General features: G+C 58.8%; 45 protein-coding genes and 1 other annotated feature. Of the genes, 7 read left to right on the forward strand and 38 right to left on the reverse strand.

Features of this window, described 5'->3' with window-relative positions:
* Nucleotides 1–9 precede the first annotated feature (9 nt).
* From rpsU to ACFFSY_RS06065, 3 genes are all read right to left on the reverse strand, one after another.
* On the reverse strand, nt 10–183 hold the full coding sequence (gene rpsU / locus ACFFSY_RS06055) for a 30S ribosomal protein S21 (RefSeq protein WP_005547957.1): 174 nt from the start codon (nt 181–183) through the stop codon (nt 10–12).
* 122 nt (nt 184–305) lie between these two features.
* Entirely contained in the window at nt 306–650 is a 345-nt protein-coding gene (locus ACFFSY_RS06060; RefSeq protein ID WP_377491402.1) for a histidine triad nucleotide-binding protein, read from the reverse strand.
* A gap of 141 nt (nt 651–791) precedes the next feature.
* Nucleotides 792–1,298 carry a hypothetical protein gene (locus tag ACFFSY_RS06065; RefSeq protein WP_377491405.1) on the reverse strand — a complete coding sequence of 169 codons (507 nt, stop codon included), beginning with the start codon at nt 1,296–1,298 and terminating at the stop codon, nt 792–794.
* 385 nt (nt 1,299–1,683) lie between these two features.
* Between ACFFSY_RS06065 and ACFFSY_RS06070 the strand changes: the two genes are divergently transcribed.
* Nucleotides 1,684–2,163, forward strand: coding sequence for a C40 family peptidase (locus ACFFSY_RS06070; RefSeq protein WP_377491408.1), 480 nt, complete (start codon nt 1,684–1,686; stop codon nt 2,161–2,163).
* 57 nt (nt 2,164–2,220) lie between these two features.
* Here the strand turns inward: ACFFSY_RS06070 and yicI are convergent, their stop codons facing one another.
* Nucleotides 2,221–4,548, reverse strand: a complete 2,328-nt coding sequence (gene yicI, locus ACFFSY_RS06075) for an alpha-xylosidase (RefSeq protein WP_377491411.1) — start codon at nt 4,546–4,548, stop codon at nt 2,221–2,223.
* A gap of 120 nt (nt 4,549–4,668) precedes the next feature.
* On the opposite strand from yicI, the gene ACFFSY_RS06080 reads away from it, so the two are divergent.
* The gene (locus ACFFSY_RS06080) at nt 4,669–5,574 is read left to right on the forward strand and encodes an AraC family transcriptional regulator (protein ID WP_377491414.1); all 906 of its coding nucleotides are present in this window, start codon (nt 4,669–4,671) and stop codon (nt 5,572–5,574) included.
* Between the two features lie 77 nt (nt 5,575–5,651).
* Here the strand turns inward: ACFFSY_RS06080 and ACFFSY_RS06085 are convergent, their stop codons facing one another.
* The 5 genes from ACFFSY_RS06085 to addB form a co-directional block, all read right to left on the reverse strand.
* Complete coding sequence (locus ACFFSY_RS06085) at nt 5,652–6,272, reverse strand: hypothetical protein (RefSeq protein WP_377491417.1); 621 nt, start codon at nt 6,270–6,272, stop codon at nt 5,652–5,654.
* 124 nt (nt 6,273–6,396) lie between these two features.
* A complete protein-coding gene (locus ACFFSY_RS06090; RefSeq protein WP_377491420.1) occupies nt 6,397–9,840 on the reverse strand; it encodes an AAA family ATPase in 3,444 nt (1,147 codons plus the stop codon).
* Nucleotides 9,837–11,042 carry an exonuclease SbcCD subunit D gene (locus ACFFSY_RS06095; protein ID WP_377491423.1) on the reverse strand — a complete coding sequence of 402 codons (1,206 nt, stop codon included), beginning with the start codon at nt 11,040–11,042 and terminating at the stop codon, nt 9,837–9,839. The genes ACFFSY_RS06090 and ACFFSY_RS06095 overlap by 4 nt, the downstream gene beginning before the upstream one ends.
* Before the next feature lie 54 nt (nt 11,043–11,096).
* Complete coding sequence (locus tag ACFFSY_RS06100) at nt 11,097–15,500, reverse strand: UvrD-helicase domain-containing protein (RefSeq protein WP_377491426.1); 4,404 nt, start codon at nt 15,498–15,500, stop codon at nt 11,097–11,099.
* Nucleotides 15,497–19,096: a helicase-exonuclease AddAB subunit AddB gene (addB, locus tag ACFFSY_RS06105; RefSeq protein WP_377491429.1), complete on the reverse strand. Its 3,600-nt coding sequence runs from the start codon at nt 19,094–19,096 to the stop codon at nt 15,497–15,499. The genes ACFFSY_RS06100 and addB overlap by 4 nt, the downstream gene beginning before the upstream one ends.
* Nucleotides 19,097–19,626: 530 nt before the next feature.
* Here addB and ACFFSY_RS06110 point away from each other — a divergent pair.
* A complete protein-coding gene (locus ACFFSY_RS06110; RefSeq protein WP_377491432.1) occupies nt 19,627–19,935 on the forward strand; it encodes a CD3324 family protein in 309 nt (102 codons plus the stop codon).
* Nucleotides 19,936–19,991: 56 nt separating this feature from the next.
* Here the strand turns inward: ACFFSY_RS06110 and ACFFSY_RS06115 are convergent, their stop codons facing one another.
* Complete coding sequence (locus ACFFSY_RS06115; RefSeq protein WP_377491435.1) at nt 19,992–21,455, reverse strand: class I SAM-dependent rRNA methyltransferase; 1,464 nt, start codon at nt 21,453–21,455, stop codon at nt 19,992–19,994.
* 134 nt (nt 21,456–21,589) lie between these two features.
* On the opposite strand from ACFFSY_RS06115, the gene ACFFSY_RS06120 reads away from it, so the two are divergent.
* Nucleotides 21,590–22,609 carry a Na/Pi cotransporter family protein gene (locus tag ACFFSY_RS06120; protein ID WP_377491438.1) on the forward strand — a complete coding sequence of 340 codons (1,020 nt, stop codon included), beginning with the start codon at nt 21,590–21,592 and terminating at the stop codon, nt 22,607–22,609.
* Here the strand turns inward: ACFFSY_RS06120 and deoC are convergent.
* The 13 genes from deoC to ACFFSY_RS06185 all read right to left on the reverse strand — a co-directional run bounded on the left by deoC (nt 22,536) and on the right by ACFFSY_RS06185 (nt 34,082).
* Nucleotides 22,536–23,267, reverse strand: coding sequence for a deoxyribose-phosphate aldolase (gene deoC, locus ACFFSY_RS06125; RefSeq protein ID WP_377491441.1), 732 nt, complete (start codon nt 23,265–23,267; stop codon nt 22,536–22,538). The two genes, ACFFSY_RS06120 and deoC, sit on opposite strands and share 74 nt — an antisense overlap.
* A 6-nt stretch (nt 23,268–23,273) precedes the next feature.
* Nucleotides 23,274–23,699: an NUDIX hydrolase gene (locus ACFFSY_RS06130; protein ID WP_377491444.1), complete on the reverse strand. Its 426-nt coding sequence runs from the start codon at nt 23,697–23,699 to the stop codon at nt 23,274–23,276.
* Between the two features lie 152 nt (nt 23,700–23,851).
* Nucleotides 23,852–25,210, reverse strand: a complete 1,359-nt coding sequence (mtaB, locus tag ACFFSY_RS06135) for a tRNA (N(6)-L-threonylcarbamoyladenosine(37)-C(2))-methylthiotransferase MtaB (protein ID WP_377491447.1) — start codon at nt 25,208–25,210, stop codon at nt 23,852–23,854.
* Between the two features lie 5 nt (nt 25,211–25,215).
* Nucleotides 25,216–25,989, reverse strand: a complete 774-nt coding sequence (locus tag ACFFSY_RS06140) for an RsmE family RNA methyltransferase (RefSeq protein ID WP_377491450.1) — start codon at nt 25,987–25,989, stop codon at nt 25,216–25,218.
* Between the two features lie 141 nt (nt 25,990–26,130).
* Nucleotides 26,131–26,853, reverse strand: coding sequence for a site-2 protease family protein (locus ACFFSY_RS06145; protein WP_377491453.1), 723 nt, complete (start codon nt 26,851–26,853; stop codon nt 26,131–26,133).
* Nucleotides 26,854–26,920: 67 nt separating this feature from the next.
* On the reverse strand, nt 26,921–27,889 hold the full coding sequence (gene prmA, locus ACFFSY_RS06150) for a 50S ribosomal protein L11 methyltransferase (RefSeq protein ID WP_377491456.1): 969 nt from the start codon (nt 27,887–27,889) through the stop codon (nt 26,921–26,923).
* Nucleotides 27,890–28,113: 224 nt separating this feature from the next.
* Nucleotides 28,114–28,308 (reverse strand): hypothetical protein, encoded by a 195-nt coding sequence (locus ACFFSY_RS06155; RefSeq protein ID WP_377491459.1) that lies wholly within the window; start codon nt 28,306–28,308, stop codon nt 28,114–28,116.
* Nucleotides 28,309–28,323: 15 nt separating this feature from the next.
* Nucleotides 28,324–28,476 carry a YfhD family protein gene (locus ACFFSY_RS06160; RefSeq protein ID WP_377491461.1) on the reverse strand — a complete coding sequence of 51 codons (153 nt, stop codon included), beginning with the start codon at nt 28,474–28,476 and terminating at the stop codon, nt 28,324–28,326.
* Nucleotides 28,477–28,560: 84 nt separating this feature from the next.
* Nucleotides 28,561–29,682 carry a molecular chaperone DnaJ gene (dnaJ, locus tag ACFFSY_RS06165; protein WP_377491464.1) on the reverse strand — a complete coding sequence of 374 codons (1,122 nt, stop codon included), beginning with the start codon at nt 29,680–29,682 and terminating at the stop codon, nt 28,561–28,563.
* Between the two features lie 191 nt (nt 29,683–29,873).
* Nucleotides 29,874–31,703, reverse strand: coding sequence for a molecular chaperone DnaK (dnaK, locus tag ACFFSY_RS06170; RefSeq protein ID WP_377491467.1), 1,830 nt, complete (start codon nt 31,701–31,703; stop codon nt 29,874–29,876).
* A gap of 64 nt (nt 31,704–31,767) precedes the next feature.
* Entirely contained in the window at nt 31,768–32,331 is a 564-nt protein-coding gene (grpE, locus tag ACFFSY_RS06175; protein WP_377491470.1) for a nucleotide exchange factor GrpE, read from the reverse strand.
* Nucleotides 32,332–32,363: 32 nt separating this feature from the next.
* Nucleotides 32,364–33,389 (reverse strand): heat-inducible transcriptional repressor HrcA, encoded by a 1,026-nt coding sequence (gene hrcA, locus ACFFSY_RS06180; RefSeq protein ID WP_148928504.1) that lies wholly within the window; start codon nt 33,387–33,389, stop codon nt 32,364–32,366.
* Between the two features lie 225 nt (nt 33,390–33,614).
* Complete coding sequence (locus ACFFSY_RS06185; protein WP_377491473.1) at nt 33,615–34,082, reverse strand: N-acetyltransferase; 468 nt, start codon at nt 34,080–34,082, stop codon at nt 33,615–33,617.
* A gap of 208 nt (nt 34,083–34,290) precedes the next feature.
* On the opposite strand from ACFFSY_RS06185, the gene ACFFSY_RS06190 reads away from it, so the two are divergent.
* The gene (locus ACFFSY_RS06190; RefSeq protein ID WP_377491476.1) at nt 34,291–34,851 is read left to right on the forward strand and encodes a DUF1572 family protein; all 561 of its coding nucleotides are present in this window, start codon (nt 34,291–34,293) and stop codon (nt 34,849–34,851) included.
* Between the two features lie 234 nt (nt 34,852–35,085).
* Here the strand turns inward: ACFFSY_RS06190 and hemW are convergent, their stop codons facing one another.
* The 6 genes from hemW to gpr form a co-directional block, all read right to left on the reverse strand.
* Nucleotides 35,086–36,246 (reverse strand): radical SAM family heme chaperone HemW, encoded by a 1,161-nt coding sequence (gene hemW, locus ACFFSY_RS06195; RefSeq protein ID WP_377491479.1) that lies wholly within the window; start codon nt 36,244–36,246, stop codon nt 35,086–35,088.
* 90 nt (nt 36,247–36,336) lie between these two features.
* Entirely contained in the window at nt 36,337–38,151 is a 1,815-nt protein-coding gene (gene lepA, locus ACFFSY_RS06200) for a translation elongation factor 4 (RefSeq protein WP_377491482.1), read from the reverse strand.
* A gap of 66 nt (nt 38,152–38,217) precedes the next feature.
* Complete coding sequence (locus ACFFSY_RS06205) at nt 38,218–38,721, reverse strand: hypothetical protein (protein WP_377491485.1); 504 nt, start codon at nt 38,719–38,721, stop codon at nt 38,218–38,220.
* 62 nt (nt 38,722–38,783) lie between these two features.
* Nucleotides 38,784–40,103 (reverse strand): stage II sporulation protein P, encoded by a 1,320-nt coding sequence (locus tag ACFFSY_RS06210; protein ID WP_377491488.1) that lies wholly within the window; start codon nt 40,101–40,103, stop codon nt 38,784–38,786.
* A 142-nt stretch (nt 40,104–40,245) separates the two neighbouring features.
* Nucleotides 40,246–42,312: a methyl-accepting chemotaxis protein gene (locus ACFFSY_RS06215; RefSeq protein ID WP_377491491.1), complete on the reverse strand. Its 2,067-nt coding sequence runs from the start codon at nt 42,310–42,312 to the stop codon at nt 40,246–40,248.
* Nucleotides 42,313–42,695: 383 nt separating this feature from the next.
* Nucleotides 42,696–43,694, reverse strand: coding sequence for a GPR endopeptidase (gene gpr, locus ACFFSY_RS06220; RefSeq protein WP_377491600.1), 999 nt, complete (start codon nt 43,692–43,694; stop codon nt 42,696–42,698).
* Nucleotides 43,695–43,914: 220 nt separating this feature from the next.
* Between gpr and rpsT the strand changes: the two genes are divergently transcribed.
* Entirely contained in the window at nt 43,915–44,187 is a 273-nt protein-coding gene (gene rpsT / locus ACFFSY_RS06225) for a 30S ribosomal protein S20 (protein ID WP_377491494.1), read from the forward strand.
* Between the two features lie 79 nt (nt 44,188–44,266).
* Here rpsT and holA read toward each other — a convergent pair whose 3' ends face one another.
* The 7 genes from holA to ACFFSY_RS06260 form a co-directional block, all read right to left on the reverse strand.
* Nucleotides 44,267–45,289 carry a DNA polymerase III subunit delta gene (gene holA, locus ACFFSY_RS06230; protein WP_377491603.1) on the reverse strand — a complete coding sequence of 341 codons (1,023 nt, stop codon included), beginning with the start codon at nt 45,287–45,289 and terminating at the stop codon, nt 44,267–44,269.
* A gap of 287 nt (nt 45,290–45,576) precedes the next feature.
* Nucleotides 45,577–46,737 carry an anti-sigma factor family protein gene (locus tag ACFFSY_RS06235; RefSeq protein WP_377491497.1) on the reverse strand — a complete coding sequence of 387 codons (1,161 nt, stop codon included), beginning with the start codon at nt 46,735–46,737 and terminating at the stop codon, nt 45,577–45,579.
* On the reverse strand, nt 46,734–47,282 hold the full coding sequence (locus ACFFSY_RS06240; RefSeq protein ID WP_377491500.1) for an RNA polymerase sigma factor: 549 nt from the start codon (nt 47,280–47,282) through the stop codon (nt 46,734–46,736). The genes ACFFSY_RS06235 and ACFFSY_RS06240 overlap by 4 nt, the downstream gene beginning before the upstream one ends.
* A 209-nt stretch (nt 47,283–47,491) precedes the next feature.
* Nucleotides 47,492–48,454: a D-2-hydroxyacid dehydrogenase gene (locus tag ACFFSY_RS06245; RefSeq protein ID WP_377491503.1), complete on the reverse strand. Its 963-nt coding sequence runs from the start codon at nt 48,452–48,454 to the stop codon at nt 47,492–47,494.
* A gap of 175 nt (nt 48,455–48,629) precedes the next feature.
* A complete protein-coding gene (locus ACFFSY_RS06250; protein WP_377491506.1) occupies nt 48,630–51,365 on the reverse strand; it encodes a ComEC/Rec2 family competence protein in 2,736 nt (911 codons plus the stop codon).
* 91 nt (nt 51,366–51,456) lie between these two features.
* Nucleotides 51,457–51,987: a deoxycytidylate deaminase gene (locus tag ACFFSY_RS06255; RefSeq protein ID WP_377491509.1), complete on the reverse strand. Its 531-nt coding sequence runs from the start codon at nt 51,985–51,987 to the stop codon at nt 51,457–51,459.
* Between the two features lie 118 nt (nt 51,988–52,105).
* Complete coding sequence (locus tag ACFFSY_RS06260; protein ID WP_377491512.1) at nt 52,106–52,738, reverse strand: helix-hairpin-helix domain-containing protein; 633 nt, start codon at nt 52,736–52,738, stop codon at nt 52,106–52,108.
* 281 nt (nt 52,739–53,019) lie between these two features.
* On the opposite strand from ACFFSY_RS06260, the gene comER reads away from it, so the two are divergent.
* The gene (gene comER, locus ACFFSY_RS06265) at nt 53,020–53,859 is read left to right on the forward strand and encodes a late competence protein ComER (protein ID WP_377491515.1); all 840 of its coding nucleotides are present in this window, start codon (nt 53,020–53,022) and stop codon (nt 53,857–53,859) included.
* Between the two features lie 52 nt (nt 53,860–53,911).
* Here the strand turns inward: comER and leuS are convergent, their stop codons facing one another.
* Nucleotides 53,912–56,353: a leucine--tRNA ligase gene (gene leuS / locus ACFFSY_RS06270; protein WP_377491518.1), complete on the reverse strand. Its 2,442-nt coding sequence runs from the start codon at nt 56,351–56,353 to the stop codon at nt 53,912–53,914.
* A gap of 50 nt (nt 56,354–56,403) precedes the next feature.
* Nucleotides 56,404–56,649 (reverse strand) — a binding site (T-box leader).
* 67 nt (nt 56,650–56,716) lie between these two features.
* Nucleotides 56,717–57,490: a class I SAM-dependent DNA methyltransferase gene (locus ACFFSY_RS06275; protein ID WP_377491606.1), complete on the reverse strand. Its 774-nt coding sequence runs from the start codon at nt 57,488–57,490 to the stop codon at nt 56,717–56,719.
* Nucleotides 57,491–57,671 lie beyond the last annotated feature (181 nt).

Here is a 57,671-nt window from a genome sequence, read left to right on the forward strand (position 1 = left end):
AGGATCCTCCTAAAACTTTCTCTTGCGCGCAGCCTCGGACTTTTTCTTGCGCTTCACACTAGGCTTCTCATAATGCTTGCGTTTCTTCACCTCTGCCAATACGCCATCTTTAGCGATGGAACGTTTGAAGCGGCGCAGTGCAGCATCAATTGTCTCGTTTTTGCGAACTTTTGTTTCAGACACCAGTTTTCCCTCCCTCCGAAACAGACCGTCCAAGAAGAACATACACGGTTTATCAAACTACATTATAGGCTAAAACGAAAGCCGATGTCAACTTGGACTGTTCCAAGGTTCCGCAGGAGATGCTAAGAACCAAGAAGCGGACCCAAATTCCGACCGCCAACCAGGTGGAAATGCAGGTGATAAACGAGTTGTCCGCTGTCGGGATTGCAGTTGTTGATCAGCCTGTAACCGGACTCATCAACGCCTAATTCCTTGGCGATCTGCCGGGCTACTGCGAAAATTTCCGCCATTAACGCGTCATCCTCGCCCGACACGTCGTTCATCGTCGGAATGTGCTTCTTCGGAATGATCAGGACGTGGACCGGCGCCGCGGGTTGTATATCGTGAAACGCGAGGATGCGTTCGTTCTCGAATACTTTTTTGGAAGGAATGCTGCCTTCGACGATTTTGCAGAAAATACAATCCATCTCACTTGCCCCCTTGTTCGCTGGTTGCAGCGTTCTTGACCTATCTTTCTATGATAGCGAAAAAAAGGCGGCTCGTCCAATCAACGCCAAAAAAAACCGGCGACTAAGCGGTCCCCGGTCCCTTGCTCCGCCGAATTCGGCTTAATAATAAAACGGAAGCAGCGACAAGCCCAGCAGTGCCGCCAGCGGGAATACTTGGCGATAGAAACGGCGGCGAGGAAAGAATGGATACGGATAAAGCGGTGGAAAGCCGAAGCCCGGCAGAAACGCGCGCGGATCCATACCGCCGCCGTGGATGACCGCGATACACACTACTTCGTCGTCGATATGCTCGACGAAGCCATCGACGCAGAAACCGTCTTTCGTGTGGACGAGCACATAGCGGTGCATATGGCTTTTGCAAAAATGTTTCATTTCGTGCATTTCCATCGGCTTAGTAGGCGCGACCGGCGCCGGCGCCTGAACTGCCGGCGGCATGACTGGCGGCATGACTGGCGGCATGATCGGCGCTGTTGGAACCTTTGCAATCGGCGCTGTTGGAGCTTTGGTGATAGGCGCAGTAGGAGCTTTGGCAATCGGCATCGTCGGCATCTTGGTCATCGGCGCGGCAGGCGCTGCGGCTTCAGGCGAATTAACGGTGTTCTCCATTCTTGAACGAACCTCCCAGGGGATATCTTGGTGTGCTCGTGTTGCTCACTGCTGTATGATATTCGCCCGTGGGCAATCGGCTACTGGGTGCGCGCAAAATGGGCGGGCTGCTCAGCGAGGTAAGACGCATGCAGGAGCTGATGCGACAGCAAGTTTCCCGCCAAGCATAATGCAAATTATGTCAGGCGGGCTCGACCCTATTATTAAACTTCGTTCATCTCTATCGAAACGAAATGAGAAAATTCTCACGAAAATCTCATAAACGGCTCAGAATCGTTGGGAATCCTTGGTTTGTACGTTCTATGTCAAAATCATCCATTTTTCGAGGATGTTATACTAATGCCAACAAGACCAAAGATTAGCAGACGGAGGGACAACAAGAACGATGCATAACACTCGGCGGCTTCGCAAATACGCAGTAACCGGATTGTGCGCGGCAGCGGGCTTCGTGGCGATGGCCTTTTGCGCTCCCGGGCAAGGCCACGCGGCAACGACGGAATCCTTGGAACTAATCGACTTCGGCAAAGAATATATCGGAACTCCCTATAAAATCGGCGGCAGCAGCACGGCAAGCGCCTTCGACTGCTCTTCCTTCACCCAATTCGTATTTAAATCCGACGGCGTCAAACTTCCACGCACGTCGACCGCCCAAGCCAAGGTCGGCACTCAGGTCGACAAAGGCAGCCTCAGCGTTGGCGACCTTGTCTTCTTCAAGACGAACGGCAAGAGCATCAGTCACGTCGGCATCTATGCCGGCGACAACAAGATGCTGCACAGCTCCAGCAGCAAAGGGGTCGTGCTGACCAGCATGAACACGTCCTATTGGCAAAAATCGTACGTCACGGCTCGTCGCGTCAAGCTGTAGTTATACGCGAACGCAAACAGGGTATCCCTCTCCAAGCGAGGGATACCCTGTTTTTGTTTACTCGGCCAACGTGATTACGATGCGCTGCGAACCTGCCGCAGCGTTGACGAGCAGCCCTTGCTCGCCCGCGGCCGTCTGGCCGCCTTCCACGCCGGAAGCCTCGGCGATGCCGGCCAGCCGCACGTTCCAAGGCTTGCCCGCGCCTTCCGCCGTAACGACGATGCGGTTGCCGCTGCGCACGGCCTCGGCCGTGTAGAGCAGTTCGCCGCCAAGCGTATAGACCGGCGCTTTCGCGCTGACGCCTTCCGCGAGCTCGAACAGCTCGAACGTGATACCGTCCGCATAATCGTAATCCGGCTTCTGATCGTTCGCGCCGACGGCCAATAGCGTGTTCGGCGCGACGAGCAGCGGCAGCGTCATGTAGCCGTGCTCCTCCGTGTGCCACTTGCCGCCTTCGACCGTCTCGCCGGTCAGATAGTTCGTCCAGCGGCCTTCCGGCACGTAGTATTGCACGCGTCCGTCCGGACGGAAGATCGGCGCAACCAGTAGGCGATCGCCAAGCATGTACTGGAGATCAAGCGCATGCGTCGAAGGATCTTCCGGGAACTCGAGCACCATCGCGCGCATCATCGGCAAACCTTGCGTCGACGCTTCCACGGCCGCGCCGAACAGATACGGCATCAGCGCGCTCTTCAGCTTCGTAAAGCGGCGCAGTACGTCGACCGCTTCCTCATCGAACAGCCATGGCACCCGGTACGACTCGTTGCCGTGCAAGCGGCTGTGCGAGGACAGCAGGCCGAAGGCTACCCAGCGCTTATAAATATCCGGGGATGCCGTGCTTTCGAAGCCGCTTATATCATGGCTCCAGAAGCCGAAGCCGGACAAGCCGAGCGACAAGCCGCCGCGAATTGTCTCCGCCATGGACGCGTACGTCGCCGAGCAATCGCCGCCCCAATGAACAGGGAACTGCTGGCCGCCGGCGGTGGCCGAACGGGCGAACAGCATCGCTTCGTTCTTGCCGAGCTTCTCTTCCAACACTTCGAATACAGCTTTGTTATAGAGCTGTGTATAGTAGTTGTGCATTTTGACCGGATCGGAGCCGTCGTAATATACGACATCTGTCGGAATCCGCTCGCCGAAATCCGTCTTGAAGCAGTCTACGCCCATGTCCACTAGACGACGCAGATGATCCTTATACCATTCGACCGCAGCCGGGTTCGTGAAATCGACCAGACCCATGCCGGCTTGCCACATGTCCCACTGCCATACGTCGCCGGACGGTGTTTTGAGCAGGAAACCTTTCTCCATGCCTTCAGCGAACAGAGGCGACTTCTGCGCGATATAGGAGTTGATCCAGACGCAGATCTTCAATCCCCGGTCTTTCAGGCGCGTCAGCATCTGCACCGGCTCCGGGAATACCGACGGATCCCATTCGAAGTCGCACCATTGGTACTCTTTCATCCAGAAACAGTCGAAGTGGAACACATGCAGCGGCAGGTCGCGGTCCGCCATCCCTTGGATGAAGCTGTTCACCGTCTCCTCATCGTAATCGGTCGTGAACGAGGTTGTCAGCCACAAGCCGAACGACCATGCAGGCGGCAGCGCAGGCTTGCCGGTCAGCGCCGTGTAGTTGCTCAGCACGTCCTTCAGCGTCTCGCCGCCGATGACGAAATACTCGAGCGACTCGCCCGGCACGCTGAACTGCACTTTGGAGACGTTCTCCGAGGCGATCTCGAACGAGACGCGCTCCGGATGATTGACGAAAATGCCGTAACCTTCGCTCGACAGATAGAACGGGACGTTCTTATACGCCTGCTCGCTGGACGTGCCGCCGTCTTCGTTCCAGATATCGACCACTTGCCCGTTCTTCACGAATGGCGTGAATCGCTCGCCGAGACCGTAGATTCGCTCGCTCACGCCGAGATCCAGCTGTTCCCGGAAGAACGCTTGCTTCTCTTTCGTTTGAATATAAGCCGTGCGCTTCTGGCTCGAAGCGGTCGCATACTTCCCGTAGTTGGTGAACGACATGTTCCAAGGGCCCTGCTTGCTAAGCTTCAAGCTTAAGCCGCCGCTCGTGAGCGTCAGCGCCTCGGCGTCGCTTGCGATATCCGGCGCGAATCCTGCTTCGGGGAACAGCTCGAAGTTCGGCCCTGCTGCCTTCGCGCCTGCATGATGGGTCCAGCGAACGCGGATGACATCCTTGCGCGGCGCGCTGAGCTCGACCGTAAGCAGCGGCGCGTTGAGCGTGTCGCCTTTGATTTGCACATTCCGGCAAGCCGCGTGAACCGTGACGCTATCCGCCGTCTCGCGGATATCCCGGACTTCGATCGGGTGATGCATCGTCGTGCCTTCTTTGACCATCCAATAACCGTCGGTAAATTTCATGTCGTATCCCTCCGCGTATTGTTTATATTATAATCATATTGACTTCGGTAAGCGTTATCTTTAAAGATTTTGCTTATTTATATCAGGATTTTGACATTCTAGGAAGGAACGGAGACTGCAATGGACAGAGCAACGCTGAAGGAATCCAGAATACACGGCCACGCGCTATACCCGCTCAGCATCTATCCGATCGAATGTCCGCCCGATCAGCCGCTGCTGGATTTGCACTGGCATGACGAGCTGGAACTGCTCATGGTCACAAGCGGAAAAGCGGTATTCCGCGTGGACGTCACCGATTACGAGGTGCATGCAGGAGAAGCAATCTTCGTATCTTCGGGCGACTTGCACTCCGGGTATGTGGCAGGTGCTGAGGCATGTGCCTTCATCGCGATCGTGTTTCACCCCGACCTGCTTGGCGGCGGCACGATTGACCTCACGCAAGAGCGGTATATTCAGCCGATCGTACACAAGAAATGGTCTGTCCCCGTCCACCTGAAGCGCGACGAACCGCTTGCCGCAGACGTGCTGGACATGATGGGGCAGCTGATCGAGCTGAATACCGCGCGTCCACCCGTATTCGAACTGACTACCCGAGGATTGCTGCTTATGATGATGGCCAAACTTTACCGGCTGGGGTCGCCTGCCACAGACGAGGGTAATCGTCCGCAAACGGACGATTACCGCATCGAACGGCTTAAGACGGTGCTCCAGTATATCCATGATCGTTACGCCGAACCGGTCAAGCTGGCCGATCTTGCCGCGCAGGTCGCCATGAGCGAGGCGTACTTCTGCCGGTTCTTCAAGTCCATCACGGCGAAGAGCCCGCTCGAATACGTGAATCAGTACCGAATTCGACAAGCCGCCGTCTTGCTGGCGGAGACCGACAAGAAAACAATGGAAGTCGCCCTCGATGTAGGGTTCAACAACTTGAGTTATTTTATCGGCGTGTTCAAGCAGCATTACGGCATGACGCCCGTAGCGTACCGCAAACGCCGTCAAGAAAGGGGACTTGCGGTACCGGATTAAAAAAACGACCCGCATCTGGCCCGCTTGTATCAAGCGGCCCTGATGCGGGTCGTTCATGTTCCTAGGCTCGTTAAGGGTTAAGGCTGCAGCTCGAGACTTGCCGGCTCATTCATGATCGCGCTTAGCGATGCTGCAATATCGATCCATCGCTTGTCCGCTTGGGCGGTCAACGCTTCGTCGCGTTTGGGAACTTCGCCGTCGTAGATCAGTTCGGAAGCGGTCTGTTTCAGCTTGGCGTATATGCCGCCGAGCTGCTCCAGGTACTCCTTCTCGCCAGCCGTCAGCTCTCCTTCGTGATTGCCGACCTGCTCGAGCGCTTGCTCCACGCTCGCGAGAAAATCCTTCGGCGTACGCACTCCGGTTGCAAGCGGCTTGCCATTGGAAACCTCTGCCTCGGTGAAGAAATATTCGACTTCCGGACGATCGTCGAACGCGTCGGCCAAGCGGCTCTTCGTCTGCAGACGGCTTGCGATATCTGCATTACTCGTCAGCAGTTCGATCGTATGCAGCACGTCCGCGATATGCTGCTTCGTTTGGTAGCCCGCGTTGATAATCGCCTCGCCTCGCTCCGCGCGCTCGTCTTGCGCATGAACGATCGTCTTCGTGTACAGAATGACGTTGCCCGTCAAGCTAACGACAAGCAGAAGGAGCAGAACCGGAACGAAATAGGAACGTTTCGGGGAATTGCGTTCGGCCACGATGAATACCTCCACAGTCTCATGGCCGCCGCGGCAAGCTTCTTGACCTCCCGCGACGGCCGTTCTCCTGTTTACGTTACCTTGTTCGCCCTCAAGTTGCAACGGGAAGGCTGTGAACAATCGGTTACATCGTCTCCAAGGCTACCGAGCTGCCGCGACCGGAAGGCTCCGCAGCCGTGACGATCAGCCTTCTCGGCAGCCGTGCGCGCAGCTCCGGCACGTGGGAAATCACACCGACCGACAACCTGTCGTTATGCAGCTTCTCAAGCGCCGTAATGACCGTATCGAGCAGCTCGGGGTCAAGCGTGCCGAATCCTTCGTCCAAGAAGAAGAATTGAAGCGGGTATTTGCCCCGCAGCTGAATTTGCCCGGACAACGCGAGCGCGAGCGCCAAGGACGCAAGGAAGGTCTCGCCGCCAGAGAGTGTCGACACTGGTCTGCGGATACCGCCGTTGGCATCGTCGCGAATGACGAATCCCCCGCCGGAATCCACCTCAAGCGCGTAGCGCCGCTTCGTCAAATAACCAAGCCGCTCGGATGCCGCTCGGCATACTTGAACGAGCTGCTCTTCCGCGACATATTCGACGAAGGCGTTGCCGCGGAAGACGGATTGCAGCGACTTCAGCCGGACGCAGAGCGCCTCCATGGCCGCCCGCTTCTCTTCCAGCTTCAGCCAACGCTCCTGCTTCTGCCGCAGATCTTCAAGGTCGCGTTCCGCCTTAGCCAGCTCCGCCAAAGCCGTCTCGCCCACGCCGCGCGCCGCCTGCAATTCGATCACGCACGCTTCCCATTCCTCGTCCGAGACGGAGCGGCCATCCAGCTGGCTGCTCAGCAGCGAGATTTGGGCCGCAAGCTCTTTCTCCGCCTCGCGGTACTCGGCGATTTGGGCAGCCATCCGCTCCTGCTGGCCCAGCAAGGATCGAAGATGACGAGTCTCGTCCGAGTTATCGAACGGCGAACGCTCTAGCGCGTCTTGCCAAGCGAGACGGCACTCTTCCGCGCGCTGCTTGAGGGATTTCTCCGACTCCGACGCGGCGATGCGCTGTTCGGCCTCCTCTCGAAGCAGCTCCTGCCCGCGTTCGTTTGCGGTCTTAGCAGCTTTGAGGTGCGCGCGGATCTCGTTCAGCTCGCGTTCGGCTGCAGCCGTCAGCACCGAGACGGCCTCTCCGCCCGTGCAAGCCAGCAGCTGTTCGCTGCGCTGCGCCAGCTGGTCACGCAGCCCGTCCAACTTCGCTTCCAATTGCGCGGCTGCCAGAAGCGTCTCTTGTTCGGCGCGACGATGCGCTTCTCTGGCCGCCGTCTTCTCCTCGATGAAGCCGACGCTCTTCTCTAGCTTCGCGCGGATATCTTCAGCCGCTTGCTCGCGTTCGTCGAAGACGCCTAGTTCGCGACGAGCCGCTGCCGCGTCCAGCTCCCAGCCGAAGTGGGACAACCATTCCGCACGCTCGCGTTCATAAGCGGCAGATAATTCGGCATCCTTGGCGCTCAGCTTCGCTTCGACCGACGTCAGCGCCGTTAGTTCGCTCGCCGCCGCCTCGCGTGCCTTATCCGCATTCGACAGCGCGATGCGCATCGCCTCGCTGCCATGCTCGGCCGTCGCATAAGCCAGATCGAGCGCCGATATCCGCTCTGCGGATGCCGCCAATTCGGCGAGCGTCGTCTCTGCCGTCCATTCAACGGCCTGAAGTGCTGCCGCCGCTTCACTCATTCCCGCAAACAGCGGTTCGACACCCGAGGCCGACGCCGCGGATCGGCCGGATGGAATCGATTCCCGTAGACGCTCGTAGACGCGCTCAACCCTGGCAAGCCCGCCAGAAGCCTTCATCGCAAGCGTCTGGCATTGCTTAGCCGCTTGCTCCCACGCGGCAAGCTCGGCTTCCGCGCTGGCAGCTTGCCTGCCAGCCGCAGCCCCTTCATGCTTGGCCGGGTGCGCGCAGGAACCGCAGACCGGACACGCTTCTCCCTCGCGCAGCCCATGCGCCAGCTGTGCGGCCAACTCGCTCCGCTGCTGCCGCCAATATGCGGCACGCGCAGCCTCCGTGCATTCTGGCAACCGGTCGCTTAGCATCTGGAGGCTATCCGAGATCTTCTTGTATCCAGAGACTACTGGTTCCAGAGTGTGAAGAACTTCGACGATCGCATCTGCGCTCGCCTTTACCTGCGATTCCGCTCGTCCGAGCGCTTCGCGTGCGAGACGAACAGCTTCGGCTCCCTTCTTCGCTTCGGTAGACGCCGCTTCCAGCTGTGCTCGGGCGCTCTCGGCCTGAACGAGCCGCTTCTGCATATCGGCACGCCGCTCGCGCTCCTCCTTGTTAAGCTCGGCCGTCTTAAGCTCCGTCTTCAATTCATTCTGCCGGTTGACCGCGCGCACGAGCAGTTCCTCCGCTTTGGCCGCCTGATCAGCGCTATCTTGCCGCTGTCTTCGGATCTCTCCCAATTGCCGCTGACCGTTCTCGAATTCGCTTTTGATCACGGCGGCTTCCGTTTCGGTCTTGCGGGCGGCAGCCAGCTCGGCTAGGCGATGAGCCAGCCGCGGTTCTGCTTCTGCCGACGCCGTTTCCGCTTCCGCTGCCATCTTGGCTGCCTCCGCGGCAGCCAGCTGGCACTGCCGGTAGTTCGCTTCGGCCGCCGCCAACCGCGCAGTCGATGCGGCGTGCGCCGCCTCGGCCGACTCCATTGCGTCCAGGACCGGCAGCAGCCGCTCCGCCGCGCTCAGACGCGCAAGTTCTTTCTCCCACGCTGCCACTTGCGGCGCTTGGATAAGCAGGTTGGACTGCAGCTGCTCCTTGGCCCGCAACTCCTCCTGCCTTTCGCGAACGTGAAGCTGCTCTGCATGACGCCGCTCCGCTTCCGTCAATGCCGCGCGGGCGTGCGCCGAAGAGGCGGACGCTTGCAGGTGGCGGGCCTCAGCCGCCTTGATAGCCGCTTCGGAAGCATCGCCGAGGCCGAGCTGCTCCGCAGCCGCTTCGTTCAGTGCCGCTTCCGCCGTCTTCATGCGTTGATTCAGCTTGAGCGCCAGCCCGTCGCCGAAGCGTTCGAGCCGAAACAGCCGCTGCAGCATCTGGCGACGATCCTTGCCCGTCAGCGACAAGAACTCAGCGAATTTGCCCTGCGGCAGGACGACCGCGCGGGTGAAATCCTGCATGCTAAGGCCGATCCGCGACTCGACCATCCGGGTCACGTCCGCCAATTTATCCGCATGCACGATCTCGCCTTCCTCCGTGATCTCGACGAACCGGCTCAGCGTGTTGCTAACCGAGACGTCCCCACCGCGCTTGAACTGCCGTTCGACCCGGTAGCGGCGCAGCTCGCCGCCGCCGGACAGCTCGAAGGTGAACGCCACGGACAGCTGCTTCTCCGCCTGGTTCATAATGCCCTGCGTGCCGTTCGCCGCGCGCTCGACCTTGCCGTACAAGGCCAGCGTCATCGCGTCGAGGATGCTTGACTTGCCGCTGCCGGTCGAGCCGAATATGCCGAACACGCCTGCTTCGCACAGCCTTGCGAAATCGACCTCCTGCATCTCGCGGTAACTCTGTAGACCGCTTAAACGAAGCAAAATCGGTTTCATTCCGCATCGCCTCCTTCCGCGCCTTCGCGGCCGATATCCGCCTCGTCTTCGGCGATCAGCTCAAGAAACAGCTGTACCGTATCCGCGTCCGGTTCGGCCCCGCCGGTCTGCTTCGCGAAGAAGCGCCGGAACAACTCCTCAGCCGGCAGCTGTTCGCGCGACCTGGCATCCGCTTCGGCCGCCGCCGCTGTCTCCGGATAGACGGGACGGATATGCACAAGACCCTCGTGCTGCTTGCGCAGCTGCTGAATGTGGGAGATTGTCATCGACTCCGTCATCCAGATGTCCAAATCGACCCACGCGCGGGCATCCCTTCCTTCTTCAAGCCAGCGGTACACTTCATCCAATCCGCCTCGAGCCGTCCACTTCACGAGCGGCCTGCCGCAGCTGAGCAATATTTCGCGCGGCTCGATAACGATCCCGGGCGCCGCGTCGAACACCGTAACCGACTTGGCCTGTCCCGCTTCCGAGAAGCTGTACGCGAGCGGTGAACCGCTGTAACGCATGCGCGGGTCGCCCGCGGTCTGCTGCGGGCGGTGGAGATGGCCGAGCGCCACGTATTGTGCACCAACCCGCAGCGCGCTCGGATCGACCGTGTACGCGCCGCCGACCTGGATCGGACGCTCAGAGTCCGTCTCCAGCCCGCCAAGCACATAGATGTGGCTCATGGCGAGATTGACCGTATCCGGCCTGTAATGTCCGGCCAGACGCGTCATTAATCGCCCGACGCGCTCGGAATAAGCGCTTCTGAGCGCCGCTTCATCGGTCTCTTCGCTCAGCAGCTCGCGCAAGCGCGACTCCGACGGGTACGGCAGCGCCGCAATGACGGCCCGCTCGCCTGTGCGGCTAATATCCGCGATAATCGGCTCGCCCGTCGGCAGTCCAACCAGTCGAATGCCGCTCTTGGCTGCGAGCGGCGATGACGCGGCGACGCGTTCCGGATGGTCGTGATTACCCGCGATAACCGCCACCGTCCGCTTCCCGCCATCAGCCAGACGGGACAGCGCCTCGTAGAATAACTGCTCCGCCGCAGCCGGCGGGTTCACCGAATCGTACACGTCGCCTGCGATCATGACGAGGTCGATCGCCTCGTCCCGTACGATGCCGACGAGCTCGTCCACGAACTCTTCCTGCTCCTCCATGCGGCTGCGCCCTTCGAGCGATCGCCCGAAGTGCCAGTCCGCCGTATGCAATATTCGCACCGTTTCCCCTCCGTCCAGGCAGACCGCGCGTCCCATTCGGGCGGCCCGCCGACTTTAAAACAATTGAACGGCTCTTCCGCCGTTTAAGAAAAATAGATAGCAGGCGTCAACCGGCCGTCCCAAAATCGTGCCGATCGCTTCGGCGTACAGTCGCATCTGGAAGCGATGCTTCTCTGCAGCTTCGGCATAGCGCTCCCCGACGACCCGGTCCGTCTTGTAATCCAGCAGCACAAGCTCGTCTCCGTCTTCGAACAGACAATCGATGACGCCTTGAATCATGATCGGCTCGTCTCCCGCGCCTTCCGCGGCATCCGGGTATACCCGGGAAGCGGCGAACGCGCAGCTGAACGGCGTCTCGCGCTTCACCCAGTTGGCTCGAAGCAGCCGCTCGCCGACCGGTTCCCTGTAGAAGGCCGCGACGGCCGCCGCATCGACGGCTTCCGCCTGCTTCGCCGTCAGCATTTGACGGTCGATTAGCGAATGCAGCACAGCGCGCACGCGCTCTTCGTCCAGCGTTCCTTCCAGCGGCATATGCTGCATGACAAGGTGATGGACCGTTCCGCGCTCGGCAGCCGTAAGCGACACCTCTTCCATGAACTTCGGCCGGCGCAGCCGGAAGGTGAAATCTCGATTCTCCCCCGGTACTGCAAGCGACTCCTCGTCGTGGTCGGCTCCTTCGGTTGCCGTTTCGAAATCGTCTCCGAACGACCATTCCACTTGCATGGCCTGCGATGCCGAAGTCTCGACGCCACGCGCCTCGTCGCCTGTGTTCGGAATGCTCGGACCGATCTCCTCTACATACGAAGCCGTATCCGAACCAAGGCCTTCCGGAACCGATTGGTCCGCAAGCGACGGCAGCAGGACCGATTCCTCGTCCGCGGCCGAATCGACGTGCAGCCGCTTCATCTCGGTGACCGAGGTCTTCGCCGCCATGAGCGTGGCGCCGCGATAGGGATAACCCCATTCCAGCCTGCGCTCAATCTCGACCTGGTCCCCGCTCGTCTCCTGCACAGGGATGAGTTCTCGTATCGCCTGAAGACGCGCTTCGAATGCGCGGATGGCTTCTTCGTCCGGTTCGGCGGCAGCCGCCGCCTCGAAGCCGAGCAAGGAAGCCGGCACGACGCCGCTTCTCCAGCTGGCGAACGATTCGCTCGCTCGCCGAACGTTGCCATTAACGGCTGCAATTCCGCTATCTGTCTCTATCTCCGCGTTGGCGGCAGACGCATTGTCGGCAGCCACAGAAGAGGCGCCGCGGCCATCCGCCTTATCACGGCTTCGGTCATCAACCGCATTCCCAAGCACGTCCATGACGGCCTCTTCTACAGTAAGCCTAGCCGGATCGATTACGGATTCTCCGCCTCCGAGCAGATCGGCGCCGTCATAGAGATCGACCTGTACGCCGCTTCGCATCGCGAGCGGTCCAAGCCAGTCGATGAACCGTTTCGCCTGCGCCAGCATGTAGTCCGGCAAGCTGCCGTCGTCCGCCGTGGCGCTCTGCCAGCGTTCCAGCGTCTTCGCCGCGTCGGCGACAGTCCCTACCAGGAACATTTTCTCTTTGGGCCGCGTAAGCGCCACATACAGAATCCGCATCTCTTCAGCGAGCGTCTCCTTGCGAATCTGCTCGCGAATGGACAAATACGGCAGCGTCGGATACGTCACGCGCAGATCGGTGTCCACGAACTTCGGTCCGAAGCCAAGCTGCTTGTGCATCAGGAACGAGGCATTCAAATCCTGCCGATTGAACGTCTTGCCCAGTCCCGCCACGAAGACGACAGGGAATTCGAGCCCTTTGCTCTTATGAATGGACATGATACGCACGACGTCTTCCTGCTCGCCGAGCGCGCGGGCAGTACCCAGATCGCCGCCGTTCTCCCGCATCCGATCCACGAAGCGCAGGAACCGGAACAGGCCGCGGAACGAAGTCGCCTCGTATTGGCGCGCCCGATCGTACAACGCCCGCAGATTGGCTTGACGCTGCAGCCCGCCTGGCATGCCGCCGACCATATCGTAATAACCGCTCTCGCGGTAAATGCGCCACAGCAGCTCCGCAAGCGCTCCTGCTCTCGCTTCTTCCCGCCACCGCTCCAGGCTGACGAGAAACTCGGTCAGCTTGGAACGCGTAGCCTCCGGCAAAGATTTCCCAGCCTCCGCGACTCGGACCGCGTCATAGAACGATCCGCCATGTCCAGCCGCGATCCGGATCAGCGCCAACTCTTCCGCCGTTAGACCGGCAAGCGGAGACCTTAGCGCGCCCGCAAGGGAAATATCCTGGTACGGGTTGTCGATAACGCGCAGCAGCGAAAGCATCGTCTCCACTTCGGTCGCCTCGAAGTACCCGCTGCCCAGTTCCGCGTAAGCAGGGATACCGCGCAGCTGCAGCTCCTCGATGAGTACCGGCGCCCACTGCTTATCCGCGCGGAGCAAAATGACAATGTCCCGCCAAGCGAGCGGGCGCTTGCCTCCCTTGCGGCCGTCGAACGGCATGAATGGTCTAACCGATTCATCCCCGTCCTGGCCTTGACCACGCAATCGCAATATTTGCTCTGCAATATATCTCGCTTCCAGCTGTACAACCTGCAAGTCCTCGGCCGGTTCGGCACCGCCGTCGCGCTCGGCATCCGCCTCTGCGCCATCTTCGGCATCGCCGCGCTCCGTCTCATCGCCCGTTCCCGCTCCCCGATCAAGCAGCGCGAATTCGATGGCGTAGCGCTCCGGAGGGCCTCCATCGGAAGCTGGCGGGTACGACGCCCCGCAGACGAGCTCGGCGCGGGTGTCGTAATCCATCTCCGCGACGCTCTCTTGCATAATCGCGCGAAATACGCCGTTGACACCGTCGACGACTTCCTGGCGGCTGCGGAAGTTCCGGGCTAGATCGATGCGCAGCCCGATCTCGGCTGCCTGTGTCGCCCCTTCCTCGGATTGCGCATGCGCAATCGCCGAATCGGCCGCGTATGACGAACGAGCGCCGGCAGCGTCGAAATCGTTCACACCCGAATCAAGAGCCTCAATCTTCGCAACCGGCAGTTCGGCGGCAGCATCTCCCGTCCCGTACGCCCTATACTTGCGCAGGAACAAATTCGGCTCCGCCAAGCGGAACCGGTAGATGCTCTGCTTCACGTCGCCGACCATGAATCGGTTGCCCGCTCCCGGCTGCGCGATCAGCTCCACGATTGCTTCCTGGACCATGTTCGTATCCTGATATTCGTCGAGCAAAATCTCATCGAACTGCCGCCTGTACTCCAATGCCGCCGATGATGGAACCGTCGCACTCGGCGTGGAAGCGGGGTCGCGCAGGATGCGCAGGCAGTAATGTTCCATATCCCCGAAATCAATCAGCCCGCGCTCCCGCTTGGCCGCTTCGAACCGCGCGCCAAAGGAGATAACAAGCTCGGCCAGCGCCCGCATGAACGGAGCGAGCTCCAGCAGCTCCTCGGCGAACGCTTCCGGCGTGCGTCCGAACAGCTTCTCTTTCAGCTCGCCCACGATCGTCTTGGCGTTCTCCCGAAGCTCTTTCGCCCGCTCCTGGATCGACTTGTCCACGTCGTCGCCGCGCTGGCTCTTAAGCTTGCCGAAGGTTGCGGATGCAAATGCTTCGTGCCAGGTCTCCCACGGTTTACCTGCTACGCTCGCCAACAATCCGCGGACCAGCATCATATCCTCATCGAACGTGGCCGCATAAGCATCGGGACCACCCGGCTGCCTTGCCGCATTAAGCGCCTGATTCAGCTGGGCAAGCGCACCTTCCAGTTCCAGCGTCACGACGCCGCGCAGCCCTTCCACCCAGTGCGAAGCGCCGAGCGCCGCCGCGTCCGCGACCTCGAATGACGCGGCCGTATCCCGCAGCCAAGCTTCCGGCCACGGATTGCTCTGCGCGAAATGATACAGCTTCATAACCAAGCCATACACCGGCTCGTCGCCCCGTTCGCCGCCGAATCGGTCGACTAGCGATGCGAACGCGAACCCTTCGGGCTCGCCCGCTTCCGCGGCTTCATAGCGCTCTTCGAATAACGCGTCAAGCACGTCGATCCGCAGCAGCTCGGCTTCGGTCTCGTTCGCGATGCGAAAGCCAGGGTCAAGTCCGATCAAGGAGTAGTACCGGCGAATGACATCCAGACAGAACGAGTGAAGCGTCGTAATCGACGCGCGTCCCATCAGAGCCAGCTGACGCCGCAAATGCTCGGACTCCGGATTGCGGGCCAGCTCCTTCTCCAGCGCGATCCGGATGCGCTCCTTCATCTCCGCGGCCGCCGCCTTCGTGAAGGTCGCTACGAGCAAACGATCCACGTCGGTATCGGCCGAAATTTTGCGAATGATCCGCTCGACCAGCACGGCGGTCTTGCCCGACCCCGCCGCCGCCGCGACGAGAATGTTGCGCCCGCCGGAGACGATGGCTTTCCACTGGTCGTCGGTCCATGTGCTGCCCACCGGTTTTGCGGTCAAATCCATACCGCCGCTCATGGCGTTCCCTCCTCGTAATTAGCCCTGCTGTCCGTACCGTTCCGGTTCGTGTCCGTGCTCTCGCCAGTCCTTGCCGCCCAGTCATTCGAACCCGTCTCTTCGGCGCCCGCCGCCAGCATGTCCCATACCTCGTCCTTCTTCGGCTTGGCCAGCTTCGCGAACGCGTTGCCCTCGATAAGCGGATCGAATTGACATACCGGCTTATATGCGCAAAATTGGCAAGGCGTCCGCGGTCCGAGCCTATAAGGCGCAATCGAAATGTCGCCTTCCACGATCCGGTCGCCGATACGCTTCAAGGTCGACCGAACGGAACGCCGCAGCGTGCCCCATTGCTCGTCCGATGCGACGGACGAGCTGCTGTAGAAGCCGCCGTCTTTCTTAAGCGCGATCGGCAATATGTCCGAATATCCGGTCGTTAAGCTGCCGTCCATCTTCCGAACGGTATCCTCATCGGCAAGAATGAGCCCCTTCAACTTGAACCGCTTCAGAATGTCCGCGCGCGCCCGCTCCGGCGATATCGTATTGCTTGAGGCGAGCATCGGGTTGTGCACATGGAAATAGAGCGCGCCCGCCGCTCTCGCCGGCTGTCCAAGCCAATCCTCCGAAGAGGAGACAAGCACATCCAGATAAGTGAGCATCTGAAGCGCGAGCCCGTAGGCGACTTCCTCCAGACGCAGCTGCTTGGCGCTCGATTTGTAATCGATGACCCGCAGCAGCAGCCCGCCTTCCGCTTCCGCCGCGTCCACACGGTCGATTCGCCCGACCATCTCCAGCGTTCGATCGCGAATCAGCGGAATACGCAGCGATGGCAGCGGACCGTCCCCGCCGAAGCCGATCTCAAGCCCTACGGGTTTGAAATCCGCACGCCGGGCATGCTCGCCCAGAATGACGGCCGCCTGCGCGATGATTTCCTTGAGCTTCCGCGCGACGTATTGGTGTCTCCGGCTGCTGAACAGAATCTGCGACTGAAGCCGCTGCGCCAGCTCGTCGACGACGCCGGCAGCCGCGGCGCGAATCTCGCTCGCGTCCAATTCGCCGAACCGATCGCCCAGCGTCTCGGTCAGCTTGCTTAGGGCGGCATGGAACAGCTGCCCGATATCAGGTGCCGCCAGCTTGAAGATATCGCGCTCCCGCAGCCGCAGGCCGTGGATGACGAAATGCTGGAAAGGGCATGCTACGAAACGTTCCATCCGCGACACGCTGCCGCGGAGCACTTCGCCGTACAGCAGGTCGGCTGTTTCCCGCGTGAGGAACGCCGCTTCGTTGGCATAATCCAGTGAATCGACGAGTCGCTTGAGACGGCTCTCCCATTGCGGACGGACGGCAAACCAATCGAACGCGTGCCACCAAGTCGGCGCGATGGCCGTTCCCTGCTTCCATGACCGAAGCTGTGCGGTCAAGTATGACAACGTCCGCTGCGGGTGCGCGATATAAGAAAGCTGCTCTTCTTCCGGCATTCCCGGGGTAGGCTCGATGGCGAGTTGACGCTCTTCGATGCCCGGGAACATGCTCTTCACGTGTCGGATCACTTCCGACGCGTGAAGACTCTTCCCCTCCTCGTCCGCGAGCGGATAGCTAATCCACAAATGACGGCTAGGCGTCGACAGCGCGTTGTAAATGAGAAAGCGTTCGTCGAGCAGCCTCCTGCGGACGCCTGGCGCCATGGCGATCCCGCCGAGCTCCAGCGTCTCGCGTTCCTGCTCCGTTAGGACGCCGTCTTCCTGCATCCGCTGCGGCATGACGCCGTCGTTCGCCCCGAGCAAGTAACAGACTTTGACTTTGCCCGAGCGCGTCCGGTCCATGCTGCCGACGAGCACTTGGTCCAGCGAAGGCGGCACGGCTGCCAGCTTCAAGCTCTCAAGCCCTGTATCGACCATGCCTGCGAATAGCTCGAACGGCAGCTTCTCGGCTCCGGTCATCTCCGCCAGCTGATCCAGCAGGCCGATCACGCCGTCCCATAGCTGTCGATGCTCGCGCGACCGCTGCGTGTCGCCTATCATCGCCGCTTCGCGGCTCCACTTCTCCAGCCGGTCCGGTGCGCCGATGTCCGACAACAGCTTGTATAAAGCAACGCACATACCGCGAACGTCCGGCGCTTTCTTGAGCCGCTTCGTGAACCGAAGGAGCGGCTCGACGACCGCTTCGCGCGCAGCCAATATCGCCCGGAAAAGGCGCATATCCCGCTCTCCGGCCTGCACCGGGTCGCCGTCGAGCGTATCCCGCACGAGCGGCTTCCACTTCTCCGCGTTCAACCACCGGTTGCCGTCAATGCCTGCCGCAAGCGCGTAGTTCTCGAGCAGGTCGAACGTCTCGCGGGTCAGCTTGCTGGCCGATTCCTCATCCGGCATAAGCAGCTCGGTCTTGATGCAGCGGAATACCGCTTCGTAGCGCCAGCCGCGAACCGCGATCTCGAGCGCCGAGCGGATAAACTCGGACAGCGGATGATGAAGCGCCGCTTCCTTCTGGTCCATGAAGACAGGGATGTCGTAATCGTCGAAGACGGCCTTCAAGTATTCCGCATAGTCCGGCGCATTACGCACCATGACCGCGAAATCGTAGTAGCGCAGCCCTTCAACGCGCACCCGCTCCGTAATATCTCGCGCTACCGCCTCGACTTCGGCCCGGCGGTTGGCGGCGGCGTGAAGCGACACGCTGCCGTCGTAATGCTCGCCTGGCGCAAGCCGCATCTGCCGGCGGTCAGCATAATGGCGCTCCGTATGCGCCAGCATCGGACGGCCGCGGAACCGATATGGCGGCTCATCCGGCAGCAGCACGGGCTCCGACACCTCAATGCCGGCATTCTCCGCGATCTCCCGCAGCTTCAAATACGTCTCCGCCGTCGGACGGAACAGCTCGAGCTCGTGCGGCGCTTCACCATTCCCGTAAATCCGATCGAGACATAACGTTATCGTGACGTTCGCGCCATAGCGTAGGATCGCGCCAAGCGCTTCGTACTCCTTCGGCGTAAAACCGTGGAAGCCGTCGATCCAGAACTGCGCTTCCTTCATGGATGGCGAGTCCGGGAATCCCCGCACGAGCCAATCCAGATAAGCTTCCGAATCGACATACAACCCCGCGAGCTCTTGCTCCAACTGCACGCCAACGAGCTGGAGATCGTGGAGCTTCCGGCTCAGCAGCGCGCTTTGCGGTCCCGCCAGTCCATCGTCCGCGAATTGACGCAGCCGGTCCTCGTCAACGCCGTACCGTTTCCATTCGGTCAACAGCTCGCCCAGCCGTTCGATAAAGCCATGCTGACTCTCGCTCCCTTGATAGAGCAGCAGGTCGTTCCGCAGCCGGTTCACGATCTTGTATAAAAGCATGTTCTTACCGCTCTCGCTGATTGGCACGAGCGCCGTGCCGCCCGTCTCCTGCATGACGCGGAACGACAGCCGTCTGAAGCTGAGCGCTTGCGCGCGAATCGTCCCTGCGACGCCCTCGCCTAGGAGCGCATACTCCGTCTGGAACGTCGCCTGCTCCGGCACGAGCATGATCAACGGAGCACCGTCAGGACGCTCTTGAATGCGCTCCCTGATCTCCCTCAGGCACAAATGGGTCTTGCCCGTGCCTGCCCGTCCGGTCACAAATCGTAGCGTCATACCCTCACCCCGTCCTTATTAGCTGGCCTGACCGCAAGCCGGCCGATTCTATTCGATTGTTCTATTCTATCACAGGGAGTCTTTCATTTCACGCCGAAAAACAAACAAACGTTCGTGTTTATACCCGGTAAATCGTTGCAGGAATGGACGATCGGTGCAAAGAACGGTTATAGCCGTTTTTTCGCTTGCGAGCCTTTTGGAAATATGAGTTAATAAAGATGTCGGGCCCGACGAATACCGCGCGAAAGGAGCTGATTGCATTGAAAAGCGCTGAGGTGATTTTCGCTTAATTGCGAAAATCGTTCCGGAGGAGGCGGCTAATCCCCGTCTCCTTCCATATACCGATACCCGATAATGACAAGGACGGACGCGTACAGCGCCGTTGCTTGGCCACGATGCGCCATACGTATCGTGATTTTTGCGTTTGTATGTAACACCACTAAACTAAAGGAGGCGGCTAAGCATGGTATGGACCTTAACAACGATCGTAGGCACTCAAGTTCGATACCCATCCGAGGAGGAGCTTAACCTTGAACTACAAAAATGGAAAAGATGTGCTGCCCCCTAGTTTACTGAAAGAACTGCAGCATTACATACAAGGGGAACTAGTCTATATCCCGAAACAGACCGAGCAGCGCGCGGCGTGGGGCGAGAAGAGCGGCTCCCGCCAGCAATTGACGCTCCGTAACCAAGAAATTTACCGCTGTTTCACCGATGGTACATCCGTCACGGAACTGGAGCGTAAATTTCACCTATCCGGCGAGAGCATCCGCAAAATCATCGTGAAGATGCGCCGCACTACTATTCATCAGGCCAGCGCTCATGGCGCTTACTCATAAAGAAAGGCTTCCCGCCTGCGAAATCGATTTCGCCGGTTGGGAAGCCTTTTTATTCGTTAAGAACGACTGCGCACCTCGAATATGGCGAATTTCAAGTAATGGCCTTCGCTTACGCCCATAATCTGCGGGTGGTCCTTGCCCGCCGCGCGCCACTCGATCAACCGCAGAATTTTGCCCGCATCGGCCGCCGCTGCCTGAATCGTCTCCAGGAACAGATCCGGCTGCATATGGTAGGAACAGCTGGCCGTGACCAGGTAGCCGCCTTCGTTGACCAGCTTGAGACCTTGCAGGTTAATATCCTTGTAGCCGCGTACCGCGCCGGCCACCGCGCCCTTCGTCTTCGCGAACGCAGGCGGGTCGAGAATGACGACGTCCCACGTGCGTCCGCCGCCGCCAAGCGCCTTCGACGTATCGGTCTTGGCCGCTCCCTCAGCTCCGGCGCGCGCGCGTTCCGCGCGCTCCTCTTGCCCTTTGACTTGCATCCGCAAATATTCGAACGCGTCCGCGACGACGAACTCCACGCGGTCCTCGAAGCCATTGCGCGCGACATTGCGGCGCGCCGTCTCGATTGCATGTTCGGAGACGTCCAGACAAGTTACCTTCTTGGCCCCGTATTTGCAGGCATGCAGCGTGAAGCTCCCGGTATGCGCGAAGCACTCCAGCACGGTAGCGCCGTCCCAATACGGGAACGTGACCACTTTGCCGTTCGCATTGACCGGCACCAGCACTTCCGGCGCCTGCGCCGCTCCGGTATCATTGCCTGCGGCCCCTCCAAGCTCTTGCTCGACTGCTTCTGCTCCGGCCGGCAGCTCCTCACGCTGGCGGCGTGCAAGCTTAATGCCGCTGCGCCCGCCCCAGCCGCGCATGAGCGGCTCGATCGAAGCCCGGTTCTCGCGCTGGTCGAAGAAATAGCCGGTCTTCTGGCCTTCTACGATATCGACTTCCATCAGAAGACCGTTCTCCCGGATTTCGATTATACGCGGGCAATCCCCATACAGCACGCCCGTCCGTTCCTCGAGCCCTTCTAGCTTGCGTACGGAGACGTCGCTGCGCTCGTAGATCCCCTTTGGCTCGAATACGCTCACGAGCGCGTTCACAAGCGCTTCGCGATGCGCCTCCATCCCGAGCGTCAGCACTTGAATGACCAGAACCCCGCCGAATCGGTCGACGATCAAACCCGGAAGAAAATCCGCTTCGCCATATACGAGCCGGCAGTCTTCGCCGCTAACGAAACGGCTTCTATGCTGCGCGCATTGCCGGAAGCGTTCAGCGAAGAACGCTTCGTCCATCGCCTCGACCGGCTTGTAGCTGATAATGCGAACCGTAATTTGAGAGGCAGGGTTCCAATACCCTGTCGCAAGGTAACGTCCTTGATGATTCACGACGTCCACAAGCTGGCCGGGCCGCCCTTCCCCGTCCATCCGTTCAATTTCGCTGGCGAATACCCAAGGATGACCGCCTTCGGTCCGTTTCTTGCGCTCCTTCTTCAACACCGCTCTAACCCGTTCCATTACCTTCATCCGTCCTCTCCTCAAATCCCCCCGACAAGACGCCATGCGGCCGCAAGACCGCCCGGAGCTTGTCATGCTTGTTTCCCAATACGCATAAATTGATATGAATGTTGATTTTACCGTTCAAAGGAGTGGCTAGCCCCATGTTTCATGAAATTCTGTTGCCGATGACGCTTGGCTTCGTCATATTCCTGTTTGGCTTGAAAGCCATGGAATTGGCGCTCCATCAGTCCGTTGGCCGCCATCTGCATACGGTGCTGGAGCGGATGACGTCCACGCCGCTGCACGGGCTGCTCGTCGGAACAGCAACAACGGCCGTTCTGCAGAGCAGCACGGCCGTTACGGTCATGACGATCGGCCTGGTCAACGCCGGACTGCTCACGTTCCCGCGAACGCTCGGCATCATTCTGGGCACGAATATCGGCACCTGCCTGACGACGGAATTGATCGGCCTGAACATAAGCCGGTTGGCTTGGCCGCTGCTGGCAGCCTCCATCGCTCTCTGGCTTGTCACGGCTTTATTCCGAGAGATCGGCCTCGGCCAGCTGTTGTTCGGCGCAAGGAGCGTCCGCATCGGGAGCGGCGCTGCTGGTACGTTACCCGGCGGCCGCTGGTTCGGACCTCTGCGCAGCGGTTCCGTCATCGCGGGCGGCTTCGCGCTTCTGCTCGTCGGCATGGCCCTTATGCAGTCCGTCGGTCCGGCGGTCGAAGCGAGCGGCATGTTCGGCACCTTCCTAAGCCGCGCGGAAGATAGCGTCCTATGGGGCATCGCGGCTGGCGCGATTCTGACTGCGGCTGTACATAGCGGGGCGGCCGTTATCGCGATCGTGATGGGACTTGCCACTACGCTCGCCTTGCCGGTTCCGATCGGCATCGCGATTGTGCTCGGCGCCAATGTCGGCACTTGCGTGACCGCGCTGCTCGTCTCGCTCGGCGGCTCCAAATCCGGCCGATTCGTCGCTTGGTCGCATGTCCTGCTGAATATGGGCGGCGCCGCTCTGTTCGCCCCGTTCACCGGCGAGCTTCAAGCGGCCGCAAGCTGGTTCGGCACCTCGCCGGCCGCGCAAATCGCCCATGCACAGACGATCTTCAATATTGCGTGCTCGCTGCTTGCTCTTCCGCTGTGTTATCTTCCGCTGTTGCGGCGGATGACTGTCCGCTGACGATCGCCACGCCTGCGCTTGTGCCCAGACGGTTCGCGCCGGCTTGCAGCATCCGGATCGCCGTGTCGGCATCGCGAATGCCGCCAGATGCCTTCACGCCGATACCCGAGGTGACGGACGCCCGCATGAGCCGGATATCCGCTTCGGTTGCTCCGCCTGTCCCGAAGCCCGTTGACGTCTTGACATAATGCGCGCCCGCCGCTTCCGCTACGCGGCATGCCTCTGCCTTCTGCTCCTGGTTCAGCATACCTGTCTCGAGGATGACCTTTACGATCGCCGAGCCCTCCACAGCCCGCACGACTGACGAGATATCATGCGAGACGACGCCATAACGACCCTCGATGACCGCGCCGATCGGAAGCACCATGTCGATCTCGTCGGCTCCGTCCTGAGCCGCCGCCTGCGCCTCGTATACTTTGGCTTTGGTAGACATCGCTCCCAACGGGAATCCGACAACCGCCGCGATATGGACACCGGTATCGGCAAGCTTCTCTCGGCAAAGCGACACCCAAGACCCGTTGACGCACACGCTGTAGAACTGATGAATGGCCGCCTCTTCGCAAAGCTTGATGATATATTTCTCCGTCGCGCCTGGCTTCAGCAGCGTATGATCGATAAACTTCGCGATCGGAGTTCCCGGTTCCCACTTCTCTAACATGCGTCGTTAAACCTCCAGGCCGAGCAGCCTTAGCGCCCCCGACAAAATTTGGTCGTTGTTGCTGTACCCCGACTGGCGTTGGCGCCGCCAAGCCTCCATAGGCTCAAACCACTCCACGCCGCGAATTTCTTCGACTTGCGCCTGGAGCTTGCCGCCGATGGCTTCCACGAGATAATAATGAACCTCCTTGTCGACGGTTCCTTTGGACTCGTGGTTGTACTTGTATTTAATTTGGTCGATTGGCGCGACGATCATTCCCTGCAGGCCGGTCTCTTCGGCAATCTCGCGAAGCGCGGTTTCCTCCACGGTTTCGCCCGGTTCCATCTTGCCTTTGGGCAGCGAGATTTTGCCGTATCGGTCCTGAATTAACTGCACTTGCAGACGTCCGCCCTCGCGGCGGAATACGACGCCGCCCGCCGAAATTTCCTTCATGTTCTTCGCCTCCTGTCATCCGATACTTGCGCGTATGTAGAGCAAGGATTCCGCCCTTCTCGCGAGGAGGTGACGGAATCCTTGTAGACTCGGGTACTGCTATTCACGTCGTTCGTCCGCGTGCCTGCACCTTCAGGCGCAAACGCAACCGATTAGCTAGCTTCGCTGCCGCGCACGGCCGCTGTCTGCTCGTCGAGGACGCGCACGAGCTGGCCTTTGCATTCGTTAACGCCGGCTTCGGTTATTTTTACCCGGCACAGCTGACCGATAAGCGACTCGGCGCCTTCGAAGACAACTTGCAGGTAGTTACCGGAATAACCCATGACCAATCCGCTGCCCGGCGCGCCTTTGTAGTCACGCTCCGGAATAACGTCGACTACCTCGCCGACGAATTGCTGCGCGTAGGCCAACTGCATTTTCTCGGACAAATCGATCAGCTTGTGTACACGCTCATTCTTCACTTCTTCGTCGACCTGTTCTTCCATGCGAGCCGCAGGCGTGCCTGTCCGCTTGGAATAAGGGAAGACGTGCATCTCGGCGAAACCAAGCTCTTCCATAAACTTGTAGCCCGTCTCGAACATCTCGTTCGTCTCGCCGGGGAAGCCAACGATGACGTCAGTCGTGATCGCGACGCCCGGCATCGCCTCGTGCAGCAGACGAATCTTCTCCGCGAATTCAGCCGTCGTATACTTACGGCGCATCCGCTTGAGCACGGAATCGTCGCCCGCCTGAAGCGGAATATGAAGGTGTCGGCACATCTTAGGCGAACGATTCAGTACGTCGATCATGTCGGCGTCGATCTGGCTCGCTTCGATGGAGCTGATGCGGATGCGCTCGAGTCCCTCCACCTTATCCAAATCCCAGAGCAGATCGGATAATTTGTAATTCTCCATATCATCGCCGTAACCGCCGGTATGAATACCCGTCAGGACGATTTCCTTGTAGCCGGCCGCGACGAGCTGGCGCGCCTGATTCAAGACGCTCTCCGCTTCACGGCTGCGGGAGAGGCCGCGCGACCAAGGAATGATGCAGAATGTGCAGAAGTTGTTGCAGCCTTCTTGGATCTTGAGGAACGCGCGGGTACGGTCGGCGAAATCCGGCACGTCCAGCTCCTCGAATTCCCGCGTCTTCATAATGTTGCGCACGGCGTTAACCGGCTTGCGCTCGGCTTGCAGCTGAGCAACGTAATCCATCAGCTTATCCCGGTCCTGCGTACCGATGACAAGGTCCACGCCTTCGATCGCCATGATCTCGGCTGGCGACGTCTGCGCATAGCAGCCCGTTACGGCGATTATGGCATCTGGATTGCGGCGAATCGCGCGGCGAATAATCTGGCGGCTCTTCTTGTCGCCCGTATTCGTGACCGTGCATGTATTGATCAGGTACACATCCGCGGTCGTCGTCTCGAAATCGACCTGCTCGTACCCTTCGTTCTTGAACAGCTGCCAAATCGCTTCCGTATCATAGAAGTTTACTTTGCAGCCCAGCGTGTAAAAAGCAACTGACGGCATGTCTGTTAAACGCCTCCCATTTCTCCGGATTCATACATCAGGCAGGCGAGCCCGACCATGGCCGCCGTCTCGGTGCGCAAGATGCGCTTGCCCAAACCAACGATGACGGCGCCCGCCGCTTCGGCCCCCTCGGCCTCCCGCTCGGTAAAGCCGCCTTCGGGTCCGACGATTAGCAGCACGCGCGGCGATACCACGGCCCGCTCTCCGTCCCGGTAAGCTTGCACCGCGTCGCGAATACCCGCTCCGCCTGATCCGCCTTCCTTCTCGTAACAAAATAACACCAAGTCGTACTCGCCGACCGCTTCGATCAGCTTCCGCCAGGAACGGACCGGCTCCACCTGCGGGATCCGGCTGCGGTGCGCCTGCTCGGCGGCTTCCTTGGCAATCTTGCCCCACCGCTCCAGCCGCTTCGCTTCTTTCTTCGCATCGTACTGGACGATCATCCGTTCCGACTCGAAAGGAAGAAAAGCGGCCGCGCCGATTTCCGTTCCTTTTTGAATAACTAGCTCCATTTTATCGCCCTTCGGCAGGCTCTGCGCCACCGTTACGGACCAGCGCGGCTCGCCGGACATCGGCAGCCACTCAACGATATCCGCTTCCACCCGGGAAGGCGAAACCGCACGTACGGACGCACGCGCGGTTCTCGTCTGGCCATCGCTGACGAACATCTCATCGCCCGGTTCCATGCGCATGACGCGCGCCGCATGATGGGCATCGTCGCCGGTAAGCACAACGTTCTGATCGGTCATGCTCTCCGGCGTTACAAAGTATCGCTGCATCGTTCGAAGTACCCTTCATCGTAAACTATAAGCCGCATAAAAACTTCAACCTACATCATACACGTTTTATGCCCGCCACGCTACCACTTTAAACATGACAGGACTCAAATCCGTTGCCCTGCACCGAGGAGTAAAATTTGGCTACAGACTTGCTCCGCTTAAACCGAAGAAATCGCTCCAGAGCTGGCCCCAAGGAACCGGATCAAATACGTGCTGGAACAGAAGCACAGTATTATAGAAAATATCGAACCACAGCGCGAACAACGGATCCAGTGTCTGCTCGCGAAGCGGCGGTATAAATACAATGAGCAGGAAGACAAAAATCCCCCATTGGGCGTGCTGATCCATCGTATAGCGCACCCGCAGCGGCACTAAATCCTGAATGATCCGGTAACCGTCGAGCGGCGGAAGGGGCAACAGATTGAAGAGGAACAACAGAATGTTCATCGTGATTAAATAATACGTAAAATGGCCGATTGCCTGCCTTACGCCCACCGACGCCGATTCCAGAACACCGAATTCATTCAGTAAGAACACCGCTAGGATGCCGACCACCGCCAGAAGTAAATTGCTGAGCGGCCCGACGGCTGATACAACGATCCCCATCAGTCTCGGGTACTTGAACCGTCCCCGGTTGACCGGCACTGGCTTGGCCCAGCCGAACCCAGCGATCAGAATCAGGATCGTGCCGAGCACGTCAAGATGCGCGCGCGGATTGAGCGTCACCCGTCCCGCGTCGTAAGCGGTGCGGTCCCCAAACTTATACGCGCTGTAAGCATGCGCGAACTCGTGTATCGAGAATGCGAGCACGAGCACGATAAAAATAAAGGGCAAGTCTTCCAGCGGATACCACAGAAAGTTCATGCTCGACCTCCATATGGCGGCTTGGGAAGGTCGCCCTCCCCATTCCCGCCTCAAATTATCGACTTAACTAAGGACGCACCGCCACGAACGCAATCCAGTCTTGATCCCGCTGACGGTCTTTGATCGTGAAGCCAGCCTTCAGCAAGCCCGCCTCGACGTCTTCTTCTTTGTTCTTCCAAATGCCAGACGCGATATAGGTGCCGCCCGGCTTCAGCGCCGCGTACACGTCATCGATGAAGAGCAGGATAATCTCCGCCAAAATGTTCGCGACGACGACGTCGACCGGAACCGATACGTTCACCGGCCCGCTCGCTTCCTTCGCTTGCAAAATGCCGAGCAGATCGCTCAGATGAACTTGGATGCTGTCTTCCAGACCGTTCAATCGCGTGTTCTCCGTCGCCGACGACACGGCGACCGGGTCGAGGTCGAGCGCCAGCACCCGCTTCGCGCCGAGTCTCATTGCGCCAATCGCGAGGACGCCGGATCCGGTGCCCACGTCGATCACTTCTTCGCCGCCTTGAATGACGGACTCCAGCGTGCGCAGGCAAAGCGCTGTCGTCGGGTGCGTGCCCGTCCCGAACGCCATGCCGGGATCGAGTTCGATAATGCGCTCATCGGGACCCGGTGTATAGTCTTCCCACGTTGGCTTGATCGTCAGGCGCTCCGAGACGCGGATCGGCTTGAAATATTGCTTCCACGCGTTCGCCCAGTCTTCGTCGTCGACCATGGCCGCCGAAATTTTGAAATCGCCTGGATCAATGTCAAACTCTCGCAGCTGCTCAATGCGCGGCCGGATCGTCGCCATAATCTCCTGCGGATCGGCGTCCTCATAGAAATAGGCTTTAATGACCGCCTGGCCTTCCGGAATATCGTTAAGCGGATGCTCGTACCATTGGCCAAGCGACGTATCGCGCGGCTTGTTCAGCGTGCCGGATTCTTCAATGGATACGCCGCCGGCGTCCAGTTCATGCAAAAAATTCGAAATCATCTCGGTCGCTTCTTCCGTCGTCTCGACCGTAATCTCATGCCATTTCATCTATGTACTGCCTCCCGAATATGGTAGTGGCGTCCGATTGCCCGTAAGCTCGTCAACCCATCTTCTCTATATTACAACAGAACGCGCCTTGCGTACAAAAAAGGCCATGTGTCGCGCTGCCTAGCCTCTTCGGCTTAAGACAGCTCGCACATGGCCTTTCCATTCTTGAACGTAATGCATTCTGCAATGTATCGCGTTCCTATGAAGCTTCGGAGCGCTGATGGCTAGCTAAGCTGCGGCGTGCCGCCCAGCTCCGCGATGACGTGCAGGACGCGGTCGACTTGTTCGTCGTCTACGGTGGCCCGAAGCACGCCTTCCTCGCCGGACGTCACTTCGCGGGCGCGGAGCGCCTGCAGCTTCAGCTCCGCCTCGCGCGTTGCGCCTCCGGCGGGAAAGTTGGCTTGAATCTGTGTCGCCACTGCCAGCACGCTCCCTTACGCCTTCTCAGCGCGGGCATCCGCTGCCGCGGCGCGCTTCTGGGCTTCGATATCGTCCTCGTCCGCCAATTCGGCCGAGAATTCCACGTCTTCGTTTCTGCCGATCGGCAGATTGCTGTAGCTGCCTTCCTTGAATTCCTGTTCCGCCATTGTTGCCGCCTCCTCGATCGGAATGAACACCAACAACTAGGATGAACCAGGGAGGGCCAAAGTATGCTTCGCTCAGACGAAGGTTTAGTCGCCGCGGAACGCGCGTTTCATTTTCTCGAAGATCGATTCATGATGCTCTTGCGTCGATTCTCCCCCAACGCCGGCGAATTGGCGCAGCAGCTCCTTCTGTTCTTCGGTCAGGCTGGTCGGCGTGACGACGGTTACCTTGACATGCTGGTCGCCTTGGCCGTAGCCGCGAAGGCGCGGAACGCCTTTGCCCTTCAGGCGGAAATACGTGCCCGTCTGGGTGCCTGCCGGAATCTTCAACTTGACCTTCTCGGTCAGCGTCGGAATCTCGATCTCATCGCCAAGCGCAGCCTGCGCGAACGTCAGCGGCACCTCGCAATAAATATCATCGCCCTCGCGCTCGAAGAATTCGTGCGATTTCACGCGGATGACGATGTACAGATCGCCGGCAGGACCGCCGCGCAGTCCCGCTTCGCCTTCGCCGGAGAGGCGGATTTGAGCGCCCTCGTCTACGCCGGCCGGGATGCGAACGTTGATTTTGCGCTGGCGTTTCACTTTGCCTGCGCCATGGCACGTGCCGCATTTGTCCTTGATGATCCGTCCCGTGCCGCTGCAGTTCGTGCAGGCCCGGCGGTTGACCATGCGGCCGAACGGCGTGTTCTGCACGACTTCCTGCTGACCCGACCCTTTACAGACCGAGCAGGTCTCCGGCTTCGTGCCCGGCTTCGCGCCCGATCCATGGCATGTATCGCACGACTCGGTGCGCGGAATCGTGATCTCCGTTTCCTTGCCGAAAACCGCTTCCTTGAACTCGATCGTCATCGTGTATTGCAGATCGTTCCCGCGCTGCGGCGCGTTCGGATCGCGCCGACCCCCGCCGCCACCGAAGAACATGTCGAATATATCGCCAAAACCTCCGGAGAAGTCGCCCGCGCCGCCGCCGCCGAACCCTTGATTCGGGTCGACGTGTCCGTATTGGTCGTAGGTTGCCCGCTTGCTATCGTCGCTCAGTACGTCGTAGGCTTCCTTCACTTCCTTGAACTTCGATTCCGCGTCCGCTGCCTTGTTCACGTCCGGATGATACTGACGCGCCAGCTTCCGGTATGCTTTCTTAATCTCGTCCTCCGAGGCATTCTTGCCTAGCCCGAGCACCTCGTAATAATCCCGCTTGTCTGCCAAAACCCGTTCACCCCGTCCACTTGTTTAACCCGCCGGCCTCTCTTGCGCGCATGCGTCCCCTAGAAAGCCGCGGTTTCTTCTCTCGCCATCTCGCCAAAAAGATCAGACGAGTGTACGCAAAAAAAACGTCACTCTCTGATCTTGATTAAAACGGATGAGGAGCCCCTCCGGGCTCCCCGGTCACGCTTTGTTTACTTCTTATCGTCCACGACTTCGTAGTCGGCGTCAACTACATTGTCTTTGCCTTTCGCTTCGCCGCCAGCGTTAGCCGCACCTTCCGCGCCTTGCTGCGCTTGCTCGTAAAGTTTCACGGACAGCTGCTGCACGATCTCGGTCAGCTCGGCCGTAGCCGCGTTGATCTCTTCGAGGTTGTCGGACTCGAGCGCTTTTTTTACTTTTTCTTTCGCTTCTTCGGCTTTGGCGATTTCGCCAGCGTCTACTTTGTCGCCGAGGTCTTTGACCGTTTTGTCGACCGAGTACACGAGTTGGTCCGCGTTGTTCTTCGCTTCGACCAGTTCACGGCGCTTGCGGTCTTCTTCCGCGTTCAGCTCGGCGTCTTTCATCATGCGCTCGATCTCTTCGTCGGACAGACCGCTGGAGGATGTGATCGTGATCTTCTGGCTCTTGCCTGTACCTTTATCCAGCGCCGATACATTCACGATGCCGTTGGCGTCGATGTCGAACGTCACTTCGATTTGCGGTACGCCGCGCGGCGCGAGCGGGATGTCGCCCAGGGTGAACTTGCCGAGCGTTTTGTTGCCGGCTGCCATTTGGCGTTCGCCTTGGAGCACGTGGATCTCTACGCTAGGCTGGTTGTCCGCGTACGTCGAGAACACCTGCGATTTGCTCGTCGGGATTGTCGTGTTGCGGTCGATCATCTTCGTGAACACGCCGCCTGCAGTCTCGATGCCGAGGGAGAGAGGCGTAACGTCGAGCAAGACTACGTCTTTGACGTCGCCCGTCAAGACGCCGGCTTGAACTGCTGCGCCGAGGGCAACGACTTCATCCGGGTTTACGCCTTTGTGCGGTTCTTTGCCCGTCAGCTTCTTGATCGCTTCTTGCACGGCAGGAATACGCGTGGAGCCGCCGACCAGTACGATTTTGTCGATATCGGACGGTGTCATGCCAGCATCGCTAAGCGCTTGACGAGTCGGGCCGAGCGTACGCTCGACGAGCGAAGCGGACAGCTCTTCGAATTTGGCACGCGTGAGCGTTGTCTCCAAGTGCTGAGGCACGCCGTCTACCATCGTGATGAACGGAAGGGAGATTGTCGACGTCAGGACGCCGGATAGCTCTTTCTTCGCTTTCTCGGCTGCGTCTTTCAGACGTTGAACGGCTGCTTTGTCTTTGCGCAGATCGATGCCGTGCTCTTTGTTGAATTCTGTTGCCAAGTAGTCGATGATCACTTGGTCGAAGTCGTCGCCGCCGAGGTTGTTGTCGCCGCTCGTCGCTTTAACTTCGAAGAAGCCGTCGCCCAGCTCCAGGATGGAGACGTCGAACGTGCCGCCGCCAAGGTCATAGACGAGAATCGTTTGGTCTTCGGATTTCTCCAGACCGTATGCAAGCGCGGCCGCCGTTGGCTCGTTGACAATACGCAGTACTTCCAGACCGGCGATTTTGCCTGCGTCCTTCGTCGCTTGGCGCTGGCTGTCATTGAAATAAGCCGGGACCGTGATAACCGCTTGCGTTACCGTTTGGCCAAGGTAAGCTTCGGCGTCGGATTTCAGCTTTTGCAGGATGATGGCAGAAATCTCTTGCGGCGAGTAGTCTTTTCCGTCGATCGTTTCTTTGTGGTTCGTACCCATGTGGCGCTTGATCGAGATGATCGTGCGATCCGGATTCGTGATTGCTTGACGCTTCGCGGATTCGCCGACGATGCGCTCGCCGTCCTTCTTGAAGCCGACGACCGATGGCGTCGTGCGGTTGCCCTCCGGATTCGGGATGACGACGGCCTCGCCGCCTTCCATAACTGCTACGCAGGAGTTTGTTGTACCCAAGTCGATACCGATAACTTTACTCATACTAAGTGTCCTCCTTCATGATCTCGATAAGTATTGGTTGTAGTACGATATATGAAGCGCCGGATTAGCCGCTCACTTTAACCATCGCGGGACGCAGGACGCGGTCCTTCAGGACGTAGCCCTTCTGCACTTCTTCGACGACGATGCCTTCCTCGTGCTCGTCCGATTCCACCTGCATAATAGCCTGGTGAAAATCGGGGTTGAACGGCTGTCCGACCGTCTCCATCGTCTTCAGCCCTTCCGACTCGAGCGTCTGCTCCAGCTGGCGGAAAATCATATCCACGCCTTTGGCGAACGACTCGGCATCTCCGCCGTTCTTCGACGCTTCCAGCGCGCGGCCGAAATTATCGACCACCGGCAGCAGCTGCTTGATCAGCTGTTCGGAAGCGTAGCGGGCCAAGTCTTCCTTCTCCTTCTGCGTACGGCGGCGGAAGTTGTCGAAGTCCGCTTGTGCGCGCAAAAAACGCTGTTGGCTCTCTTCCACTTGCTTCGTCAGTTCGGCGATGCGCGGATCACCGCTTGTCGCAGCTTCTTGCTCTTCCGCGGCTTGTGCGGTCTCGGAAGCGTCCACCGTCGTGTCCTCGTTCTGTACTTGATCTTCAGCTACTGGCTGTTCATTCGCGCTCACGTGTCGCTTCACCTCCTGTTAATCATATAGAATCACTTGTACCAGCGGCCAAGGAGCACCGCCATGTCTTTGGAGAGGACGTCGAGCAGTCCGATGACTTTGGCGTAATCCATTCGCGTTGGACCCAATATCCCTATTGTGCCCGCAGACACGCCATCTACCGAATAGGTAGCCGTAATCAAACTGCAATTGCTAATGGCTTCGTGGGAATTCTCGCTGCCGATACGGACTTGGATACCGACCGGCTGTCCGGCGAACATGCGCATAAGTGTCGGCGTCTCCCCGAATAGGTCGAGCAGCGTCTTCACCTTGTCGACGTCCTTGAATTCCGGTTGAGTCAGCATGTTCGTCGTCCCGCTCAAGAACACGCGGTTCTCGTCCTCCGTATTAAACGCATCGTCCAATACGCCAAGCAGACGCTCGCACTGGTCGACGTAGCGGCCGAGCTCTTGACCGACTTCGGTATGCATTTTGGCTTTCAGCCGGATCAGCGGGACGCCGATCAGCTTCGTGTTCAAAATGTTAACCGCCCGCTCGATGTCCGACATGGACATATCCGGCGGAATCGAGATCGTCCGGTTCTCCACATGGCCCGTATTCGTGACAATGATGGCCACGGCGGCATCGTCGCTGATTGGCACGAGCTGAAAATGCTTGAGCGAGTTCGCGTACGATTCAGGCCCCAGTACAATCGACGTATAATTGGTCAAGCTCGATAAAATCGTCGCCGCATGCTGAATGACTTCTTCCATCTGCGTCATTTTCTCGGTAAAGAAAGAACGGATCTTCGTCAAGTCGGAGTCGTTCACTTCGCCGAGCTTCACCAAGTGGTCGACGTAATAACGATAGCCTTTGGTGGAAGGGACGCGCCCTGCCGACGTATGAGGCTGCTCGAGAAAACCAAGCTCCTCCAGATCGGCCATTTCGTTACGAATCGTGGCGGCGCTAAATCCGACATCGCCCCGTTTGGAAATGCTGCGCGAGCCGACCGGCTCAGCGGAGCGGATGTAATCGTCGATGATGGCGTTCAAAATCATTCTCTGGCGTTCAGTTAGCATCCATACTCCCCCTCTTCCATTGCTGGCATACCGTCTTGCTACTTCGTTAGCACTCAGTGTCGTCGAGTGCTAATCACTATTACAAAAATACCAAACCCGCTCGCGGATTGTCAAGTCGCACGATGTTGAAAAATTGCATCGTGAGGCTCTTCTGCTCGCAGATCGGCCAATCAAAAAAGACCACCTCGCTCATGACGCGTGCCATGATTGAAGTGGTCTTCATTATTAATTCAATACCTTCAACACTGCGATCTCGTCGCAAGCGTGCTGCTTCGCGCAGTTAACGCAATCGGTCCACACCTTCTCGGGGAATATCTCTTTATTCACGACATGGAATCCGTTGCGTTCGAAAAAGTTCACCGCATACGTCAGCGCCATCACTTTGTGCAGCCCCTGCTCCTTCGCTTCTTGAAGCAGAAATTCGACCAGCTTGTTGCCTATGCCAAGGCCGCGATATCCGTCTGTCATCCCGAGCGAACGGATCTCGACCAAATCGGTTCCTAATTTAAACAGCGATCCGCAGCCGACTACGACGCCGTCCACCTCAGCGACGACGAATGTATGAATCATCCGCTCCAGGGCGGCGCGCGACCGCGGCAGCATAATTCCCTGTTGTGCGTATCCTTCGATTAATGTAAACAACGCCTCTACGTCCTGCGTTCCCGCTTTTCTGCATGTGACCACTGCCTGCATCGCCGCTCGCCTCCACCCGGTGCTCCGTCTTTTCAATATGAATAAATATACAACATGGTGCATGAGTACACAAGCATAAATTTGCCGTGCGCCCCGCGTTTTTTCAGGCATTCGAACTGCAGGTAATCAGGGCGATAAATAATTTTATCTATTCGATGACGCGATAAAGGCGTTATGCTATTGGTAAATAGATGGGAGCGTGGATGCGATGGACCTTAAATCCAATCACGATCTGGCCAGCCATGTGCTGGCACAGTCGATCCAAGACTTTAGAGGACAGAAGAAGCTGGGCGACAAATCGCTCTCGCAGCTGCCCGAGGCTGGCTTCCGCTGGACGCCCGAGCCGGAATCGAACAGCATCGCGATTATGATCAATCACCTGCATGGCAATATGCTTTCCCGTTGGACCGACTTTCTGACCACCGACGGCGAGAAACCGAGCCGTAACCGCGACGCGGAGTTCGAAGACGACGGCGCCGACGCGGCCGAACTGCTCGCGAGGTGGGAACAAGGGTGGGCGGCGCTGCTCGGCGCGCTTGAAGCGCTAACGCCCGAAGACTTACTGCAGACGGTCACGATTCGTGGCGAAGCACATACGGTCGTGCAAGCGATTCACCGCCAGATCTCGCACTATGGCTATCACGTTGGACAGCTCGTTTATGTCGCTAAAGCCTACCGCTCGTCAGCCTGGCAGACGCTGAGCATTCCCAAAGGCGGCTCGAACGCCTTCAATGCCGCTAAAGAAGCGAAGGCCGCAGAACGCCAATAAGGCTAATCCAAGAATCGACGAAGATGGGCAAGCCATCGCCCTTGCCTTGCCTTACACAGCTCATTTAGTAGGAGGAGGCCGCCATCGTCGTCTGCAATGCTTCCCTCCATGCAAGCCAAAAAGACAACCTATCTCTCTGGCGAGGGATAGGTTGTCTTACTATTACTAGCTATTGCCAAAAAAAGCTTTCTCTCTGTCCGCAGCCCTGCTTCGGGCATCGATCGGCCGTTGCTTCTATTCGCCAAGGAAAGCGCCGAACACTTCGTTCCCGAGCGGCACGCCTTTGGCCGATAGCTTATAACCGCCGTTACCGGTATCCGTCACGCGCTCCAGCAAGCCATCCGACACGAGTCGGCTGATCGTCTCCCCGAATGCCTCCTCGATCCGGCGGCCTTCGAACTGCGCCATAAAGTCTTCATTCTTGACGCCACCCAGCAGACGAAGGCCAACCATCATAAAGTCCTCCATCGCTTCGCGCTCGTCCACTGTCTCCGTGCTAAGGCGAGGCAGGCGGGTTAGCGTGGCGTCGATATAGGGCTGCACGCCTTTCACATTCACGTGACGCAAGCCCTTCGCGTAGCCATGCGCGCCCGCGCCGATGCCGTAATACGGCTCGTTGCGCCAGTACGTAATATTATGACGGCTCTCGTAACCCGGCTTGGCGAAATTACTAATCTCGTAATGCCCGTAGCCCGCGCCGGTCAACCTGTCAATCAGATGCATGTACATCGCCAGCTCGTCCTCTTCAGGCGGCAGCAACAGCTCATTGCGCTCGTACAGCTTGTGGAACAGCGTATTCTCCTCGACCTTCAGCCCGTATAGCGAATAATGCGTCAGCTCAAGGGCCAGCGCACGGGTGACGCTATCGGCCAACGTCTCCACCGACTGGCCTGGCAGGCCGAACATGAGGTCGATCGACAAATTCGAGAAGCCCGCCGTACGCGCCTGCTCGATGCTCCGGTAGACATCGTCCACATTATGAATGCGGCCGATCCGCTCGAGCAGCGCGTTGTCGAACGACTGCACGCCGAAGCTGATGCGGTTGACCCCGCCTTCGCGCATCGCCGCGAGCTTGTCCGGCTCGACCGTCCCCGGGTTCGCTTCCATCGAGAATTCGACGTCAGCGGCGAGCGGGAAGTGCCGCTTGACCATGGCCAAGAAACGCTCCATCTGCGGAGGCGTCAGCACGGTCGGCGTCCCGCCCCCAACGAATACGGTGCGGATCTCTTCCGGCGGCATCGCCTGCACGGTCGCGATCATTTCCCGCTCGAGCGCCTCCAAATATTCATCCACAGGTTGACCTTTCAATACATAAGATGTGAAATCGCAATAGTGACACTTATTCGTGCAAAACGGAATGTGAATATATAACGCGCGCGGCGCATGAAGCAGCATTCCTCCTGCCCCCTTTCCATTGAAAAAAGGGCCACGCTGGCGGTGACCCTTTCGTAAGAGCTCTGGTTGATATGGATATGCGAGGCAAATTTATTCGTCGATCTTCAGGACGGCCATGAACGCTTCCTGCGGTACTTCGACGCTGCCGACCTGCTTCATCCGCTTCTTGCCTTCCTTCTGCTTCTCGAGCAGCTTCCGCTTCCGGCTGATGTCGCCGCCGTAGCACTTGGCCAAGACGTTCTTGCGCATCGCTTTGACCGTCTCGCGGGCGATAACCTTGTTGCCGATGGATGCTTGGATCGGCACCTCGAACATTTGGCGAGGAATCAATTCTTTCATTTTCTCGCAAATGATGCGTCCGCGCTGATAAGCGCGATCGCGGTGCACGATGACGGACAAGGCGTCCACCTGCTCGTTGTTGAGCATGATGTCCATCTTGACGAGCTTCGATTGGCGGTAGCCGGATAATTCGTAATCGAACGAGGCGTAGCCCTTCGTGCTCGACTTGAGCTGATCGAAGAAGTCGTAGACGACCTCAGACAGCGGTATGTTATACGTCAGCGTGACGCGGTTCGTATCCAGGTACTCCATGTTCACGAATTCGCCGCGCTTGCTCTGGCAAAGCTCCATGATCGCGCCGACGTAATCGTTCGGGACGATGACGCCCGCTTTGACGTACGGCTCTTCGACGAAGTCGATCTTGCCAACCTCCGGGTAATTCGAAGGGTTGTCGATCGATAGCACGTCGCCGTTGGTCAGCGTGACCTTGTAAATAACGCTCGGCGCGGTCGTGATGAGCGGAATATTGAATTCGCGCTCGATCCGCTCCTGGATGATCTCCATGTGGAGCAAGCCCAGGAAGCCGCAGCGGAAGCCGAATCCGAGCGCGGTGGACGTCTCCGGCTCGTAGCTGAGCGAAGCGTCGTTCAGCTCCAGCTTCTCGAGCGCTTCGCGCAGATCGTTGTAGTCCTGCGTCTCGATCGGGTATAAGCCGCAATATACCATCGGGTTGATCTTGCGGTAACCCGGCAGCGGCTCAGGCGCCGGATTCTTGGCTTCCGTCACCGTATCGCCGACGCGGGTGTCCTTCACGTTCTTGATGCCCGCGACGACGAAGCCGACGTCGCCGACGGCCAGCTCGTCCACGATGCCCATCCGCGGCTTGAACGCGCCGACCTCGATGACCTCGAATTCGGCTCCCGTCGCCATGAAGCGGATCTTCTTGCCGGCCTTGATACTGCCGTCCATGACGCGCACGTACACGATTACGCCTTTGTACGGGTCATAGTGCGAGTCGAAAATAAGCGCCTTGAGCGGCTGATCCGGATCGCCGTTCGGCGCCGGCACCTTCGCCACGACCTGTTCGAGAATCTCTTTGATCCCGATGCCCGCCTTCGCCGAGGCCAGCACGGCGTCGCTCGCGTCGAGCCCGATGACGTCCTCGACTTCCTGCTTCACCCGCTCTGGCTCCGCGCTCGGCAGATCGATTTTGTTAATAACCGGCAGCACCTCGAGGTTGTTGTCGAGTGCCAAGTACACGTTCGCCAGCGTCTGGGCTTCGATGCCCTGCGCCGCGTCGACGACGAGCAGCGCGCCTTCGCAGGCCGCCATGCTTCGGGATACCTCGTACGTAAAGTCGACGTGTCCCGGCGTATCGATCAGGTTCAGAATATACGTCTCGCCGTCGTCCGCCTTGTAATTGAGGCGAACGGCTTGCAGCTTTATGGTGATGCCGCGTTCGCGCTCCAAATCCATTTGATCGAGCACTTGCTCCTGCATTTCGCGGGAAGTCAGCGCCCCGGTGTATTCCAGAATCCGATCCGCAAGCGTCGATTTGCCGTGGTCAATATGGGCAATGATGGAAAAATTGCGGATTTTCTTTTGTCGGTCACGTACGTCAGCCATGCCTAACCCCCAGAAATTACGATATTGCTAGCCATCTATACAGTATATCAGTTCACGTGGCGGCCATCAATCCGTAACGGATTCGAAGAGGGAGACGACGAACCGGATGCCCTGCGTCGAGAGCGCCTGCAGCGCCCCGGCCGTGCCGTCGGCCAGCTTGTCGACCGTCGTGTCGTCCCGCAAATCCGGAATGCCGGGCAGCCGCTCGTTCTCGCGCTCCATCATCTCGTAAGCGAGCGCATCCGCCGCCGCGGCCCGTTCGGGATGACGCTGTGCCTCGCCGACTGTCGGACGGTCGATCTGCGCCGCCGATTGCTGCGCCGTCTGGCGGGTGCTGTATTGGGCCTCCTGCTGCGCCGTCTGGCGGGTGCTGTATTCGGCCTCCTGCTGCACCGTCGTCGCCCCCGCGCCTCTCCCCGCCGCTGCCGGATTTGCGACCGGCGACGCCTCTTGCTGCTCCACCGGCCCGTAGATCCGCTCGACTCCGCTCGTCGCCACGTCGATGCCGAACATGACCATCAAGACGATCATTCCCCCGACGATCCCCCATTTCAACGGTTGCCTGCGCATAATATCCACTCCTCATCTATCGATCGTCGCCCCGCTCATCCGCAAGGCCGCTTTCGCATGTATCAACTCGCGACTTTCGCGTTGACTTTCTCGTCCTTCCAATAGAGCCCCGCGATCACCTTGGCCAACGCATCGATCGTGCGGTTCGATTCCTCCAGCGTGTTGTCGATGCCGCCCACCTCGATCAGCATGCTTTCGGGCGAGAGCGACTGGTTGTATTCGCCGTTGCCGTTCTTGCTCGACTTGCCCCATATGCCGCGCGAGATGCCCGGATAGGCTTTCTCCAGCGCCTCGTGGATTTGACTGGCGAACGCTTCGTTCTTCTCCCAGTTCGGATTGCCGTGACCGACGATGAAGAACACTTGCGCGTAATCTTTGCCGCCAATCGTCGCCGTCGTATACTTCCGTTTCTGCGAATCGCGGTGAATGTCGAAGAAATATTGGAGATCCCGATGCTGCGCCATCGCTTCGGTCACCGTTTTTTTGGAATATTTATAGGATAGCACCCATTTGTACGATTTAATCACCGACGGATAATCAGTTGCAGAGGAGATTGCGCCAATTCCCTGCTCCTCCAGCTTCCGCTCCAGCCGCTTGCCGAGCAGCGAAATATTCTTCGCCGTCGATTGCGGGTCGGTCACGTTCTTGCCCAGCACCGGATTCCACGATTCGCGCGCGTGCGAGTGGTAGATGAATACCGCATTGCGCTTTGGCGCAGCCGAGTTAACGTTCGAATCCGTCGCCTCTCCGGCCTCGCCTTCTTTGTCCGGCACCGTCGTCTCGCCGTTCGATTGACCGGCCGCGCCCTCATCCGCCCCCGGCGTCTCCTCCGAAGGAAGCTCGCCTTCCGGCCCGGGTCGCCCCGAACCGTCTCCCGGAAGTTCTTCACTCGGCGCATCCGGCTCTACGGTCCCCGGATCGTCGCTGCCGTCGTGGATCGGCTGATTGTCTTCCGGCTCCACGTCCGCGCCGGCGACTTGGCCGGGACGGATCAACACGGTGTTATCGGATGCCATGCCCGGATATTCCGTGGCAAGCAGGCTTTTCGGATCATTGGGGTTAATATCGGTCAGCACGCGCACGAGGAACGCGCCCATCTGCTTGGTCGAGAACGACGCCGCCGCGGCCGAAGTCTCCGTTCCCGGCACTTCCATCGCCAGCATGCCGGAGAACGTCCCGTCCGAGACCGAAGCCGCGAAGCCTTTCATGGACGAAACCGGCGAGGTCTGGGATTTCTGCTGGAGCATCAGGCCGATCCCGATAACGAGCACCATGACCATAGATCCGACCGACAACAACGCGAACATCCGGCCGGTCACGAGCAGCTGCTTCAATCGCCGGCTTCCTTTACCGAGATTCCATGTCAGGACAGGTGGTTTCATAGTCGCGCATCCTCCTTCGCTTGTTGGCACTACTAACCTATGGGACAAACGCTAGCAATAGAACCGTTTTTGGTAGAAAGACGCGCGCAAAAAAAGGCGCGCTCATCGCGAGCGCGCCTTTCATGCTAACCAACCACTATGATTACACCTTGAATCTAGCAATCAACTGCTGCAGCTCGTGCGCCGTGGCGCGAAGATCCTCCGAAGAAGCCGTGATCTCCTCCATGATAGCCAATTGCTCCTGCGAGGAAGCCGACGCCGCGTGCGTATGCGACTTGGCTTCGGAAGCGACGTGAACCATGTCCGCGATTGCCTCCGATACCGATAGCGTGCTGGCAGCCATCTGACGGGATGCGGCCGACACTTCCTGCATTTGACCAGCCGCGCTTCGCACCGCTTCCGCAATCCGTTCGAATGCGGCTTCCGTCTCGTTCATCGTCTGCCGGCCTTTCTCGGCTTCGCTTACGCCAGCTTCGATCGACTGCAGCGCCTCCGTACCCGAGACGTTGATCGCCCGCACGACGCCGACGATGCGGCCGGCGGACTGCTTCGTCTGCTCAGCCAGGTTCCTTACTTCCGTGGCGACGACCATGAAGCCCGCGCCTTGCTCGCCCGCTCTCGCCGCTTCTATGGAAGCGTTCAGCGCCAGAAGCTGGGTCTGGGAGGCAATCTCGGAGATAAATTTGACGATCGCATCGATCTCCCTGCACTGCTCCGTCAGCAGCTTAACAATGTCTGCCGACGCTTCAACGCTTCTGCCGATTTCCTTCATCTGGCGCGTCGCTTCCCGCACCGTTCCCACGCCCGAGAGCGCTGCCGACTCCGCCTCCGCGGCCGCCTGCGACACATTGTCGGATGCGGAGGCCATTTGCGCGATGCCTGCCGTCATTTCGCCGATGACGCGGGAAGTGCCGGTAGCCGTCTCCGCCTGCTCGTCGGAGCCGGCGGCAATGCGCTGAAGCAGTTCCACGATCCGCTCGCTGCCGGCCGAGGATTCGCCGGAGGAAGACGCCAAATTGTCGGAAGCGAGCGCGACTTGCGCGGACATCTCCTTGTTCGCGCCAATCATCGCGCGGAACGCCTCGCCCATCCGGTTGAAGGCATGCGCGATATGGATCATTTCATCCTTCGTGTCCAGTTCGGCGCGCGTCGTCAAATCCCCTTCGGCAAGCCGCTCCGACGCCTTCCGCAGTTCGTTCACATTCGCTCGCACCGTCCAGTAGAACGAGAGGAACAAGTATAACGCCGAAGCGATTACAACTCCCAATGTAATCAGGACAATGAGCAAGTCTCGTTTGCCCTGACCGATCGCCTCCGTGATCATCGAGCTGTACCGCTGCGTCTGGTAGTCACTCACGTTCTGCAGAGATTCCATTACGCCGCCGAACAGAGCCGTTAACTCCTCTACGGACAGCTGCGGCCGGAGCGAATTGATCATGCCGGCGTTCAGCTTCTCGATCATACCCGCGACGGCGTCGCTACTGGCTTTGATGAGCGAGGCAAGTTCCTGATCACTGTCGACATCGAGTATGGTTTGCGTGTTCGCGGTCAACGTCCGATTCGTCATCCGGATCCCGTTCAGCAGTTCTTCAAGCGCCTTCCGATCCGTATCCCCCACTTCGCCGGCGAATGCGAGCCCGAAGGATCGCGCCTGCAGCTCGCCCGTCTGTTCGAGCAAGAGAGGCAGCTGGCGTGTAGCGTTATCTTTCAGGTAATACAGATTTATGGCAGAGTCCAGTACAAGATGCTGCTCGTTCCGAACGATATCCACGAGCCGGAGCACATCATCAAGCAGCGATTTGTGCCAGCTCAAGCTTTCCGTAAGAGACAATTCGGTAGATTCCGAGACGATCTCCGCCCATCCCCGTTTCACGCGCACCCATTGATCGGCCGTGCCGGGGATCGCGCCGCCCGCTCCGATATATTGATCCATCGCCTGAATCGCGACTTCCGCTTTCTGTTGTACCTCTTGGATCGCTGCTTGCTGCGTTTCGTCGCGAACGTCCGTCACTAGCAAGGAACGGTGCGCGATGAACAAGCCGAATACGGGTTCCAGCCGCTGAAGGTAGGCCATCCCTTCATGCTCTTCCTGCTTCACCCGAAGACTCGCGTTCACATTCAAGCCGTAAAGTACGGAAACAGTGACAAGCGGTACGAGAAGAATGATGCCGATAACGAGAAATTTCAATACGTAATTCAAGCGTTTCATGACTGCCGCTCCCGGTCGTAGCAAGAAGGAACTTGCGTTCGACAAGAGCGAAACGGGTGCGCTGCGCTTCATGGGTTCTCTCCTCTGGTTGCTCATCGAATCGTTATTTTCGACAAAGTCTGATAATACTAGTTTTATAGCATACCAAAATTTACATTGTAAATAGCCATGTTACATTTCATTACAAGCGGCATAAGTCGCATCCCTGTCGTTCATACCTAGGAGCAAAGACGCTATTCACCTCTGCCGCGAGACATATGTACTCCTAACTGCCCAGCAGAAGAGGTATGGGTAAAAATGTATCCATGTTAAGATGACGAAAACACGAAAACGCCCCGAACCTGTCCTGGTTCGAGGCGTTGGTCTTCCTCCGCATCTGCGGCTCAGTGCGTATAGGCGGCGACGTTCGAGGAATCCACTGCTTCATGCAGGCCGGCGTTCAAGCCGCTCGCGATGATATTGGCGATATCCTCGATAAATTGGTCGATCTCCTTCGGGGTGACGAGCAGATCGTGACCGAGCGGTCCGAGCGCCTCGCGGACGAGCTGCAGCCGCTCTTGCTCGTCGACCGAATCGAGCAGGCCGAAGTTCGTATTCGACGTATGGCGCTTCAAATGCTCGCGGACGAGATCGATGCTGTTGTTCACAATCGTCGAAGCGTACACGACGGTTGGCACGCCGATTGCGATGACAGGTACGCCCAGTATTTCTTTCGTGAGTCCGCGGCGTTTGTTCCCGATGCCCGATCCTGGATGTATGCCGGTATCGGCGATCTGGATCGTGGTGTTAACCCGTTCGAGCGCCTTCGAGGCCAACGCGTCGATCGCGATAATAATATCCGGCTTAGAGCGTTCAACAATGCCCTGCACGATCTCGCTGGACTCGATGCCCGTGATGCCGAGCACGCCGGGCGCGACGGCGCTGACGCTGCGGTAACCCGGCGCCACTTGATCCGGCATTAGCTCGAAGTAATGACGCGTTACCATGACGTTCTCGACGACGAGCGGCCCAAGCGCATCCGGGGTCACGTTCCAGTTGCCCAGACCGACGATGAGCACGTTGGCTTTCTTGTCGATGCCGATACGCTGCAGGAACGATCCGAACTCTTGCGCAAGCGCCGTCGCCACGCGGTCCTGCAGGCTCGTGTCCCCTCTGCGCAGATCCGGCACCTCGAAGGTGACGTAATGCCCGGGCATTTTGCCGATCGCCTTCGAGCCCAGCTCGTTCTGTACCTCCAACCGCGTGACTTTGATCCCGTTATCCTCGGAGAAGTCGGACAAAATGCCGGGGATCGGGCCTGAGCCGCCCGCTTCCGCCAGCTCTTTCGCTTCCAACGCCAAATCGATATGGGTCGAATACTCTTGCAAATCCAGTCGTTCCATCACCTGTTGAGAGCCCCTTCCGTTACCGTTTGCAGTTAGTGTGCGCCAATGCGAACGTTTCTTATTCGATTCGCTTTCCGCTATGCCGATTCCCGGGCATGACGGATAGAAGACCGGATCGTCACCTATCGGCTGGGCTCTTGCTTTTTGGACTGGCGCATGATAGAATGTTCAGAGTTATGTTGTAACAATGGTTTTCCTTTTACGGGAGGTGAATGCAATGCCAAACATTAAGTCCGCTGTGAAACGCGTCAAAACGATCGAGAAACGCCGCGCTTTGAACGCTTCGCAAAAATCTGCGCTCCGCACGGCCGTTAAAGCTGCTGACCAAGCTGTTGTCGCTACTGATGTAGAAGCTGCTAAAGCAGCCCTGCTCGTCGCTACGAAGAAGCTGGACAAAGCAGTGACGAAAGGCCTGATCCATAAAAATGCGGCTGCCCGCAAAAAGTCTCGTCTTGCTAAAAAGCTGAACGCTCTGGCGGCTCAAGCTTAATTAAACGAAATCAAGTCCTGCCACGCTCCCTCGGGAGAATGGCAGGACTTTTTTGTTGGGCCGCTGACCGCCCGCCGCTTCACGCGGCGAGGGACAGCAGGAAGAGTTCCAGCCCCAGCGTTTTGTCTACCTGGCCGGTTTTCATTTTGTAATCCAATTCGGCAATCCGGCTAAGATGTTTGCCGAGTACCGACACAGAGAACCGCTTCCCCTTCTCGGCCGCCAGCTTCACCGCATACGGATGAAGTCCGATCTGGCCGGCCATCTGCTGCGGCGAATAGCCATGCTGCTCGAGCTCCTTCACCTGCAGCATGATGCGCAGCTGGCGGGCGATGAGCGCCGCGATCTTGATCGGCTCTTCCCGGCGCAGCAGCAGCTCGCCGTACAGCTTGAGCGCCCGTTCCACTTGGAGTGACGCCATGGCATCGATCAGCGCGAACACATCCTCCTCCACCGTGGAGGCAATCAGCTGCTCCACCGTCTGCTCGTCGATCGCGCCGCCTTCGCCGGCATGCAGGCACAGCTTGTCCACTTCGTGGGCGAGCTGCTGCATGTTCGTGCCGGTACGGGCGAGCAGCAGCTCCGCCGCTTCTCTGCGCATCTTGCGTCCTTGTTCTTCCGCCCGCCTGACCGTCCACGCAAGCAGTTCGTTCTCCGACAGCTCCGCGAACGCGAGTAAGGCGTCCTTGTCTTTCAGCAGCTTCACCACTTTGCGGCGCTCATCCAACTTCTCTGCATGCACTTGAAACACCAGCACGCTCGTCTCGTTCGGCCGATGAATGTAGTCAATCAGCGCGTTCGTTTGATGGTCGATCTTGCCGCCTTCCCTGGCGCTCGCCGCTGCGGCGAGAACCGACTGATCCCGGATGACGACCAGCTTGCGGGACGCGAAGAATGGCAGCGTCTCCGCTTCGGCCACCGCTTCTTCCACCGGCGTCTCCGACATGTCGTACTTCACGATGCCAAGCTCGCGCTCCTCCTCCGGCAGCAGCTTCTCGGTCAGCTGCTGGACGAACTGCCGCATTCGGTAACGATCTTTCCCATATAACACGTACACAGGACGGAAGGTACCCGACTTCCACTCCTTGACGACGTCTTTCATTTCCACGCGTGACTCCCCCATTGTTCCTTGACTGTTACCGTCTATCATACCATGGCGGCATCCCGCGTGCACCCGCTTGCGAACGCGACAAAGGGATGAAGCGTGACGTGCAGCTTCATCCCTTTGTCCCTGAACATCTATATAAACATTCCGCGACGTCCAGCCCATGGTACTGGGCCGCGAATGGTCATACGACGTTAAGGCATCGCCCTCTGACGTAGTATCGATAATCCAGTATACGCAAGTATCACGTAAAGTGTGCATCCAGTGCGTCAGTTTATAGCGGGTTATGGCGTATTCTGCAAAGGCGTAATCGTTTCTTTGACGAGGTCAATGCGGTACGTCTTCTTGGTGCCATCCTTGGCGGTTGCTTCGTACGTCAGAGACTCGCTATCGCTCGCCCACTCGACGATCCGGATGCCGCCCGGCGCTGCGTCCGTGCTCAGCACGAACCGATCGTCCGCGCTGAGGAAGATGGTCAGCACATTCTGCTCGATGCTGGCGGAATAGACGCCGTCCGGCGATTGGAGCAAGGCAGCCTCCGACATGGAGGTAATGCCCATTTTCTTGTTCGGGTCCGTCCCTTCCTCCTCGAGCGCCTGAACGCCCGCATCCGCCGCGTCTTGCTGTTTACCCGTATCCTTCGTGTCCAAATCAGCGCCTTCCGAACTGTTCGAGCCCGCTGCCGCGTCGGACGGAACCTCGATCACTTGATTGGGCGTCTGGCTTCTAACGACAGGTTCTGAGCCGCCTTCCGCGAGCCCTTGGGCTGTCCCGCCGCCGTCGCCTTGCGCTGGAGCTGCATCATCCCCTGCGTCGATCGAACGGGAAAGTTCTTCCGGCGGATCGGCCTGCGGCTGCGCGCTGCCAGTTGCGTCTTCGTTGGCCGAAGATGCGATGGCTTTCTCCTGCGGCGCTTCATCCGCCTTCAGCATCGAAGGGGCGACCGTGCTCTTCTCTGCTGCAGCGCTCTCGCCAGCATCTGCAGCGTCGGCCGCGTATTGCGCGGTATTCGCGCTATCGTCCATGGATCCGGATCCGCTCGGCGAATACGTCACCATGAACAGCCCTGCCACGACGGCTGCGGCGACTACGCCGCCGAGCGCGCGCACCGCGTAGCTGTCCGTCCAGCTGCGCGTTCGCTTGGCGCGGCGCTCCGTCAACTCGTCCGGAATAGCCGGCGCCTCTTCGACCGCAGATGCAGCCGGCATCTCATCCGTCACCGCCGCGATCTGCGGCAGACGAGGCAGGATCGCATCGACCAAACTATATGGCGGCGTTACTTTCGGCAAATTTTCCAATCCGCTCGACAGCAGCTGAAGACGCTCGAACATGGCCGCGCAATCCGGGCAATGCCGCAAATGAGTCATCAAGGCTTCGCTTTCAAGGTCATCAAGATCGCCGTCAAGCTGTCTTTGCATGTCATCCATCACCTCTTGACAATTCATCCTCGGACACCACCTTTCTGATAATCGTGTAAGTAAGTTTGGAGCTGTTGTCTTGCCCGGAATAAATAGGATTTGACCGTGTTTAACGGCAGGTCGAGCGAGTCGGCTATCTCGTTATATGAGAAATCCTGCAAATACCGGAGCACGACGACCGCACGGTGGTGCTCGGGCAATTTATCGATCGCGTTGCGAATATCTTCGCTCGCGTATGTTGAAAGAACTTCTTCCTCGACGCTGTGCGTATCTCGAAAGACCATTTCGTGTTCCTCGATCGAAACGGTCGGTTTCGTCCGGCGGAACTTATCGATGCAGATATTCGTCACGATTCGCTGCACCCACGTCTTGAACTGAGCCTTCTCTTCGTAGGATCCGATTTTGGTATAAATGCGGATGAGCGCCTCTTGGGCTGCATCCATCGCATCCTGCTCATTATTCAATATATAGTAGGCTGTCCGGTAAACATGGTTTTCAATCTCTCGCAATAGAGATATAAGAGCGTCGCTGTCGCCCGCTTGCGCGGCTTTGATAAGGCCGGGCTCTACCACGAAGGATCCCCCTCTCTTGCACCCTTTCTGACGGAAAGGACGGTAAATAAGTTGCAGTGCAATGATAATTGTCTTTAAAAAAATTTAAGGTTGGGACGGGCTATGTGCCTAATTCCCAACCTTTAGGATATCAGAAAAGAATGAAACCGTATACTCCAAGGCATTCGCCCCTTGCGCGCTAGCACCTCGCCCGTCAAAAGGCTCGTGCTCTAATACCCGAGCGACAGCTCGACCTCGTTTATCGCTGGCTCGAGCCCCTGCGCATACTGTGCTAAGTTTGCGGTAAAAATGTCGATGAGCCGATCCGTGTACCGGTACGTGCTGCCCGCGTTATGCGGCGTAACGATGACATTGTCCAGCCCCCACAGCGGATGGTCGGCTGGCAGCGGCTCCTCTTCGAACACGTCCAAACCCGCTCCCGCAAGCCTCCCGGCCGTGAGCGCTTCTAGCAGCGCCGCGGTATCCGTCGTCTTCCCTCGGCCGATATTGATGTAATACGCCGTCGGCTTCATAGCTGCGAATGCCTCGCGGTCCATCATATGCTCCGTCTCCGTCGTATGCGGCAGGCAATTGACGACGAAGTCGCTTTCGCGGAGCACATCATGCAGTCCGTCCATGCCATACATGCGATCAACGCCTGCTGCAGGGAGGCCGGAGCGCCGTACCCCCAGCACGCGCATCTGGAACGCTTTGGCGATGCGGGCGGTCTCTTCGCCGATCGCGCCGACGCCGAGAATGCCGAGCGTCTTGCCGTGGATTTCGCCTAGCTCGCCGTACGAGCCCCAGCTGCGCCTGGCTTGGCTGCGTATGGCGGTATGCAAATCCCTCGCGAACGCCAGCATCAACCCGAGGATCGTCTCCGAGATCGGGGCGGCGTGTACGCCCGTCGCGTTCGTCAGCCGTATGCCCTTCTCCTTCAAGAGCGCGAGCGGCAAATGCTCGACGCCTGCCCCCCAATGCTGTACCCAGCGGATCTTGGAGGTCGAATCCGAGACTGCTTCTTCTACCGTCCGGTTCCACCCGACGACGATCTCCGCCCCGTTCAAATGCGCGCGAAGCTGTTCTTGACCGAACCGTTCTTCACTGGCGATGACTTCCCAGTCTGGCGCTTGTTCGCGGATTTGCCGCACATGACTCTCCTTAACAGGATTGACGACAACGATTTTCCCCATACGTTCCATCCTCCCCCAAACCGCGTTTAATTCCGCCCCGCGCATGAAAAAAAGAGGCTTGAAAGATCCGTGCGTGCAGCGGATTTCTTGCCTCCAGTGGTTGGGTCGGCGAGGCTGTCCACCTCGAGGTTGCTCCAATTAGTACTGCCACTTTAGCATGCCTTGCGATAGCCTGTCAATCAGCGGCGGCACGAACTTCCGGTAGTCTGGATCGGTAGGATAGCTTGCCATTCGGCAGCGCCCGCCATTGAATTTCACCGCCCAGATCGGTTCGCAGAACTGGAATATCCGCCCCTTCCAGACGCTGCAGAACGCTCGGATGCGGATGACCATACGAATTGTTGCGACCCGCCGAAATAACGGCTGCCTTTGGTTTCCAATAGGCGAGCCAACCAGGCGATGTCGATGTTTTGGACCCGTGATGCGATGCTTTCATAACGTCAATGCCGGCCCGTGCAGTCGTATCCTGACCAAGTGCGGTATCGGCGCTGCCGATTAACCGATGGATGATCCGTTCTTCCTGCTCCGTTTCGGCATCCCCTGCCAGAAGAAAGGTACGCTCGTGCAGCCGGACAACCATGGCGACGCTCCTCCCGTTCTGTTCCTCCGCCAGCGGAGCGGGGTTCTCCGGAAGCCCCTCTGCCTGTTCCTCCGCGCTGACGATTCGAATGGAGGACGCCGGGTCCAGTCGAAGCTCGCTGTTCAAGGACGCCCGATACATCGGTATGTCCAATTGGGCCAATTGCTGCAGAAGCGCCACCGCATCGGCGGATTCTTTCAGCGTCCCGTTCCACAACACCGCCTTGATCGGCAGACTTTCGACGACGGCCTTCAGTCCTCCAATGTGGTCGCTGTCCAAATGTGAAATGACCAGCAGATCCAGCTCATGAACGCCCCGCTTATAAAGCAGCGGCACGACGGTTTTGCGCCCGACCTCGTACGGATCGCGCCGCACCCTCCAGCTGTCGCCTTCCTTCCGGAAGCGGACGGTGCCTCCGCCATCGACCAGCACGTGTCTGCCCGCAGCCGTACGAATCAGCACGGCATCGCCTTGTCCGACATCGAGAAAGCTGACAACGCCGGCCTTGTCGTTCCACAGCGGGTTATACGCCCACCATAACAGCAGGGCGAAGACGGCTGCGGCGGCGTAAGATTGCCAGCGCATCACGCGACCGCCGAATGAGCTCTGCAAGCCGGTGCCGAGATCAGGTTGGGGATTTCCGGGAGCGGACGAAAGCGGCAACGTCTCCATAGCCGCGGCTGCTCGCGAGTTGTGTACCGGATACTCGGTGCGTCGGCTTATTTCAATGGTTGAGGCCTCCCGGTTATCGTTCTCTTCCTCCGCGGCGTCGCCAACGTCTGCAGGAACGACTTGGCCCGAAGCCTTCTGCTTCTGTCTGGATGCCGTTCGAAGCAGCGCGTATAACGCCAAGTAGTAGAGAATAATCCACCAGATCGGCGGCGTTGCCCAAATCATTCTCCCGAACGTCCACTCGCTCAGCCGGTCGATGCCCGCGAACGTCGCCGCATTGGCCGCTCTTGCCGCTGCGGCTAGCAGTACCCCGGCCGGCTGCCAAAACGCGGCGATCAAAAGCGAAGCCCCGCCAAGCGGCATGACGATGAAGCTGATGAACGGCACGAGCACCAAATTCGCCGGGAGCGACAGCCAATTGAACTGGTTGAAATAGTAGATGCTGAGCGGGAAGGAGGCCGCCTGCGCCACAATCGTCACGGTCACGGCATCATGCAGCCAGCCTAGCTTTCCGCCTGCCGGCAGAAGCTTGCGAGCGGGCGGCACAAAAACGATCAGCCCTGCCGTCACCAAGAACGACAGCTGAAATCCGACATTATAGAGCAAATAAGGGTCCCAGATCAGCATGAGCAGTGCCGCCGCGGCAAGCAAGTGGAGCCCGTCCTTCAGCTTGCCGAAGCGCGCGGCCGCAAGTCCCAGCATGGCCATGAGACCCGCACGCACGACGGACGGCGAACAACCGGACATGAGCACATATAGCGGTACTGCGGCAATCAGCGTTGTCTGCAGCCGTTCCCGCGTCAGGCGAAATAATCGCAGAACGACGCTCAGTAAATATAAGTACACCGCGACATGAAGACCGGAGATCGCCAGAATATGCGTCAACCCCAGCTGGCTGAACTGCCGAAACCGGTCCGGGTCCAGCTCGTCGCCGATGCCGAGCACAAGCCCCTGCATATAGCCGCCCTGCTCGCCAGGGTACAACTCTTTCATTTTGGACGCCATCGTCGCCCGTATGCCATCAACGACGCCCAGCCAAGCTGCAGCCGAGTCCAGCCTTCGGTCTTCCGTCTGGACGGCGGAGGCGCCTTGTACGGCCGCCACCCAATGAATACGCTGCCGCTTCAAGTAGACGGCGTAATCGAAGCCCCCGAAATTCGTCGCGCCGACAGGCTTGCTCAAGACGCCGCTAATCCGCATGCGCTGACCACGCTTCCAAGCCGCGGACGTCCGCAGCTCCGATTCCTCGGCCAGCTTCACTTGCACGAGCATCCGCTCTCCCGCCATCGCGCGCGCCTGCTTCTCGCCTTGCAAGGTGATTTGGTCGGTCCGCAAGGTGAACTGCGCCCGATCACCGTCCACCTCGACGGCCGAGACGAGCATGCCAGCTATGTCGGCGGATATCTCCGACGCTTGTTCAGGAACGGTCAAATTCGTCTCGTTGCCGGCATCCTCCCACATCATGTGCGCTCCGGCCGCCGCGAAAGCACAGACGCACAGCAGCGCCACCGTAATGCCTCGCCGGTTAAAGCCAAACAAGGCGGGCAACAGTACGGCCAGCGCGATTCCGGCCATGGCAACACCCGCAGCCGTTAATTCGGCGGCCGCTGCACTTCCCAAAATCCAACAAACGGTAAACCAAACAATAGGACGGTTCATAGGTTGTCCCTCCTCTTACGCCTTGCCAATAAAAAGAACCCCTGAACACGCCCTATCGGCGTCCATTCAGAGGTTCTTCCCCCAAGCCTGATTATGAGATCACGTTCACGCCGCATTGAGGCGGCGGTTCATAAGCGTCCAGTCTGCGAAAGGCAATGCCCTTCTGTTCCATCAGCTTAATCACTTTCTCGCTGTCTTTCGGATAAGAGCGGTGGTAGACGATCTCCTTCACCCCGCTGTTCGCCAGCATATTCGCGCATGTCCAGCAAGGCTGATCCGTCACATACACCGTCGAGCCTTCGCGGTCGATCCGATCGGTGAACAACAGCAAATTTTGCTCGGCGTGAATCGTACGGATGCAGCGCTGCTTCTTGGTCACCTGCTCGACGCCCTCGACCAGCTTCAGTTCGTATTCTTCCACGATCATGCAGCCTGCTTCCGAGCAATCGGCGACTCCCATCGGCGCTCCGTTATAAGCCGTGCCAAGCAGCTTCTTGCCTTGGACCAGCAGCGCGCCCACGTGTCTGCGCGAACAGCGCGAACGGGTTGACACCATATAGGCGATATCCATGAAATAGGTATCCCAATCCTTGCGCGCCGGATCCTGGACGAACGTTTCCATCTTGACTTTCTCCTTCTCTCCCGCAGGCTCAGCCATTCGTCATTGATCGCACGTTACCATTCTTCACCATACGCCAAATTCCGTGGCCGCCTGTAATTTGCCTTCTATTGTCGCACAATTACGGTAATGCGACAACGTGCGGTTTCAGCTTCGCCAACAATTTCGGACCGATGCCTTTCACGCGAAGCAAATCGTCCGCCGAACCGAAGGCTCCGCCGGCTTCCCGCTCGACCACGATCGCCTTCGCTTTGGCCGCCCCGATGCCCGGCAGCGCGTCCAGCTCTTCCGCCGAAGCGCGATTGATGTCCAGCTTTCCTTCCGCTGCCGCCGTCTTAGCGTCGGATGAATCATACGCTGGGGTTATTTCCGCGGGGACCGTACTCGCCTTCGACTCCGCGCCTGCGGATTCTGGATTCGCTCCGCCTGCTGTCACTTCACCGGCTTCCTGCGATCCACCCCCCGTCGTCGCCTGGTTCGAGCCGACTGCCCCAGCCTCTACCGGTTGGCCGCTCCCCTTCGTCTTGTCGGCGTTATGGACGGTGTTATTGCCGTTGTCCTTGCCAACGGCAGCAGTGCCCGAGCCATCCGCTGGAGACTCCAACGCCGCCTCGACCTCCTGGCTTACATCCGTCCACCCTGTCGGCGGGGATGCTTTCGTTTCGCTCCAAGCGCCGATCATCAGACTTGCGCCGATCAGCAGCAAGACGATGATCAATAGACTGCTCCCTTTCGTTGACCGCAGTGCTTTCATCGTTACCCTCTCCTTTACGATAATTTGGTTCTATTTGTAAATCGGCGTCATGTTGGCCGAGCCGCTCGGCATACGGTAGTAAGAGCCGCCCATGGGTTTTGGAAAAATGCTGTGTTTCGCTTACGCGAAACACCAAGCTTATGCTTTCGATGCTGTGTTTCGCTTACGCGAAACACCAAGCTTATGCTTTCGATGCTATGTTTCGCTTACGCGAAACACCAAGCTTATGCTTTCGATGCTGTGTTTCGCTTACGCGAAACACCTTAAGGAGGTCGATATCCATGAACATCGGATTTATCGGAGTCGGGAGCATGGGCAGCCTGCTCATCGACGCTTTCGTCGCGACGAAAGCGCTGGACCCGTCCCAGATTACAGTCAGCAACCGGACGTTCGCCAAGGCGGTCTCGCTAGCCGTCCGGCATCCGGGGCTCAATGCCGTACCCTCGAACGCCGAAGCGGCTTCAGGGCGCGACATTATTTTTCTATGCGTCAAGCCGCACGAATATAAGAAGGTCATCGACGAGATTCGTCCCGCCCTTCAGCCGAATCAGCTGCTCGTCTCGATCACCAGCCCTGTTCTTCTGAACCAGCTGGAGGATTGTCTGCCCTGCAAAATCGCCAAGGTTATCCCCAGCATTACCAATTTCGTGCACGAAGGCGCGACACTGTGCATGTTCGGCACCCGCGTCGAGCCGAGCGACCGCAATCGGCTGCTGGACCTGCTCTCGTCTATTAGCGATCCACTCGAGATCGATGAGCGCCATACGCGCATCGTCTCCGATCTATCCAGCTGCGGTCCGGCGTTCATGGCTTTCGTCCTGCAGAAGTTTATCGACGCCGCCGTCGAAGAGGCCGGCATCGACCGCACCCAAGCAACTGCCATCGCAAGCGTCATGCTGCACGGCACCGGCAAACTGCTGACCGAGGGCAACATGACGCCTGAGCAGCTCCAACAGCGCGTCGCCGTGCCGGGCGGCATTACCGCCAAAGCGCTTACGCTGCTGCATAAGGAGCTCGATGACGTATTTAACGGGGTTGTCCGCGCCACGCATGCCAAATACGAGGAGGATCTCATCGTCGTACACGACCTTTTATACGGCAAAGAGGTGAACGACACCTAACGCATGCTTTGCGTTAAGCTGCCATTCACCTCTTTATCCTTCATCCGCCGCGTTAGTTCGCGACGATATTGACGAGCTTGCCTTTCACCGCGATGACTTTGCGGATTGTCTTGCCTGCGATCGCCTCGGCTACTTTCTCGGACTGCTTGGCGAGCTGCTCCATGTCGGCTTCGTTCGTGTCGGCCGCGATCGAGATGCGGTCCATAATTTTGCCGTTCACTTGCACGACGATCTCGACTTCGGCGTCGATCGTCCAAGCCTCGTCATACGTCGGCCAAGCGACGAATGTGATCGAACCGTCGCCGCCGAGCTTCTCCCACAGCTCTTCAGCGATATGCGGTGCAAGCGGCGAGAGCAGCTGAACGAAATGCTCCATCGCTTCACGCGGAAGTACGTCCGTCTTATACGCTTCGTTGACGAAAATCATAAGCTGGCTGATCGCCGTGTTAAAGCGCAGATGTTCGTAGTCGTCGGTAATTTTCTTCACCGTGCGGTGCCATACGCGCTTGAACGCGTCCGTCGTCTCGCCTGCGCCGATCTTGGCGCTGACCGTGCCGTCCTCATTGATGAATAGACGCCATACGCGGGCCAGGAAGCGGTGCATTCCTTCGACGCCGTTCGTGTTCCATGGCTTCGTCGCCTCCAGCGGCCCCATGAACATTTCGTACATCCGGAGCGTATCCGCACCGAACTCGCCCACGATATCGTCCGGATTGATGACGTTGCCGCGCGATTTGGACATTTTCTCGTTGTTCGTGCCGAGGATCATCCCTTGGTTGACGAGCTTGTGGAACGGCTCCTTCGTCGCCACGACGCCCAGATCGTACAGTACTTTATGCCAGAAGCGCGCATACAGCAGGTGAAGCACGGCATGCTCGGCGCCGCCGATGTACAGGTCGACCGGCAGCCATTCCTTCTGCTTCTCCGGCGAGCAGATTTCCTTGTCGTTGTGCGGATCGATGAAACGCAGGTAATACCAGCAGCTGCCGGCCCATTGCGGCATCGTATTCGTCTCGCGGCGGGCCTTCATGCCCGTCTCCGGATCGATGGTCTCCACCCACTCCGTCACGTTCGCCAGCGGCGATTCGCCCGTGCCCGATGGCTTGATTTGATCTACATCCGGCAGCAACAGCGGCAGCTGGTCTTCCGGAACCGGCTTCATCGTGCCGTCCTCCAGGTGCAGAATCGGGATCGGCTCGCCCCAATAACGCTGACGGCTGAATAGCCAGTCGCGCAGACGGTAGGTGACTTTGCCTTTGCCGCTGCCGGAGGCTTCCAGCTTCTCGATCATCGCCGCGATCGCCGCTTCGTTGTTCAAGCCGTTCAGGAATTCCGAATTGACGTGAGGACCGTCGCCCGCATACGCTTCGTTCTCCACGTCGCCGCCTTGGACAACCTCCACGATCGGCAGATCGAACTGCTTCGCGAACTCCCAGTCGCGCTGGTCGTGGCCTGGAACCGCCATGATCGCGCCCGTGCCATATCCCGCAAGCACGTAATCCGCGATCCAGATCGGCACCTTCTCGCCGCTGACCGGATTGACCGCGTAAGCGCCAGTGAAGACGCCCGTCTTCTCCTTCGCCAGATCGGTCCGCTCCAGATCGCTCTTATGCGAAGCCTTCTCCTGATATGCCTTCACGGCATCCGACTGATCGGCGGTCGCAATCTTCGCGACCAGCTCATGCTCCGGCGCGAGCACGCAGTACGTGGCGCCGAACAGCGTATCCGGCCGCGTCGTGAACACGACGAGCGCGTCCTCGTGCCCATCGATGGCGAACGTGACTTCCGCCCCTTTGGATTTGCCGATCCAGTTGCGCTGCATATCCTTGATGCTCTCCGACCAGTCCAGCTCTTCCAGATCGTCCAGCAGGCGATCGGCGTACTCGGTGATCTTCAGCACCCATTGGCGCATCGGCTTGCGGATAACGGGATGGTTGCCGCGCTCGCTAAGACCATTGATGACCTCTTCGTTCGCGAGCACTGTGCCGAGCGCCGGACACCAGTTGACCGGAACTTCGGCCACATAGGCAAGACCTTTCTTATACAGTTGGATGAAAATCCACTGCGTCCATTTGTAATAATCCGGATCGGTCGTGCTGAATTCACGGTCCCAGTCGTACGAGAAGCCGAGCGATTTGATCTGACGGCGGAAGTTGTTGATGTTCTTCACCGTAATGTCGCGCGGATGCTCGCCCGTATCGAGCGCGTGCTGCTCGGCCGGAAGGCCGAACGCGTCCCACCCCATCGGGTGCAGGACGTTATACCCGCGCATCCGCTTATAGCGGGAGACGATATCAGTCGCCGTGTAACCTTCCGGATGGCCGACGTGCAGGCCCGCACCGGACGGATAAGGGAACATATCGAGGGCGTAAAATTTCGGTTTGCCCGCATCCTCGGTCGTTGCGAATGTCTTGTTCTCGTCCCAGAACTTCTGCCATTTTGGCTCGATAGACTGGGGATTGTAGCCTTGCTGCTCTTGTCGTTCTTGTGCCATGACTAGTCCCTCCTGATCAACATAAAAAACCTCCCGCCCAAGCGTATAACGCTAGGGACGAGAGGTTGAAATTCCCGTGGTACCACCCTAGTTAGCGAATCGGCCCGAAGGCTTCCCGCTCACTCGACATCTTTAACGCAGATGATACGGCATGCTTCGTCAGACGCTCCCGGAAGAACGGCTGAATGCGCATGCGGCTCCAAGGCGAGTTCGCTCCCCTGCTGGTACGGCTCTCACCACCCGCCGTCTCTCTGAACCAGCCGTATGAAGCTACTGCTCCTTATCGACGCCCATTACATAAAAATGGTTAGTTCGATTATAAAGAAGCGACGGCTCGCCTGTCAAGCCACGCGCTTCCGTACACTATTTGACGCATACGAAAAACAGCCGTTCGCTCCCCGGATCCGGCGCCTCGAACGCAAAATCCGCGTAGCATTCGACCTTAGAGAAACCCGCCGCGTGAAGCGCGTCCTGCAGCCAATATCGGTCATACGCTCGTTGAACGTGCGTCTCCTCGATGCGGACGTATTTCGCGTCCTCCGCCTCCCCGTCCCGGGCGAAAATGGTCAGCTCGTGCTCGATCTCCATTCGATCTTCATCGTAATCGCTTGTCCAAATGTACGCCACGTCCCGCTCGTTCAATGTGAACGGCTGCTCCTCGGCATAGCGTGCGAGCTGTATCGGCGCGTGCACGTCGAACAAGAACGTCCCGCCGGGCTTAAGCGCCGCCCACGTCGCCCGGAACGCATCCTCCACCTCCTCCGGCTCCGTCAAGTAATTGACGCAATCGCAGAAGGAAATGGCGGCATCGACCGCCTCGGGCGCCTCCCATTCGCGCATGTCCTGCTGCAGCCATTGAATGGAGCCGGCATCCGCGGGCAGCGCGCGCTGGGGCAGCGACTCCCACTTGTCCCGGCCAACAGTCAGCATGTCCGCGGCGAGGTCAATCGCATACACCCGCTTGCCTGCCTGTGCGAGCGGGATCGCGATGCTGCCTGTTCCACAGCCCAAATCCGCGACGATGTCCGGCTCTCCCAGCCTGCTCCACGCTTCGCGCGCGAACCGGATCCAATCCGGGTACGGCATCTCTTCCATCAACCGGTCGTAAACGAACGCAAATTGCCCATATGCCTGCATGTTGTTCTCTCCTACTTCGTCCGTAGTTATCTTGATCGCTCCATTATACCATTGCGGCGGATTGGATTGCATGCGACCATCCGGAGGTTCCAAACTCGGCGGATCGGCGGCCATAATTTTTCGTCCTAAATCGGCTACTGGAGCAGCGATGCCCCGTATCATCATGCCACGCCCTCCTCAC

Source organism: Paenibacillus aurantiacus, assembly GCF_042431225.1.
Classification (GTDB): domain Bacteria; phylum Bacillota; class Bacilli; order Paenibacillales; family Paenibacillaceae; genus Paenibacillus_Z; species Paenibacillus_Z aurantiacus.

Excerpts from the sequence above, each read along its gene's own strand:
- ACFFSY_RS06060 (WP_377491402.1), bottom strand. The coding sequence starts at position 650 with ATGGATTGTATTTTCTGCAAAATCGTCGAAGGCAGCATTCCTTCCAAA.
- ACFFSY_RS06065 (WP_377491405.1), bottom strand. The coding sequence starts at position 1,298 with ATGGAGAACACCGTTAATTCGCCTGAAGCCGCAGCGCCTGCCGCGCCG.
- ACFFSY_RS06070 (WP_377491408.1), top strand. The coding sequence starts at position 1,684 with ATGCATAACACTCGGCGGCTTCGCAAATACGCAGTAACCGGATTGTGC.
- yicI (WP_377491411.1), bottom strand. The coding sequence starts at position 4,548 with ATGAAATTTACCGACGGTTATTGGATGGTCAAAGAAGGCACGACGATG.
- ACFFSY_RS06080 (WP_377491414.1), top strand. The coding sequence starts at position 4,669 with ATGGACAGAGCAACGCTGAAGGAATCCAGAATACACGGCCACGCGCTA.
- ACFFSY_RS06090 (WP_377491420.1), bottom strand. The coding sequence starts at position 9,840 with ATGAAACCGATTTTGCTTCGTTTAAGCGGTCTACAGAGTTACCGCGAG.
- ACFFSY_RS06100 (WP_377491426.1), bottom strand. The coding sequence starts at position 15,500 with ATGAGCGGCGGTATGGATTTGACCGCAAAACCGGTGGGCAGCACATGG.
- addB (WP_377491429.1), bottom strand. The coding sequence starts at position 19,096 with ATGACGCTACGATTTGTGACCGGACGGGCAGGCACGGGCAAGACCCAT.
- ACFFSY_RS06115 (WP_377491435.1), bottom strand. The coding sequence starts at position 21,455 with ATGAAGGTAATGGAACGGGTTAGAGCGGTGTTGAAGAAGGAGCGCAAG.
- ACFFSY_RS06120 (WP_377491438.1), top strand. The coding sequence starts at position 21,590 with ATGTTTCATGAAATTCTGTTGCCGATGACGCTTGGCTTCGTCATATTC.
- deoC (WP_377491441.1), bottom strand. The coding sequence starts at position 23,267 with ATGTTAGAGAAGTGGGAACCGGGAACTCCGATCGCGAAGTTTATCGAT.
- ACFFSY_RS06130 (WP_377491444.1), bottom strand. The coding sequence starts at position 23,699 with ATGAAGGAAATTTCGGCGGGCGGCGTCGTATTCCGCCGCGAGGGCGGA.
- mtaB (WP_377491447.1), bottom strand. The coding sequence starts at position 25,210 with ATGCCGTCAGTTGCTTTTTACACGCTGGGCTGCAAAGTAAACTTCTAT.
- ACFFSY_RS06140 (WP_377491450.1), bottom strand. The coding sequence starts at position 25,989 with ATGCAGCGATACTTTGTAACGCCGGAGAGCATGACCGATCAGAACGTT.
- ACFFSY_RS06145 (WP_377491453.1), bottom strand. The coding sequence starts at position 26,853 with ATGAACTTTCTGTGGTATCCGCTGGAAGACTTGCCCTTTATTTTTATC.
- prmA (WP_377491456.1), bottom strand. The coding sequence starts at position 27,889 with ATGAAATGGCATGAGATTACGGTCGAGACGACGGAAGAAGCGACCGAG.
- ACFFSY_RS06160 (WP_377491461.1), bottom strand. The coding sequence starts at position 28,476 with ATGGCGGAACAGGAATTCAAGGAAGGCAGCTACAGCAATCTGCCGATC.
- dnaK (WP_377491467.1), bottom strand. The coding sequence starts at position 31,703 with ATGAGTAAAGTTATCGGTATCGACTTGGGTACAACAAACTCCTGCGTA.
- hrcA (WP_148928504.1), bottom strand. The coding sequence starts at position 33,389 with ATGCTAACTGAACGCCAGAGAATGATTTTGAACGCCATCATCGACGAT.
- ACFFSY_RS06185 (WP_377491473.1), bottom strand. The coding sequence starts at position 34,082 with ATGCAGGCAGTGGTCACATGCAGAAAAGCGGGAACGCAGGACGTAGAG.
- ACFFSY_RS06190 (WP_377491476.1), top strand. The coding sequence starts at position 34,291 with ATGGACCTTAAATCCAATCACGATCTGGCCAGCCATGTGCTGGCACAG.
- hemW (WP_377491479.1), bottom strand. The coding sequence starts at position 36,246 with ATGCTGCTTCATGCGCCGCGCGCGTTATATATTCACATTCCGTTTTGC.
- lepA (WP_377491482.1), bottom strand. The coding sequence starts at position 38,151 with ATGGCTGACGTACGTGACCGACAAAAGAAAATCCGCAATTTTTCCATC.
- ACFFSY_RS06205 (WP_377491485.1), bottom strand. The coding sequence starts at position 38,721 with ATGCGCAGGCAACCGTTGAAATGGGGGATCGTCGGGGGAATGATCGTC.
- ACFFSY_RS06210 (WP_377491488.1), bottom strand. The coding sequence starts at position 40,103 with ATGAAACCACCTGTCCTGACATGGAATCTCGGTAAAGGAAGCCGGCGA.
- ACFFSY_RS06215 (WP_377491491.1), bottom strand. The coding sequence starts at position 42,312 with ATGAAACGCTTGAATTACGTATTGAAATTTCTCGTTATCGGCATCATT.
- gpr (WP_377491600.1), bottom strand. The coding sequence starts at position 43,694 with ATGGAACGACTGGATTTGCAAGAGTATTCGACCCATATCGATTTGGCG.
- rpsT (WP_377491494.1), top strand. The coding sequence starts at position 43,915 with ATGCCAAACATTAAGTCCGCTGTGAAACGCGTCAAAACGATCGAGAAA.
- holA (WP_377491603.1), bottom strand. The coding sequence starts at position 45,289 with ATGAAAGACGTCGTCAAGGAGTGGAAGTCGGGTACCTTCCGTCCTGTG.
- ACFFSY_RS06235 (WP_377491497.1), bottom strand. The coding sequence starts at position 46,737 with ATGAATTGTCAAGAGGTGATGGATGACATGCAAAGACAGCTTGACGGC.
- ACFFSY_RS06245 (WP_377491503.1), bottom strand. The coding sequence starts at position 48,454 with ATGGGGAAAATCGTTGTCGTCAATCCTGTTAAGGAGAGTCATGTGCGG.
- ACFFSY_RS06250 (WP_377491506.1), bottom strand. The coding sequence starts at position 51,365 with ATGAACCGTCCTATTGTTTGGTTTACCGTTTGTTGGATTTTGGGAAGT.
- ACFFSY_RS06255 (WP_377491509.1), bottom strand. The coding sequence starts at position 51,987 with ATGGAAACGTTCGTCCAGGATCCGGCGCGCAAGGATTGGGATACCTAT.
- ACFFSY_RS06260 (WP_377491512.1), bottom strand. The coding sequence starts at position 52,738 with ATGAAAGCACTGCGGTCAACGAAAGGGAGCAGTCTATTGATCATCGTC.
- comER (WP_377491515.1), top strand. The coding sequence starts at position 53,020 with ATGAACATCGGATTTATCGGAGTCGGGAGCATGGGCAGCCTGCTCATC.
- leuS (WP_377491518.1), bottom strand. The coding sequence starts at position 56,353 with ATGGCACAAGAACGACAAGAGCAGCAAGGCTACAATCCCCAGTCTATC.
- ACFFSY_RS06275 (WP_377491606.1), bottom strand. The coding sequence starts at position 57,490 with ATGCAGGCATATGGGCAATTTGCGTTCGTTTACGACCGGTTGATGGAA.